General features: G+C 65.2%; 48 protein-coding genes (1 of these 48 running past the window's edge). 26 read left to right on the top strand and 22 right to left on the bottom strand.

Annotated features, from left to right (window positions below):
* Window positions 1–2083: the 5' portion of a transglycosylase domain-containing protein gene (locus tag XH93_RS41455; protein WP_194475541.1), read on the bottom strand. Its footprint begins 176 nt before the window's first position; only the first 2083 of its 2259 coding nucleotides appear in the window; its start codon is at window positions 2081–2083; the stop codon falls past the left edge of the window.
* A gap of 137 nt (window positions 2084–2220) precedes the next feature.
* Here XH93_RS41455 and XH93_RS41450 point away from each other — a divergent pair, with 137 nt between their 5' ends.
* Window positions 2221–2646 carry a DUF1330 domain-containing protein gene (locus tag XH93_RS41450; RefSeq protein WP_194471866.1) on the top strand — a complete coding sequence of 142 codons (426 nt, stop codon included), beginning with the start codon at window positions 2221–2223 and terminating at the stop codon, window positions 2644–2646.
* A gap of 226 nt (window positions 2647–2872) precedes the next feature.
* On the opposite strand, the gene XH93_RS41445 is transcribed toward XH93_RS41450, so the two are convergent.
* The 3 genes from XH93_RS41445 to XH93_RS41435 all read right to left on the bottom strand — a co-directional run bounded on the left by XH93_RS41445 (window position 2873) and on the right by XH93_RS41435 (window position 6197).
* On the bottom strand, window positions 2873–4099 hold the full coding sequence (locus XH93_RS41445) for an ABC transporter substrate-binding protein (RefSeq protein WP_139487465.1): 1227 nt from the start codon (window positions 4097–4099) through the stop codon (window positions 2873–2875).
* A gap of 389 nt (window positions 4100–4488) precedes the next feature.
* Window positions 4489–5709, bottom strand: a complete 1221-nt coding sequence (locus tag XH93_RS41440; RefSeq protein ID WP_194471865.1) for an ABC transporter substrate-binding protein — start codon at window positions 5707–5709, stop codon at window positions 4489–4491.
* Window positions 5710–5834: 125 nt separating this feature from the next.
* Window positions 5835–6197: a DUF1304 domain-containing protein gene (locus XH93_RS41435; protein WP_139487463.1), complete on the bottom strand. Its 363-nt coding sequence runs from the start codon at window positions 6195–6197 to the stop codon at window positions 5835–5837.
* A 191-nt stretch (window positions 6198–6388) separates the two neighbouring features.
* On the opposite strand from XH93_RS41435, the gene XH93_RS41430 reads away from it, so the two are divergent.
* Window positions 6389–6913 (top strand): methylated-DNA--[protein]-cysteine S-methyltransferase, encoded by a 525-nt coding sequence (locus tag XH93_RS41430; RefSeq protein WP_194471864.1) that lies wholly within the window; start codon window positions 6389–6391, stop codon window positions 6911–6913.
* A 186-nt stretch (window positions 6914–7099) separates the two neighbouring features.
* Here the strand turns inward: XH93_RS41430 and XH93_RS41425 are convergent, their stop codons facing one another.
* The 4 genes from XH93_RS41425 to XH93_RS41410 all read right to left on the bottom strand — a co-directional run bounded on the left by XH93_RS41425 (window position 7100) and on the right by XH93_RS41410 (window position 10538).
* On the bottom strand, window positions 7100–7291 hold the full coding sequence (locus XH93_RS41425; RefSeq protein WP_194471863.1) for a hypothetical protein: 192 nt from the start codon (window positions 7289–7291) through the stop codon (window positions 7100–7102).
* 328 nt (window positions 7292–7619) lie between these two features.
* The gene (locus tag XH93_RS41420; RefSeq protein WP_194475540.1) at window positions 7620–7994 is read right to left on the bottom strand and encodes a response regulator transcription factor; all 375 of its coding nucleotides are present in this window, start codon (window positions 7992–7994) and stop codon (window positions 7620–7622) included.
* A 109-nt stretch (window positions 7995–8103) separates the two neighbouring features.
* A complete protein-coding gene (locus XH93_RS41415; protein WP_194471862.1) occupies window positions 8104–8778 on the bottom strand; it encodes a response regulator transcription factor in 675 nt (224 codons plus the stop codon).
* Window positions 8775–10538 carry a PAS domain S-box protein gene (locus XH93_RS41410; protein WP_246799448.1) on the bottom strand — a complete coding sequence of 588 codons (1764 nt, stop codon included), beginning with the start codon at window positions 10536–10538 and terminating at the stop codon, window positions 8775–8777. Before XH93_RS41410 ends, XH93_RS41415 begins: the two co-directional genes overlap by 4 nt.
* Window positions 10539–10894: 356 nt before the next feature.
* Here XH93_RS41410 and XH93_RS41405 point away from each other — a divergent pair, with 356 nt between their 5' ends.
* From XH93_RS41405 to XH93_RS41395, 3 genes are all read left to right on the top strand, one after another.
* Window positions 10895–11155, top strand: coding sequence for a hypothetical protein (locus XH93_RS41405; RefSeq protein WP_194471861.1), 261 nt, complete (start codon window positions 10895–10897; stop codon window positions 11153–11155).
* Between the two features lie 328 nt (window positions 11156–11483).
* Window positions 11484–12839 (top strand): HlyD family secretion protein, encoded by a 1356-nt coding sequence (locus XH93_RS41400; RefSeq protein WP_194471860.1) that lies wholly within the window; start codon window positions 11484–11486, stop codon window positions 12837–12839.
* The gene (locus XH93_RS41395) at window positions 12836–14782 is read left to right on the top strand and encodes a glycosyltransferase (protein ID WP_194471859.1); all 1947 of its coding nucleotides are present in this window, start codon (window positions 12836–12838) and stop codon (window positions 14780–14782) included. The genes XH93_RS41400 and XH93_RS41395 overlap by 4 nt, the downstream gene beginning before the upstream one ends.
* Window positions 14783–15041: 259 nt before the next feature.
* On the opposite strand, the gene XH93_RS41390 is transcribed toward XH93_RS41395, so the two are convergent.
* Window positions 15042–17834 carry a [protein-PII] uridylyltransferase gene (locus tag XH93_RS41390; protein WP_194471858.1) on the bottom strand — a complete coding sequence of 931 codons (2793 nt, stop codon included), beginning with the start codon at window positions 17832–17834 and terminating at the stop codon, window positions 15042–15044.
* Between the two features lie 198 nt (window positions 17835–18032).
* On the opposite strand from XH93_RS41390, the gene XH93_RS41385 reads away from it, so the two are divergent.
* The 5 genes from XH93_RS41385 (at window position 18033) to XH93_RS41365 (ending at window position 22498) form a co-directional block, all read left to right on the top strand.
* A complete protein-coding gene (locus XH93_RS41385) occupies window positions 18033–19007 on the top strand; it encodes an aliphatic sulfonate ABC transporter substrate-binding protein (RefSeq protein ID WP_194471857.1) in 975 nt (324 codons plus the stop codon).
* A gap of 217 nt (window positions 19008–19224) precedes the next feature.
* The gene (locus XH93_RS41380) at window positions 19225–20061 is read left to right on the top strand and encodes an ABC transporter permease (protein WP_194475539.1); all 837 of its coding nucleotides are present in this window, start codon (window positions 19225–19227) and stop codon (window positions 20059–20061) included.
* Window positions 20061–20846 (top strand): ABC transporter ATP-binding protein, encoded by a 786-nt coding sequence (locus XH93_RS41375; protein WP_194471856.1) that lies wholly within the window; start codon window positions 20061–20063, stop codon window positions 20844–20846. Before XH93_RS41380 ends, XH93_RS41375 begins: the two co-directional genes overlap by 1 nt.
* A gap of 156 nt (window positions 20847–21002) precedes the next feature.
* A complete protein-coding gene (locus XH93_RS41370) occupies window positions 21003–21512 on the top strand; it encodes an OsmC family protein (RefSeq protein ID WP_139864966.1) in 510 nt (169 codons plus the stop codon).
* Between the two features lie 185 nt (window positions 21513–21697).
* Window positions 21698–22498 carry a hypothetical protein gene (locus XH93_RS41365; RefSeq protein WP_194471855.1) on the top strand — a complete coding sequence of 267 codons (801 nt, stop codon included), beginning with the start codon at window positions 21698–21700 and terminating at the stop codon, window positions 22496–22498.
* Window positions 22499–22727: 229 nt separating this feature from the next.
* Here XH93_RS41365 and mutS read toward each other — a convergent pair whose 3' ends face one another.
* A complete protein-coding gene (gene mutS / locus XH93_RS41360) occupies window positions 22728–25454 on the bottom strand; it encodes a DNA mismatch repair protein MutS (protein ID WP_194471854.1) in 2727 nt (908 codons plus the stop codon).
* Window positions 25455–25656: 202 nt separating this feature from the next.
* Here mutS and pcaF point away from each other — a divergent pair, with 202 nt between their 5' ends.
* The 5 genes from pcaF (at window position 25657) to XH93_RS41335 (ending at window position 30330) form a co-directional block, all read left to right on the top strand.
* Entirely contained in the window at window positions 25657–26865 is a 1209-nt protein-coding gene (pcaF, locus tag XH93_RS41355) for a 3-oxoadipyl-CoA thiolase (protein WP_194471853.1), read from the top strand.
* 102 nt (window positions 26866–26967) lie between these two features.
* Entirely contained in the window at window positions 26968–27669 is a 702-nt protein-coding gene (gene pcaH / locus XH93_RS41350) for a protocatechuate 3,4-dioxygenase subunit beta (RefSeq protein ID WP_194471852.1), read from the top strand.
* Window position 27670: 1 nt separating this feature from the next.
* Window positions 27671–28267: a protocatechuate 3,4-dioxygenase subunit alpha gene (gene pcaG, locus XH93_RS41345; protein WP_194471851.1), complete on the top strand. Its 597-nt coding sequence runs from the start codon at window positions 27671–27673 to the stop codon at window positions 28265–28267.
* Window positions 28268–28284: 17 nt separating this feature from the next.
* Entirely contained in the window at window positions 28285–29142 is an 858-nt protein-coding gene (locus XH93_RS41340) for a shikimate dehydrogenase (RefSeq protein WP_194471850.1), read from the top strand.
* A gap of 18 nt (window positions 29143–29160) precedes the next feature.
* Complete coding sequence (locus XH93_RS41335) at window positions 29161–30330, top strand: Gfo/Idh/MocA family protein (protein WP_194471849.1); 1170 nt, start codon at window positions 29161–29163, stop codon at window positions 30328–30330.
* Between the two features lie 260 nt (window positions 30331–30590).
* Here the strand turns inward: XH93_RS41335 and XH93_RS41330 are convergent, their stop codons facing one another.
* The 4 genes from XH93_RS41330 to XH93_RS41315 form a co-directional block, all read right to left on the bottom strand.
* Window positions 30591–31901, bottom strand: a complete 1311-nt coding sequence (locus XH93_RS41330) for an ABC transporter substrate-binding protein (RefSeq protein WP_194471848.1) — start codon at window positions 31899–31901, stop codon at window positions 30591–30593.
* Window positions 31902–32219: 318 nt separating this feature from the next.
* Window positions 32220–33776: an MDR family MFS transporter gene (locus XH93_RS41325; protein WP_194471847.1), complete on the bottom strand. Its 1557-nt coding sequence runs from the start codon at window positions 33774–33776 to the stop codon at window positions 32220–32222.
* A 391-nt stretch (window positions 33777–34167) separates the two neighbouring features.
* Window positions 34168–35334, bottom strand: coding sequence for an HlyD family secretion protein (locus XH93_RS41320; protein ID WP_194471846.1), 1167 nt, complete (start codon window positions 35332–35334; stop codon window positions 34168–34170).
* Window positions 35327–35806, bottom strand: coding sequence for a MarR family winged helix-turn-helix transcriptional regulator (locus XH93_RS41315; RefSeq protein WP_246799447.1), 480 nt, complete (start codon window positions 35804–35806; stop codon window positions 35327–35329). Before XH93_RS41315 ends, XH93_RS41320 begins: the two co-directional genes overlap by 8 nt.
* 153 nt (window positions 35807–35959) lie before the next feature.
* Here XH93_RS41315 and XH93_RS41310 point away from each other — a divergent pair, with 153 nt between their 5' ends.
* The 4 genes from XH93_RS41310 (at window position 35960) to XH93_RS41295 (ending at window position 39772) form a co-directional block, all read left to right on the top strand.
* On the top strand, window positions 35960–36445 hold the full coding sequence (locus tag XH93_RS41310; protein WP_194475538.1) for a Fur family transcriptional regulator: 486 nt from the start codon (window positions 35960–35962) through the stop codon (window positions 36443–36445).
* A gap of 156 nt (window positions 36446–36601) precedes the next feature.
* Window positions 36602–37558 (top strand): DMT family transporter, encoded by a 957-nt coding sequence (locus tag XH93_RS41305; protein WP_172628413.1) that lies wholly within the window; start codon window positions 36602–36604, stop codon window positions 37556–37558.
* A 122-nt stretch (window positions 37559–37680) separates the two neighbouring features.
* Window positions 37681–38055: a nuclear transport factor 2 family protein gene (locus XH93_RS41300; RefSeq protein WP_194471844.1), complete on the top strand. Its 375-nt coding sequence runs from the start codon at window positions 37681–37683 to the stop codon at window positions 38053–38055.
* 109 nt (window positions 38056–38164) lie between these two features.
* Window positions 38165–39772 (top strand): Na+/H+ antiporter, encoded by a 1608-nt coding sequence (locus XH93_RS41295; protein WP_194471843.1) that lies wholly within the window; start codon window positions 38165–38167, stop codon window positions 39770–39772.
* Between the two features lie 261 nt (window positions 39773–40033).
* Here XH93_RS41295 and XH93_RS41290 read toward each other — a convergent pair whose 3' ends face one another.
* From XH93_RS41290 to ispG, 3 genes are all read right to left on the bottom strand, one after another.
* A complete protein-coding gene (locus XH93_RS41290) occupies window positions 40034–41374 on the bottom strand; it encodes a Rieske 2Fe-2S domain-containing protein (protein ID WP_194471842.1) in 1341 nt (446 codons plus the stop codon).
* Between the two features lie 124 nt (window positions 41375–41498).
* The gene (locus XH93_RS41285; RefSeq protein WP_194471841.1) at window positions 41499–42392 is read right to left on the bottom strand and encodes a TauD/TfdA family dioxygenase; all 894 of its coding nucleotides are present in this window, start codon (window positions 42390–42392) and stop codon (window positions 41499–41501) included.
* Window positions 42393–42643: 251 nt separating this feature from the next.
* A complete protein-coding gene (gene ispG, locus XH93_RS41280; RefSeq protein WP_194471840.1) occupies window positions 42644–43933 on the bottom strand; it encodes a flavodoxin-dependent (E)-4-hydroxy-3-methylbut-2-enyl-diphosphate synthase in 1290 nt (429 codons plus the stop codon).
* Between the two features lie 261 nt (window positions 43934–44194).
* Here ispG and XH93_RS41275 point away from each other — a divergent pair, with 261 nt between their 5' ends.
* Window positions 44195–45070 (top strand): sulfurtransferase, encoded by an 876-nt coding sequence (locus XH93_RS41275; RefSeq protein WP_194471839.1) that lies wholly within the window; start codon window positions 44195–44197, stop codon window positions 45068–45070.
* Between the two features lie 68 nt (window positions 45071–45138).
* A complete protein-coding gene (locus XH93_RS41270; protein ID WP_194471838.1) occupies window positions 45139–45567 on the top strand; it encodes a GFA family protein in 429 nt (142 codons plus the stop codon).
* A gap of 517 nt (window positions 45568–46084) precedes the next feature.
* Here the strand turns inward: XH93_RS41270 and XH93_RS41265 are convergent.
* Together XH93_RS41265 and XH93_RS41260 are read right to left on the bottom strand one after the other, a co-directional pair.
* A complete protein-coding gene (locus tag XH93_RS41265; protein WP_194471837.1) occupies window positions 46085–46768 on the bottom strand; it encodes a DUF1345 domain-containing protein in 684 nt (227 codons plus the stop codon).
* Window positions 46769–46786: 18 nt separating this feature from the next.
* Entirely contained in the window at window positions 46787–47707 is a 921-nt protein-coding gene (locus XH93_RS41260) for a polyprenyl synthetase family protein (RefSeq protein ID WP_194471836.1), read from the bottom strand.
* 184 nt (window positions 47708–47891) lie between these two features.
* Here XH93_RS41260 and mtgA point away from each other — a divergent pair, with 184 nt between their 5' ends.
* The 3 genes from mtgA (at window position 47892) to XH93_RS41245 (ending at window position 49678) form a co-directional block, all read left to right on the top strand.
* Window positions 47892–48563, top strand: coding sequence for a monofunctional biosynthetic peptidoglycan transglycosylase (gene mtgA / locus XH93_RS41255; protein ID WP_139487430.1), 672 nt, complete (start codon window positions 47892–47894; stop codon window positions 48561–48563).
* Window positions 48564–48722: 159 nt separating this feature from the next.
* Window positions 48723–48908, top strand: a complete 186-nt coding sequence (gene rpmF, locus XH93_RS41250; RefSeq protein ID WP_044536294.1) for a 50S ribosomal protein L32 — start codon at window positions 48723–48725, stop codon at window positions 48906–48908.
* A 146-nt stretch (window positions 48909–49054) separates the two neighbouring features.
* Window positions 49055–49678 (top strand): hypothetical protein, encoded by a 624-nt coding sequence (locus tag XH93_RS41245; protein WP_194471835.1) that lies wholly within the window; start codon window positions 49055–49057, stop codon window positions 49676–49678.
* A gap of 8 nt (window positions 49679–49686) precedes the next feature.
* Here XH93_RS41245 and XH93_RS41240 read toward each other — a convergent pair whose 3' ends face one another.
* Window positions 49687–49971, bottom strand: a complete 285-nt coding sequence (locus XH93_RS41240; RefSeq protein ID WP_194471834.1) for a hypothetical protein — start codon at window positions 49969–49971, stop codon at window positions 49687–49689.
* A 221-nt stretch (window positions 49972–50192) separates the two neighbouring features.
* Here XH93_RS41240 and XH93_RS41235 point away from each other — a divergent pair, with 221 nt between their 5' ends.
* The gene (locus XH93_RS41235; protein WP_246799446.1) at window positions 50193–51884 is read left to right on the top strand and encodes a bifunctional diguanylate cyclase/phosphodiesterase; all 1692 of its coding nucleotides are present in this window, start codon (window positions 50193–50195) and stop codon (window positions 51882–51884) included.
* A 267-nt stretch (window positions 51885–52151) separates the two neighbouring features.
* Here XH93_RS41235 and XH93_RS41230 read toward each other — a convergent pair whose 3' ends face one another.
* The gene (locus XH93_RS41230) at window positions 52152–53606 is read right to left on the bottom strand and encodes an acetamidase/formamidase family protein (protein ID WP_194471832.1); all 1455 of its coding nucleotides are present in this window, start codon (window positions 53604–53606) and stop codon (window positions 52152–52154) included.
* Window positions 53607–53949: 343 nt separating this feature from the next.
* On the opposite strand from XH93_RS41230, the gene XH93_RS41225 reads away from it, so the two are divergent.
* Entirely contained in the window at window positions 53950–56301 is a 2352-nt protein-coding gene (locus XH93_RS41225) for an acetamidase/formamidase family protein (protein WP_194471831.1), read from the top strand.
* Window positions 56302–56386: 85 nt separating this feature from the next.
* On the opposite strand, the gene phaR is transcribed toward XH93_RS41225, so the two are convergent.
* The gene (gene phaR / locus XH93_RS41220) at window positions 56387–56977 is read right to left on the bottom strand and encodes a polyhydroxyalkanoate synthesis repressor PhaR (protein WP_139481704.1); all 591 of its coding nucleotides are present in this window, start codon (window positions 56975–56977) and stop codon (window positions 56387–56389) included.
* Between the last annotated feature and the right edge of the window lie 156 nt (window positions 56978–57133).

Genomic DNA, 57133 nt, shown 5'->3' with positions numbered 1-57133 from the left:
GCGACGCGGAGGGCGGGCTGATCTGCGACGAGATCTGGATCAGGTTCGAAGGCCCCCAATTGCCCTGCGAGTTCGGGATCGCCGCCACCGGCACGCCCTGATGCGCCGATTTCATGAAGCGGCTCCACACTTCCACCGGCAGCCCGCCGCCGGTCGCCTTCTTGGTCGGCGAATTGTCGTCATTGCCGAGCCAGACCCCGGTGACGAGATGGGCGGTGTAGCCGATGAACCAGGCGTCGCGGTAATCCTGGCTGGTGCCGGTCTTGCCGGCGGCGGTCCAGCCGGGGATTTCGGCCTTGCGCGCGGTGCCCGAGACCAGCGTCTCGCGCATCATGCTGTTCATCATCGAATCAAAGCGCGGATCGATCACCTGGTTGGGCGGATCGTTCGGGCGATCGTAGAGCAGCTTGCCCGCGCTGGTGCGGATCTTGGTGATCACATGCGGCGAGATGCCGAACCCGCCATTGGCGAACGGCGCATAGGCGCCGACCAGCTCGATCACGGACACTTCGGAGGTGCCGAGCGCGATCGAGACGTTGGGGTCGAGCTTTGAGGAGATGCCGAGCCGGTGCGCGGTGCGCACCACGTTCTTCGGGCCGACCTCGATGCCGAGCCGCACCGCGACCGTGTTCAGGGACATCGCCAGCGCCTGGGTCAGCGTCACCGAGCCGAAATATTCGTGGGTGTAGTTCTCCGGCTTCCAGCCCTTGATGTCGAGCGGCGCGTCGCTGCGAATGGTGTCCGGCGTCAGCCCGGCCTCGACCGCGGTGAGATAGACGAAAGGCTTGAAAGCCGAGCCGGGCTGCCGCTTCGCGGTCACCGCGCGGTTGTACTGACTCTCGGCATAGTTCCGGCCGCCGACCATGGCGCGCACCGCACCATCAGGCGTCATCGCGACCAGCGCGCCCTGACTGACATTGAACTTCACGCTCTTGGCGGCGAGCTCGTCGATGATGGCGGCCTCTGCGGTGTTCTGCAGCTTCGGATCGATCGTGGTCTGCACCACGATGTCCTGGTCGATCTGGCCGACCAGATCGTCGAGCACTTCGCCGATCCAGTCGGCGACGTAGTTCACGGTGCCGGCGCCGGCCGGCTTCACGTTGATCGAGGGCTGGCCGATCGAGGCTTTGGCTTGCGCCTCGGTGATGAATTTGGCATCCGCCATCGCGGCCAGCACGATCTGGGCGCGCTGCTCGGCGCCTTCGGGGTTGCGGTTGGGCGCGAGCCGCGACGGCGACTTGACGAGGCCCGCCAGCATCGCGGCCTCCGCCACCGTCACGTTCTTCGCCGACTTGCCGAAATAACGCTGCGCCGCCGCCTCGACGCCATAGGCGCCGGAGCCGAAATAGACGCGGTTGAGGTAGAGCTCGAGGATCTCGTTCTTGGAATGCTTGCGCTCCAGCCAGATCGCAAGCTCGGCCTCCTGCAGCTTGCGCGCCATGGTCCGTTCCTGCGTGAGGAACAGGTTCTTCGCGAGCTGCTGCGTCAGGGTCGAGCCACCCTGCGAGACGCCGCGATGCATCAGATTGGTCACCGCCGCGCGCAGGATACCGACCGGATCGACGCCGTAATGCGAATAGAAGCGGCGGTCCTCGATTGCGATGAACGCCTTCGGCAGATAGGGCGGCAGGTCCTTGAGCGCGACATTGGCGCCGGCCATTTCGCCGCGCTGTGCCAGCACGCTGCCGTCCATGCCGACGATCTGGATCGTCGGCGGCCGTTTGGGAATTTCAAGCGACTGGATCGGCGGCAGATGCGCGCCGACCCACACCACGACACCGATCACTGCGATGCCGGCCCACAGGCCGAGCACCGCGGTCCAATAGACCAGCCGGCCGATGCCAAAGCCGCGCGACTTGCCGCGGCGCTTGCTGCTGCTCTTGCTGCTGCTCTTGGCGGGGCGCGGCTTCTCGTCGCCGGAATCGCTGCCGGACGTGTTGTTCTTGGGCTTGGCTTTGACGGGCTTGTCGTCGCCGCCGCCGGGAACGCGATCGGCCGGCGACAGTCTGAGGTCGGCAAGCGCGGCCGGAAGCCCGAACAGCGGCTCCTTGCGCGCACCGCCCTTTTTCTTTCCCCACGCCATCCGCAACGCGCTCACACCAATCTCGCGGCACGCTACCGTTCCCGGTTTAAGGGGCGGTTACGCAAAGCTTAACGCGGGATTAGGAGGTTGGGCGGTGCGTGCTACATATGGATGGAACAAACACAAAAGGAGCGCGCATGGGCCATATCGATCCGACCAAGGAGGTCTTCGCACAGTTCCGGGACAGCGACCGGCCGGGCCCGATCCACATGCTCAACCTCGTCCGCCTGCGCGAATGGGCGGCCTATCCCGACGGCCGCAAGGTGAGTGGTGCGGAGGCCTATGCCGCCTATGGCCGCGAGAGCGGTCCGGTGTTCGAGCGTCTCGGCGGCCGCATCGTCTGGCAGGGCAAGTTCGAGCTGATGCTGATCGGCCCGCAGGAGGAGCGCTGGGATCACTGCTTCATCGCCGAATATCCCAGCGTCGCCGCCTTCGTCGAGATGATCCGCGATCCGGTGTATCGCGAGGCGGTGAAGCACCGCCAGGCCGCGGTGGAGGATTCGCGGCTGATCCGGCACGCGGTGTTGCCGGTGGGCAAGACTTTTGGGGAGATCCCGAAGTGACGATGCCAGCCACTGGCTGATACGAGTCGTACTCTTCCCCCCGTCATCCTGAGGCGCGAGCCTCTTCGGCGAGCCTCGAAGGATGAATCGGCCCGGCTGGGGCCGTCGACCCTTCGAGGCTCGCAAGGGCTCGCACCTCAGGGTGACGGGGATGGAGTAGTGGTATGAAAACAAAATCGGCGGCCCGGAAGGCCGCCGATTGCATCTCAGACCTTGAAGACAACCACTAGCCAGCCGGGCCGGCGTCCTCGAGGATCGGGCCGAACAGCTCCCAGCGCTCGCCGTTGAAGCGCATCATCTGCAGCTGCTTGTTGACGCGGTAGTCGTTCGGCGCGGTGTTGCCCTTGATGCCGGGCAGCGCCATGTCGAGCTCGACATTTTTCAGGTTGGTCGCCTGCTTCAGCACGTTGTCGCGGGTCAGATCGTCGCCGCACTGCTTCAGCACATGCACCATCAGCTGCGCGGTCGAGTAGCCATAGGTGTTGAAGTTCGAGTTCTTGTCGCCGTCCGGATAGTACTTTGCCATGAAGTCGAAATAGCGCTTCATGCCCGGATCGTCCTTCCACTGCGGATCGGCCGGGTCCTTGCCGTAATTGGTGCTGATCAGGCCCTTGGAATTCTCCAGGCCCGCCGGCTGCAGCACGGCGCCGACCGAGGTGGCGTTGATGTCGACGATGTGGATCGGCTTCCAGCCGAGTTCGGCGATCTTCTTGATCGCCTGTGCGGCCTGCTTCGGCGTCGAGGCCGAGAAGAACAGGTCGGCGCCGGCATCCTTGATCTTGATCACCTGGGAATCGATCGTCGGGTCGGACACCTCATAGGAGGCTTCGGCCACGATCATCTTGGCGGCCTTGTCGCCGAGCCCAGCCTTGATGCCGTTGAGATAGTCCTTGCCGAGGTCGTCGTTCTGATAGAGCACGCCGATCTTGGCGTTCGGATGCTCCTTCAGGATGTACTGGCCGTAGATCCGGCCCTCGACGAAGTAGTTCGGGTTGAAACCGAGCGTCCACGGAAAATTCTTCGGATCGGTGAATTTCGAGGCGCCGGTTGCGGCGAACAGCTGCGGCACCTTCTTGGAGTTGAGATACTTCTGCACGGCGGCGTTCGACGGCGTGCCGACGATCTGGAAGGTCAAGAGCACCTCGTCGCTCTCGACCAGCTTGCGCACCTGCTCGACCGCCTTCGGCGGCGAATAGGCGTCGTCATACTGGATCAGATTGATCTTGCGGCCGTTCACGCCGCCCTGATCGTTGATCATCTTGAAATAGGCCGCCTGGGTCTTGCCGATCGAGGCATAGGCGGAGGCCGGTCCGGAGAAGGGGACGGTCTGGCCGACCTTGATTTCGGAATCGGTCGCGCCGGGATCGTACTTCTTCTGCGCCAGGGACGGTGACGCCGACAGCGCGATCGCCAGCGCCGTTCCCGTGACCAGATGGAAAATCCCATTCCTCATAATGCTGCTTCCTCACGTGATTGATGGTTGGCCGATGATCTTGTCCGCAGGCCCAAACGCCCGCGGCCGCCATCGCTGGGCCGGGATACTGGAGGAACCGTTGCTGCAACGCAAGACGAGGAATGCCAAAAAGGCGAGCAATTTCAGTCAACGAAAGTAGGGGGCGATGCAAAGCGGCTGCTGCTCGGTCTGCCTCGCCCCGCTTGCGGGGAGAGGCCGGAACGCATCGTCAGATGCGTTCCGGGTGAGGGGGAGTCACCGCGAGTCAAATTGCCAGCGTGTTTGCGGAAGCGGCCCCTCACCCCAACCCTCTCCCCGTAAGAACGGGGAGAGGGGGAGAGGACAAGGTACGAACGGGGAGAGGGAGCAAAGTCCCGTCGCGGCTCGTCCTAACCCGCCGGCCCGGTGTCCTCGATGATCGGGCCGAACAGCTCCCAGCGCTCGCCGTTGAACCGCATCATCTGCATCTGCTTGTTGATGCGGTAGTCGTTCCGCCCCGTCGTGATCGACATGCCCGGCAGCGCCAGACTCGGCACGAACTTCTTCAGGCTGGTCACCTGCTTCATCAGGTTCTCGCGGGTGAGGTCGTCGCCGCACTGTTTCAGCACCTGGACCAACAGCTCGGCGGTCGCATAGCCGTAGGTGTTGACGGTGTTGAGCTTGTCGCCCTCGGGATAGTACTTATCCATGAAGGCGAAATAGGCCTTGATGCCCGGATCGTCCTTCCACTGCGGATCGGCGGGATCCTTGCCGTAATTGGTCGAGATGATGCCCTTGGAGATGTCGAGGCCGGCCGGCTTCAGCGTCGCCGACACCGGGCTCGCATTGATGTCGAGGATGTGCACCGGATTCCAGGCGAGGTCGGCGACCTTGCGGATTGCCTGCGCGGCGAATTTCGGCGTCGAGGCGTTGTAGAGCAGGTCGACACCCGCTGCCTTCAGCTTGACGATCTGCGAGTCGACCGTCGGGTCGGTCAGCTCGTAGGAGGCTTCAGCGACAATCATGCTCGCCGCCTTTTCGCCGAGCCCGGTCTTCAGGCCGGCGATGTAGTCGCGGCCGAGATCGTCGTTCTGGTAGAAGATGCCGATCTTGGCGTTCGGGTGATTCGCCAAAATGTATTTGGCGTAGATGCGGCCCTCGGACTGGTAGTTCGGATTGTAGGCGATCGTCCACGGTGCGTTCTGCGGATCGGAGAAGCGCGAGGCGCCGGTCGAGGCCAAGAGCTGCGGCACCTTCTTGGCATTCAGGTATTTCTGCACGGCGGCATTCGACGGTGTGCCGATGATCTGGAAGGTGAACAGCACCTCGTCGCCTTCGACCAGCTTGCGCACCTGCTCGACCGCCTTCGGCGGCGAATAGGCGTCGTCATACTGGATCAGGTTCAGCTTGCGGCCGTTGATGCCGCCCTGATCGTTGATCATCTTGAAGTAGGCGGCCTGGGTCTTGCCGATGCCGGCATAGGCGGATGCGGGGCCCGAGAACGGCACGGTCTGGCCGATCTTGATCTCGGTGTCGGTGGCGCCGATGTCGTATTTCTTCTGCGCGGTCGCTGATGTAACCGACAACGCGATCGCGAGCGTCGTCGCAGCGAGCAGTTGCACGCTTCTCATGTCGTGACCTCCCTGTTGCCGATGATCTTGTCCGCCGGGCTCAAGCCGCGGATGTCATCGTTGCAGGAATGATGGAGGAACGGTCGTGGCATTGCAAGGCAGTGCCAGCGGCGCGCAGTGTTGCGTCAGGCGAGCCAGAGCAGGATCAGCGCGAGTGCCGCGGGCGCGGCCTGCACATAGAGGATGCGGCGGCTCACGGTGGCGGCGCCATAGGCGCCTGCAACGATCACGCAGAGCAGGAAGAATGTCTTGATCTGGAATGCGAACGCCGGATTGCCGTGCACAAGGCCCCAGATCAGCCCGGCGGCCAGGAAGCCGTTATAGAGGCCCTGATTGGCGGCGAGCACCGCCGAGTCGGTCGCCTTCTCGATCGAGTTGCGAAACGTCTTCAGGCCGAGCGGCTTGGTCCAGAGAAACATCTCGAGGATCAGGAAATAGATGTGCAGCGCGGCCACCACCGCGACCAGGATATTGGCAAGCAAGAGCATGATGCGGTCCCCCCAGAATCATGATGCGATTGGAAAATAATCGCATCATGATTCCCATCTCTTTGTTTGAGCATGATCTTTTCGGAAAACCTCCCCACTTTTCCGGATCATGCTCTAACGGAATTCGGGTGGACGCTAGCACGCGGGCGGTGAAATGTATGTGCAGCGATACCGATTCCCGAGTGACTGATATGGCCACTGCCAGGACACCCCAGACCTTCAACCTCGATCGCCTCACGACGCCGATCGGCACAGCGCTGCTGGTGACCGACGACGGCGGCGTGCTGCGTGCGCTGGATTGGGACGACTACGAAGGCCGGATGCTCGAGCTGCTGCGGCTGCATTACGGCCCGGTGACGCTGCGCGACGGCAGCGCGCCGGCGGAGATGCGCAAAGCACTCGGCGATTATTTCAAGGGCGATCTCGATCGCCTCACTGACGTGACGTGGCGCGTTGCCGGCACACCGTTCCAGCAGAAGGTCTGGCATGCGCTGCCGAAGATCCGCCCCGGCACCACGATGAGCTATGGCGCGCTGGCCGCGCAATTGAATGTACCGAACGCAATGCGCGCGGTCGGCCATGCCAATGGCAGCAACCCGATCAGCGTCGTCGTGCCCTGTCACCGCCTGATCGGCGCCAACGGCTCGCTGGTGAAGTATGGCGGCGGCCTGGAGCGCAAGCGCTGGCTGCTGCGGCATGAGGGCGTGGAGATATAACGGGCCGCTTCATCTGCCGATGAGCCCTCGCGGCGATCAGTCGAGATCTTCGCTGGACATGGTCCGCAGATCGCGCACGATATAGAGGAATACGATGAGCGAAGGCACCCATGCGAGTATCGCTCCAACCAGCATCGCATCAACCGTCGTCATGGGAGCTCCTTTGAGTGCCGGTAATCCTCGCCGTCAGGTCAGTTTCCTCGATGGGATGCGGGTGCCGGGGAAGGGATAGAGCCACTTCCAGTAGGCCTTGTTGCGCTCCAACTGCTGCTTGTAGCTCTCGCGGCACTTCACCGAGCAAAATTGCTGGAAATGCCAGCTGTGCCGGATGAGCCCGAAGGGGCGCTTGCATCCCGGATTCCCGCAACAGCCGGTCATGACGCTACCTCCGCATTGGCACGCCGAAGCCAGCGAACGAACTCCTCCTGGCCTTTGTAAAAGCAGAGGCGCCCGCAGTAGCGTTCACCTGCCGGATTTCGCAAACTGATGACCTTGGGGTCTTCGCTGTCACACTGGGCGCAGCGCGGTTCCGCACGCATAACGACCTTCCTCCCGAGGAATTGCCATTACCAATCAAAATGTCTGATGCTGTGCCTGTCGTCGATCTACGCGAAGGACGACGATGCGAAATCTCGCGCCATCACCGTCCAGGTTCAACTTGTCCTGATGTTTCGCGGCATCATCCTTGCGTATACCCGGTTTGAACTCATTCGCGCGCCGCGGTGCCGGGCTGCGCCAGGGCCGCATCGAGGCATTTGATCAGCTCCTCCCCGTCGAAGGGCTTGATCAGAAAGCAGATCGCTCCTGCCCTCAGGGCCCGCGCGCGATCGCTTTCGACGGAGAAGGCGGTGACGAAAATGAACGGAACGCGCCGTCCGTTGGCAATCAGTTGGCTCTGCAGATCGAGCCCGCTCATGGCCGGCATCCTGACATCCGCTATCACGCAGGACGTCTCATCCAGTTGGGGCGAGTGCAGGAATTCCTCCGCTGACGCGTAGCTCTCGACCGCGTAGCCCAGCGACCTGACCAGATTGTGGGTCGCGGTGCGAACCGACCTGTCATCGTCGATGACGGATATCATTGGCGGGTTGGACAAGGAGGTCCTTCCTGGGGACGGCCAGAGGAGGCCCCTGGTCTGTGCGATTGCGCGGGAACACAGTGCGTCGCCAATCAGGATCGGAGAATCATACTTAGGTTTGCGGCCCGCCAGATCCGGGTCCGATCTGGAGAATCTGCGCCATCCTGACCAGGTCCGGTAACGACTTTGCCGCCATTTTCCGCATGATGTGCCCGCGGTGTATCTTCACGGTGATCTCGGCCACGCCGATTTCGGCGGCGACCTGCTTGTTCATCAGCCCGGCCGTGACGAGCGTCATGATCTGACGCTCGCGGGTGGATAGGGTCGCGAAGGCTCCGCGCAGGTTTGCGAGAGTTTTGGCTTCATCACGACGATTTCTGTCGCGCTCGATCGCCGTCGTGACGGCATCCAGCATGTCCTGGTCGCGGAAGGGCTTGGTCAGGAAGTCGACAGCTCCGGCCTTCATGGCCCTGACCGTCATCGGGATATCGCCGTGGCCCGTCATGAAGATGATCGGAATATGAACGTCGGCCTTCGCCAGCTCCGCCTGAAAGTCCAGGCCGCTCAGCCGGGGCAGCCTGATGTCGAGGATCAGGCAGCTCGGGACATCCGGGGGCTTGTGCCGCAGAAATTCATGGGCCGACCCGAACGCCTCAGTTCGTAGCCCGACGGACCGGAAAAGATTGCTCAGCGCGTCTCGCACCGACGCGTCGTCGTCGACGACGAAGACGGTCGGTTCGTCGGCGTTTGCGGGAGTGGGGGGCAGTGCCGGGCGTCCGGTCATCATGCATGATCCTCTTCACGCAAAGGCAGGGTGAACTGGAATGTGGCGCCGTGGCCGGCATTTCCGGCCACGGACAGGCGGCCTCGATGGGCCTCGATGATCGAGCGGCAGATCGACAACCCCATTCCCATACCGCTGGCTTTGGTGCTGTAGAAGGCGTCGAACACCCGCTCGGCATTCTCGGTTGCGATCCCGACGCCACAATCGGTGACAGTGACCAGGATTTGCCCGGCATCGTCATGGCGTGTCCGGATCACGAGTTCCCGCGGCCTGCCCGTGACGGGCTGCATCGCCTCGATGCCGTTGACGACCAGGTTGAGGATGACTTGCTGCAGCTGGATACGGTCGGCGACGACCGGCGGAAGTCCGGGAGTGAGGTCCAGCTGCAGGGATATCCGGTGGCTTTGCAGTTCATGTTGCACCAGGCCGATCACCTCATTGATGACTTCATTGACGTCGAGCGGCGCCCTCTGATCGGTTGTCTTGTTCACAAGCGCGCGGACGCGCTGGATGACCTCGCCCGCCCGGTTGCCGTCGCTGATGATCAACCTGACCGCTCCGCGCGCTTCGTTCAGATCGGGGGTCTCCCGGTTGAGCCAGCGCAGGCATGCCGCGGCATTGGTGACCACGGCGGCAAGCGGCTGGTTCACTTCATGGGCGATTGATGCGGCGAGTTCGCCGAGCGCCGTCACGCGCGTGACGTGTGCGAGGTTGGTCTGCGCTTCATGCAATTCCGCCTCGGCTCGCTTGCGGGCAGTCACGTCGGTGACCGCTCCGACAAATTCGGTGTCGCCCGAGATGCCCGTCACCGCATGTGCCCGGGCGTGGACATATTTGATCGCCCCGTCCGGCATCAGCAATCGGTAGCTGTGCTCGAAGTCCCTGAGGTCGCGCGAGGCGCGGTCGATGGTCCGTTGCACCCGGGTGCGATCATCCGGATGGACGCGTTGCAGCACCGTGCCATGCTTGATGGAGGGGACCTTGTCGAACTCGAAGATCCTGAAGGTCTCTTCCGACCAGATGATCTCGCCGCTGGCGACGTGCCAGCCAAAGCTGCCGGTATGGCTCAATCGCTGGGCTTCGGACAGGTACATTTCACTCTGTTGCAGGGCATTTTCGGCTTCCTTGCGTTCGGTGATATCCTCGCATGCGATCAGGACAATCAACTGCCCGTCCAGCCGCCGCACGGCCTTGGCATTCTCACGGACCCAAAGCCTTGAACCGTCCTTGCGGACCTTCCGGATTTCCCAGCTGTGGGTTTGGCCGATGTTGCCGAGGCATGCCGCGACGTTGCGCTGGACCGCATCCCGGTCTTCGGCGGCAAAGACCCGGAGGACGGATTGTCCGAGCAATTCGTCGACGGTGTAGCCGAGTTGCGCCGCACCGAAGCTGTTGACCGACAGAACGAGGCCCGTCGCTTCAACCATGAAGTACATGACCGGGTTGTGCTCGAACACCTCCTTCCATTGCGCTTCGCTGTTGCGCAGCGCCTCTACCGCGCGCTCTTCGCCGCTGGCCCGGCCGCGCAATGCGGCTTCCATCTGCTTTTGGGTGCGGCCCACCACACGCATCATCAGCAATGCGGCGGCGAGCGCGGCGATGAGCAGCGCCAAGGCAGCCAGATGGGCGGAAGCCGCGGGCTGCGGACCAAGCAACAGCCCGGCGCAGGTTCCCGCCAAAGCCAGCACCATGCCGCCGAGCAGCCATTGCTCGGCCGACCAGGACGTCTTGGTCGGATTGCGCATCATCGGCAGCACCAGCACTTGGCCATCATGGGCCGCGCTGCGTCGCTAGGTGACCGCTACCATCAGCGGCGACAACGTCGCCCTCCTAACAGGCCGCATATTAGCAGCTTTCTCGCCGTCGGGACGAGATCATGCGGGCCTTCGGCAATCCGCGGGGCGAGGCGCCGGATCGCGCGGAAAGCGAAATCGTCTGACGCGCTCAGGTTCAGGTTGCGGTCAAACCAAAGTATGTCGTCCCCATCCGAATGTAACGGCCGGATCAACCTCCGTTCAATGGCCCATTGCTTCCCGGCGACTACGCTCACTGGGTAACTCGAGAGCAGTAGAGGCGTACCGAATTCAGCAGTCGCCGATCAGAGATCTGGAGGTTGAAAATGCCGAGCGCTCCCCTGCATTTGATCCTTTGCTCCGACGATGTCGAACGCGAGGTAAGGCGTCAACCAGGCGACCGCAGCTTCCACGTGATCGACGGCGGCAAGCAGACGGCGAGCGTGCCGGCCGACAACCCCTGGATCGATCTGCTCGACGTCTTCGATCTGGGCGTGGTGCTCTGTCAGGCCAGCTACCTGGCCTTGGTTGGCGCGAGCCTGGCGGCGCTGGAGCCACACTTCGACGTGTTGGATCCGCGGGCGTAGGCCGCCCCGGATTTTAGGTCCGGCAGGCTGCCGGGACCGAGGCGCTGGGCCGCTCACGCCTGACCGCGCAAGACGGGTCCGATAACAGCCTCCGTGAGAGCCCGGAATCCATTCCCCGTCTAGCCCCGGCCCTGATGGATTCCGGGCTCAGTCCCTGCGGCGCTCCGCGCTGCGGTTGGCCTTCGCAAATTTGCAGCATTTTTTTCGAAAGATTCCGGGTTCCCTTTAGCCCATCCTGAAGCACCTGATCGTTGGACCGATTCGGCAGCGGCGTCGCTCGCTAGAATTGTGCGTTGGTTCGCGCAGCGACAGTTCAGGGCCGGTTGTCATGAATCAGGCACAGCAGCACAAGCCGCTTCCCGAGGACAATGTTTCCGTCACCAAGGTTGAAGCCGAGGGCGCGCGAGGATTGCAGCGCGATTTGCAGGACCGGCTGCAGCCGGCACACGACGAACCGGTCAGCGATAGCGCCCCCCATCCCGAAACGCCTGCGGGATCCGGCCGGATGGTCCGCCGCACCCTCAAGGTGGCCGTCGGCCTGGCCATCGTCGCCGTGTTCGGCTGGATGCCGCTCAAGGCGATCCTGCAGATCTCGAGCGTCGAGGCGGTGGTCAACGCCAGGATCGTGACACTTCGTTCGCCGATCGACGGCACGGTGAGCGCAAAGCCGTCCAATCCTACGTATCTCAGCACACTCAGCGAGGGCGACGTGATCCTTCACGTCGTCAACGCGCGCGGCGATCGCATCCGGCTCGATGATCTCAGGCGCCAGGTGTCGCGGCTGGAAAACGAGCGCCCGAGCCTGGCCGCCAAGCTCGCCGCCGCCGAGGCCGCGCAGCAGGATCTCGCGCGCCAGGCGGGCCAGTTCCGTGACGGCCGCACCCTTCAGCTCGAGGCGCGGATCGCCGAAATCCAGTCGGCGATCGAGGCTGCGGCGGCGCGGCGCGAAGAGGCGACGGCGGCGGTCGAGCGCGCCTCGTCGCTGGTCAGATCGGGCAGCGTGTCGACTGTGGAACTGGCGCGGCTGACGCGCGAGCAGGCGATCGCGCAGCAGACCGAGATTGGTGCCCGCCGCCGGCTCGACGCGGCGAAGGTCGAGCTCACCGCGGTGAAGAACGGCACCTATCTCGGCGACAGCTACAATGACCGGCCGAGCTCGGTGCAGCGCGAGGAGGAGATGCGCCAGCGCGTCAGCGATTTGCGCGCCGATCTCGCGCATGCCGATGCGGAAATCGCCTGGCTGACCCACGAGATCGCGGTCGAGCAGATCCACTACATCAATCGGGCCGAGGCCGACATCAGGGCGCCGATCAATGGACGGATCTGGGAGATGATGACCTCGCCGGGCGAGGATGTCAGGGCCGGGCAGCCGCTGCTCAAGGTGCTCGATTGCAGCGGCGAGGTGGTCACCGCGAATGTCACCGAAAGCGTCTATAACCGCCTCAAGCTTGGCGATCCCGCGAGCTTCGAGCCGAACGACGGTAGCGCCGCAATCCAGGGCGTGATCGTCAACCTCACTGGTTCATCTGGCGCGCCCGCGAATCTTGCCATCAATCCCGATGCGCTGAACAAGGAGCCCTATCGGGTCACGGTCTCGATGCCGGCGCTCGACAGCACGGGCAAGGATTGCGCCGTGGGCCGCACCGGGCGGGTGGTGTTCAACGAGGGCGCGGCAAAGTCATGATGGCGGCCCTTGCACCCGGGCTGGTCGCCTTCGGCGCCTGTCTTGCACTACTGCCGTTGCTCAAGCGCGAGAGCTCGCTGGCTCGCGCCGCGATGGCCACCATGTCGGTCGCGCTGCTGCTCCGCTATTTCGTCTGGCGCGTGACCCATACCTTGCCTCCACCGGGGCTCACGGCCGACGCGATCGTCGGCTATCCCTTCATGCTGGCGGAGGGCGCCTCGCTGATCGCGGTGTGCCTGTCCCTGCTGTTCCTCAGCCGGACCATCGACCGCTCGCCCGAGGTCAATGCCATCCTTCGCCGCCCGCGCGTTGCCGCGCCTGCGCCGCTCGTCGACGTTTTCATCTGCACGTACAATGAGGAGAAGGCGATCCTGGAGCGCACGATCATCGGCGCGACCGGAATCAATTACCCCAATTACCGAGTCTGGGTGCTCGACGACGGACGCCGGCTCTGGCTGCGGCGCCTCGTCGAGGAACTCGGCTGCCACTACTTGACCCGTCCCGACAACCGCCACGCCAAGGCCGGCAACATCAATCATGCGCTCCGCCATGTCGCGGACCTGAGGGACAAGCCGGAGTTCGTCTCGATTCTCGACGCCGACTTCGTGCCGATGCCGGAGTTCCTGACCCGGGCCATGAGCCTGATGCAGGACGATGGCGTCGGCGTCGTGCAGACGCCGCAGCACTTCATCAATCCGGATCCGATCCAGTCCAATCTCGCCGCGACCGACGTTTGGCCGGACGAGCAGCGGTTCTTCTTCGACATCCTGATGCCGGCCAAGGATGCCTGGGGCACAGCTTTCTGCTGCGGCACGTCATCCTTGATCCGCTCTTCCGGCCTGGAGCGGATCGGCGGCTTCCCGACAGACTCGGTGACCGAGGACTATCTCGTCACGCTGCGGCTGAAGGAACAGGGCCTGCGCACGGTCTATCTGAACGAACGCCTGACACTCGGCCTCGCGCCCGAAGGGCTCAAGGAGTACATCACACAGCGCGGGCGCTGGTGCCTCGGCTTCATGCAGATTTTCAGGGGCCGCAGCGGACCGTTCTCTCTGCAATCCAGGCTCGACTTCATCGACCGGCTGTCCCTCGTCGATGCCTTCATGAGCTGGGCGGCGGTCTACGGCACCAAGGCGTTCGGCCTCGTCGTGCCATGGCTGTTTCTCCTGTTCGGCATCAAGGCGGTCTACGCCGATCTGCCGGAGCTCCTGAAATATTTCCTGCCGTTCTACGTCTGGCATGCCTTCACGATGGCGTGGATCTCGCGCGGCCGCTCGCTCGCCATCATGACCGACGTCTCGCAATACATCGCAATGCCCGCGGTGCTGAAGGCCGTCGCGACGGGCCTCGCCCGGCCACAGGGACACAAGTTCAAGGTGACGGCCAAGGGCGGCGATCGCAACCGCCGCTTCATCGAATGGCCGCTGCTGCGGATCTATGGCGCCGCCCTGCTGATCACCCTGTTCGCGATCGCCTATGCGTTCATTCTGCACCTGCGCGGTGAAAGCATCGCCTATGGCGGGCTGGCGCTGGCCTGGAGCCTGTACAATTGCGTGGTGCTGGCGATCGTCTGCTTCATCTGCATCGAGCAGCCGCGGCGCCGCAAGGCGGAGCGCTTCGAACGCGACGAGCCGGTGCTGATCCAGCAAGGCGCCGCGTCGCGGCTGGTCCGCCTCGCCGACATCTCGATCACCGGCGCCCGCTTCATCGATCCCGCCCCGCCAACGATCGGGACGCCGATCAAATGCAACGTCTACGGCCAGAGCGTGGTGGCGGTCGTAGTTCGGCATACCGGCAACGGCTTCGGTGTCCGCTTCGAGGACGCGGTCGCAACGCGGGTCAACGTCGTGCGTGCGTTCTATGCCGGCGAGTATGTCAGCGCCTTTCAGGGCGTGCGCGCCGCGCCCGTCGGCAGGGCGCTGCTGATGCGGCTGTTCGGCTAGGGCAGAAGAGCGAGGTGTCACCAGAAGCGCGCAAATGCCATTGGCGCGGGCCGAAGGGCGAGCGGGCGCTTGCGCGATTTCGGAATATTGGAAGATTACCCCTGACTTGCCCGACGCGTCAAGTCACCCGCTACGGACAGTCGCCCGGTCGAAAAATTGCGGTTGCAGAATACCGGCGAGCTACTTTGCATGGGGTTGTTTTTCGACATTTTTGGCACCGCACCCCTGCCGCTGCCGCAGGCGGGGCGAGGTAAACTTCCTACGCCGCCGGCTTCGCCGCCTGGTCCTCGCTCGCGAGCAGATGCAACAGCGCGCTCTTGATCGCGGCCTGGCGGGTCGGCGCGGTGATCTGGGCGCCGAGCAAATCGGTGACGTAGAATACGTCGCGGGCGCGCTCGCCGAAGGTCGCGACATGGGCGGAGGCGATGTTGAGGTTGAGTTTTGAGATCGCCGTGGTGAGCTGGTAGAGCAGGCCGGGCCGGTCGAGGCCGGACACCTCGATCACGGTGTAGCGGTCGGACCACTGGTTGTTGATGGTCACCTCCGGCTCGACAACGAACGGCCGCGCCTTGCTGCGCACGGTGCGCTTCGCCACCGCCTCCGGCAGGCGGAGCTTGCCCTCCAGCACGTGCTCGATCATCTCGCCGATTCTTGTCGCGCGGCGGCCCTCGTCCTCGTCGCGGTCGTATTCCCGCGAGATCGAGATGGTGTCGAGCGCGCGGCCGTCGGTCGTGGTGTAGATCTGGGCGTCGACGATGTTGGCGCCGGCCGAGGCGCAGGCGCCGGCGATGATCGACAGCAGCCAGGGATGGTCGGTGGCAAGAATCGTCAGCTCGGTGACGCTGCGCAGCTCGTCGAAGCCGACATTGATCGCGAGCTTGTGCCCGGCCTGCTCGCTGGCGCGGATGAAGCGCGCCTGGCGGATTTTTCGCGGCAGCTCCACCTTGAGCCAATAGGCCGGGTAATGCCGGCCGATATAGGCGTTGAGCTCGGCTTCCGGCCATTCGGTGAAGGCGGCGCGGAATTCGGCCTGCGCCACCGCGATGCGCTGGGCGCGGTTCACTTCCGAGAAGCCGCCGGTCAGCACCGGCTCGGTCTCGTAATACAGCGTGCGGATCAGCTGCGCCTTCCAGCCGTTCCAGACACCCGGGCCGACGCCGCGGATGTCGGCGGTGGTGAGGATCGTCAGCAGCTTCATCTGCTCGACCGATTGCACCACGGCGGCAAAATTCTCGATCGTCTTGCGGTCGGACAGGTCGCGCGACTGCGCCACCGTCGACATCGTCAGATGCTCCTCGATCAGCCAGGCCACCAGCTCGGTGTCGGCAGGCGAGAAGCCGAGCCGCGGGCACAGCCGCCGCGCCACCCGGGCGCCGGCGATCGAATGGTCCTCGGGCCGGCCCTTGGCGACGTCGTGCAGCAGCGTTGCGATGTAGAGCACCGCGCGGTGCTCGGGCCGGATCTTGCGGAACAGGTCGCTGGCGACCGTGAACTCCTCGTTGCCGCCGCGCTCAATGTCCTGCAGGAAGCCGATGCAGCGGATCAGGTGCTCGTCCACCGTGTAGTGGTGGTACATGTTGAACTGCATCATCGACACGATCTTGCCGAAGGCGCGAATGAAGTGGCCGAGCACACCGGTCTCGTTCATCCGCCGCAGCACGGTCTCGGCGTTGTCGGAGGTCAGAATCTCCATGAACAGGCGGTTGGCTTCCTCGTCCTCGCGCAGCGGCGTGTTGATCAGCTTGAGCGAGCGCGTCACCGTGCGCATTGCGTCGGGATGGAAGGCGAGGCTGTTCTTCTGCGCGAGCCGGAAGATCCTGATCAGATTGACCGGATCCTGCTTGAACACGTCGGGCGCGGCGAGGTTGATGCGGTTGTTGTCGACGATGAAGTCGTCGCTTTCAGGCACCCGCCGCCGCTTGGTCGAGGGGCGGAAGCGTGCCACCATGCGGCTCAGCACCGGCGCCGGCTTCTTCTGCTCCTCCTCGAGCTTGGCGCACAGGATCGCGGTGAGGTCGCCGACGTCTTTCGCGATCAGGAAGTAGTGCTTCATGAAGCGCTCGACGTCCTGCATGCCCGGATGCGAGGTGTAGCCGAGTCGCACCGCGATCTCGCGCTGCATGTCGAACGACAGCCGCTCCTCGGCGCGGCCGGCGAAGAAGTGCAGGTTGCAGCGCACCGACCAGAGGAAATCGGCGCAGCGGCGGAAGGTGCGGTACTCCTGGGCGTCGAACACGCCGCGCTCCAGCAGTTCGTCGGTCTCGCGCACGCGGTAGACGTATTTCGCGATCCAGAACAGCGTGTGCAGGTCGCGCAGTCCGCCCTTGCCGTCCTTGACGTTGGGCTCGACCAGATAGCGCGACTGGCCGGCCCGGCGGTGCCGCTCCTCGCGTTCGGCAAGCTTGGCGGTGACGAATTCGGACGCGGTGCCCTGCACCACCTCCTTGTCGAAGCGCTCGACCAGTTCGTCATAGAGCGGCTGGTCGCCGGTCAGGAAGCGGGTCTCCAGGATCGCGGTGCGGATCGTCATGTCGCCGCGCGCCTGGCGGATCGATTCGTCGACCGAGCGGGTGGCGTGGCCGACCTTCAGCCCCATGTCCCAGAGGCAATAGAGGATCGCTTCGGCGACCTGCTCGCCCCACGCGGTCTGCTTGTAGGGCAGGATGAACAACAGATCGATGTCGGACTCCGGCGCCATCAGCCCGCGGCCATAGCCGCCGGTCGCAACCACTGCCATGCGCTCGGCGCCCGAGGGGATCGGCGAGTGGTAGAGATGCTTGGTCGCCGCCGCATAGAGGATGCGGATGATCTCGTCCTGCACGAAGCAGAGCCGCTCGGCGCAGCGCCGGCCATGACGATCTTTCAGCAACAGCGCCTGCGCCTTGGCGCGCGCCGCAATCAGTTCGGCCTTGAGCAGTTGCGCCATCGCGGCGCGGAACTGATCCTCGCGGCCGGCATGCTGTTCGGCGAGCGCATTGACCGCCGCGGTGATCCGCGCGGTCTCGAAACGATCATCCGCTTCAGCGCGGACCTCGGCTACGATGCTGTCCATACGTCCATCCGATATCGGACGGAGCCGTTGCTGTCACTGACCAAAGTATGAGGACAGCGGCTCCATGCTGTATCAGCGGTGCTTCGAGCAAGATCGTTCTCGCACCGTCAGACAAAGGGTAGAGATTTTCTCGTTGACCGCAAGCCTAAGTAGTTGAATTAAAAGACGGTTTCTTATTCACATCGAGGAGATCGACGGATGCAGATATTTTCCCGGCGCGCCGCTGCCGCGCTGTTCGCGGTCTCCGCCCTGTTTCCCGGCGTGGCCTTTGCCGCCGATGCGCTGAAGGAGATCCGGATCGACTGGGCGACCTACAATCCGGTGTCGCTGGTGCTCAAGCAGAAGGGCCTGCTGGAGAAGGAATTCGCCAAGGACGGCATCAGCGTCGTCTGGGTGCAGTCGGCCGGCTCCAACAAGGCGCTCGAATTCCTCAATGCCGGATCGATCGATCTCGGCTCGACCGCGGGCTCGGCCGCGCTGGTCGCCAGGATCAACGGCAATCCGATCAAATCGGTCTACGTCTATTCGCGCCCGGAATGGACTGCGCTGGTGACCGGCAAGGACTCCAAGATTGCCTCGGTCGCCGACCTTAAGGGCAAGCGCGTCGCGGTGACCCGCGGCACCGATCCGCACATCTTCCTGGTTCGCGCGCTGCTCGGCGCCGGCCTCACCGAAAAGGACATCATGCCGGTGCTCTTGCAGCACGCCGACGGCAAGACCGCGCTGATCCGCGGCGACGTCGACGCCTGGGCCGGCCTCGACCCGATGATGGCGCAGGCCGAGATCGAGGACGGCGCAAAACTGTTCTACCGCAAGGCCGATGCCAACACCTGGGGCATCCTCAATGTGCGCGAAGAGTTCCTGAAGGATCACCCGGACATCGTCCGCCGCGTGCTCGCCACTTACGAAGAGGCGCGAAAATATTCGCTGGCGAATTACGACGAGCTGAAGAAGACCTTCATTGCGGTGACCAGGCTGCCGGATGCTGTGGTCGACAAGCAGCTCAAGGAACGCACCGAGCTGACCCACAGCCGGATCGGCGCGCCGCAGCGGGAGTCCATCCTCGCCGCGGGCCTGGCGCTGCAGCAGGCCGGCGTGATCGATGCCAAGACCGACGTGAAGGCGGCACTGGATGCGTTGATCGACGATCAGGTCCCGCTGCCGACGAATTAGTAACGCTGCACCCTCTCCCCTTGTGGGAGAGGGTGGCTTCGCGAAGCGAAGCCGGGTGAGGGGTTCTTTCCCCACGGCAAACTCTCGCAAGCGGAGCCAACCCCTCATCCGTCGCGGACTACGTCCGCGCCACCTTCTCCCACAAGGGGAGAAGGAAGAGGAATGCCAGCCCGAGCCACCTTGCAATCCCGCGCGAAGAATAGTTCTTGCTATGGCCATGACCGTTGACCTGCCCGTGCTGGAACAGACGGCCGCGCCGCGAGCAGCGTCGGCGCGATGGTCGCGCTATGCGCGGCCGGCGCTCGGGCTGGTGCTGCCGGTGGCGTGTGCGCTCGGGTGGGAACTCGTCGTTGATCTCGGCTATTCCAACGGCCGCCTGGTGCCGCCGCCCTCAAAGGTGCTCGAGACCATCGTCGAGCTCGGCAAAAGCGGCGAGCTGACGCGTCATATCCTCGCGACCTTGTGGCGGGTCGGCGCGGGATTTGCGCTCGGCGTCATCGCCGGCACGATTCTCGGCGCCATCTCCGGTTACTGGAGCTTCGCCCGCCGGCTGCTCGATCCGACCGTGCAGGCGATGCGCGCGATCCCCTCGCTGGCCTGGGTGCCGCTGTTCGTGCTCTGGCTCGGCATCTTTGAGACCTCGAAGATCGTGCTGATCGCGGTCGGGGTGTTCTTTCCGATCTATCTCGGGGTGATGGGCGCGATCCTCTCGGTCGATCGCAAGATCGTCGAGGTCGGCCGCGTCTTCCGCCTGTCCGGCCCGGCGATGATCCGCCGCATCCTGCTGCCCGCGGTGCTGCCGGCCTATGTGGTGGCGCTGCGGGTCGGTCTTGGCTTGGGGTGGATGTTCGTGGTCGCGGCTGAACTGATCGGCGCCTCGGAGGGCCTCGGCTATCTCCTGCTCGACGGCCAGCAGCTCGGCAAGCCGGCGCAGATCCTCGCCGCGATCGTGATCTTTGCCATTCTCGGCAAGCTGACCGACTGGCTGATCGAGGTCGCCGCTGCGCCGCTGTTGCGCTGGCAGGATGCATTCGGCGCGCGGGGAGGGGTCTGATGCTGGCGCTGAAGGACGTCGGCAAGACCTATCCCAACGGCGTCCACGCGCTGGAGCGCTTCTCGGCGGAGATCCAGCTTGGCGAGATCATCGCCATCATCGGCGGTTCCGGTTGCGGCAAGTCGACGCTGCTGCGCGCCGTCGCCGGGCTCGACCGCGCCACCTCGGGCGCGGTGATCCTCGACAACGCCGTGATCACCTCGCCGCATGCCAAGATCGGGATCATCTTTCAGGAGCCGCGGCTGCTGCCGTGGCTCACCGTCGCCGACAATATCGGCTTCGGCCTCGCCGATCTCCCCGCCGAGGTCAGGCGCGAGCGGATCGCCGCGGCGCTGGCCCGCGTCGGTCTCGCTGATAAGGCCAATGCCTGGCCGCGCGAGCTCTCCGGCGGGCAGGCGCAGCGGGTGGCGATCGCGCGCGCGCTGGTGCCGCAGCCCGAGGTGCTGCTGCTCGACGAGCCGTTTTCGGCGCTCGATGCCTTCACCCGCCGCGATCTGCAGGATCATTTGCTCGATCTCTGGGCCGACACGCGGCCGACCCTGATCCTGGTCACCCACGATGTCGACGAGGCCGTGGTGCTGGCCGACCGGGTGCTGGTGATGCGGCCGCGGCCGGGCCGGCTGTTTCAGGAGATCACCATCAACCTGGCGCGGCCGCGCGACCGCAAATCCGAGCTGTTCGACAATTTCAAGCGCCGCGTGCTGACCGCGCTCGACCGCTCGCTGGACCGTGCGGTGCGCGATACCGCCGACAAATCCAACGCCGGCGAGGCGATGTGGTGGTGACATCCCCCCGATAAGGTCTTACATCGGCATTAGAGCATGATCCGGAAAAGTGGAGGCCGGTTTTCCGAGGAGATCATGCTCAAACAAAAAAGATGAGATCATCATGCGATTCCTTGCAATCGTATGATGATCTCAAGAACCGCCGGGAGAAGAACCATGGACGCCGCCGAACTCCGCGCAATGCAGGCTCCGATCAAGGAGCGCTACAAGACCGATCCCTCCGCCGCCGTGATCACGCTGAAAGCCAAGGGCTCGACCGACAGCGAGAGCATCTCCTGCAAGGTCGAAACCGGACGCGCGCTGGCGATAGCCGGCCTCCACCCCGCTACCGGCGGCTCCGGACTCGAGCTCTGCTCCGGCGACATGCTGCTGGAGGCGCTGGTCGCCTGCGCCGGCGTCACCCTGAAATCGGTCGCCACCGCGATCGAGGTGCCGCTCAAGGTCGGCAATGTGTTCGCCGAGGGCGATCTCGATTTCCGCGGCACGCTCGGCGTCGACAAGGAGACCCCGGTCGGCTTCCGCGAAATCCGCCTCCGCTTCGAGATCGGCACCGACGCGCCGCAGGACAAGCTGGATCTGCTGCTGAAGCTGACCGAGCGTTATTGCGTGGTCTATCAGACCATCAAGAACGGCCCGAAGGTGACGGTGACGATGGCGCGGGTGTAGGCGCTTTCACCCTCCCCTGGAGGGGGAGGGTCGTCTCGCATCGCGAGATGGGAGACGGGGTGGGGTGAAAGTCTCTCCACCCGATCGGTGCCCGAATGGAGAGATCACCCCACCCCGCCTCCCATCTCGCTTCGCTCAATGTGAGCCGACCCTCCTCCTCCAGGGGAGGGTAAGAAAAACAAGAAATGTCCCCCGAACTCCACTTCCTCCTGCTCCTCGTGCTGCGGATGGCCGTTGCGGCGGCGTTCGTGGTCAGCGCGTCGATCATCACGGAGCGGTCGGGGCCGGTGATCGGGGCGCTGATCGCGACCCTGCCGATCTCGGCGGGACCGTCCTACACCTTCCTCGCGCTCGACCACGACGCGGCCTTCGTCGCCGAGGGCGCGCTGTCGAGCCTGCCGGTCAACGCGGCGACGATCCTGATGGGCTTGACCTATGCTGTGCTGGCGCAGCGCTTCAGCATGTGGATCAGCGCAGGCGCTGCGATCGCCTTGTGGCTGGTGCTCGCCACCGTCGTGCGCCAGTTCGCATGGTCGCTTGCCGGCGGACTGATCCTCAACGCCATCACCTTCGCGATCTGCATCCCGCTGCTCAAGCCCTATCGGCACGTCGCGAAAATGCCGCTGATCGCCCGGCGCTGGTACGACATCCCGCTGCGCGCCGCGCTGGTCGCGAGCCTGGTCGGCACCGTGGTCACCGCGTCGAGCTGGGTCGGCCCGCGCGTCACCGGCGTGATGGCGCTGTTCCCGATCGTGTTCTCCTCGATGATGCTGATCCTGCATCCGCGCATCGGCGGCCCCGCGACCGCCGCCGTGCTCGCCAACAGCGCCTGGGGGCTGCTCGGCTTCGGCCTCGGCGTCGCCGTGCTGCATGTCGCAGTGCTGCAATTCGGCTCCGCGATCGGGCTGAGCTGCGCGCTCGCCACCTGCATCGTGTGGAATCTGGCGCTGTGGTGGATGGGGCGAAGGAAAAAGGCCCGGATCTAACCACCGTCATTGCGAGGAGCGCAGCGCCGAAGCAATCCATCTCTCCGCGCATGTGGAACGATGGGTTGCTTCGCGGAGCCTGTCATCGGGCGCGCGTTCGCGCGACCCGTTGGCTCGCAATGACGGTGGAGAGAGGTGCGTAGCCCGGATGCAGCGCAGCGCAATCCGGGGCGATCGTGCAACGGAGAGAGCCGCCCCGGATTTCGCTGCGCTGCATCCGGGCTACGGGTCACTGTTTCGGCAGCTTCGCCCTCAGCGCATACAGCGCCTCCAGCGCTTCGCGCGGCGACATCTCGTCGGGATGCAGCGCCTTCACGGCCTCTACCAGCAGGTCAGCCTCGCTCGGCGGCTTGTCCTCCGCGGCGGCGCGCGAGGGCACCGCGAACAGCGGCAGGTCGTCGACCAGTGCGCGCGCGGTCTGGCCGCGGTCCTGCGCTTCAAGTTTCGCCAGCACCGATTTGGCACGCGCGATCACTGCCGGCGGCAGGCCAGCGAGTTTGGCGACCTGGATGCCGTAGGAGCGGTCGGCGGAGCCGGGCAGCACCTCGTGCAGGAACACGACGTCGCCCTGCCATTCCTTGACCCGCACCGTCGCGTTGAACATCCGCGGCAGCTTGGCTGAGAGCGCGGTCAGCTCGTGATAATGCGTCGCGAACAGCGTGCGGCAGCGGTTGCTCTCATGCAGATGCTCGATCGCGGCCCAGGCGATCGACAGCCCGTCGAAGGTCGCGGTGCCGCGGCCGATCTCGTCGAGGATCACGAGCGACCGCTCGCTGGCCTGGTTGAGGATGACGGCGGTCTCGACCATCTCGACCATGAAGGTCGAGCGCCCGCGCGCGAGGTCGTCGGCGGCGCCGACGCGCGAGAACAGGCGGTCGACGATGCCGAGCCGCGCCCGCGATGCCGGCACGTAAGAGCCGATCTGCGCCAGCAGCGCGATCAGCGCGTTCTGGCGCAGGAAGGTCGATTTGCCGGCCATGTTCGGGCCGGTGAGCAGCCAGAGCTGGCCGGACGTCTGGCCCGGCGCGGGAGAGAGATCGCAGGCATTGGCGATGAACGGCTGGCCGTCGCGCTTCAGCGCCTGCTCGACCACCGGGTGGCGACCGCCCTCGATTGCAAAGCCGAGCGAGCCGTCGACCTCCGGCCGCACGTAATTGTCGTCGATCGCAAGCTTGGCCAATGCGGTCGCGACGTCGAGCATCGCAAAGGCATGCGCGGCGTTGCGCAAATCGTCGCTCGCCGCGAGCGCCATTGCGCTCAGCCGCTCGAAGATCTCGAGCTCGAGGTTGAGCGCGCGCTCGCCGGCATTGGCGATCTTCGCCTCGGTCTCGCCGAGCTCGGACGTGGTGAAGCGGACCTGCCCCGCCAGCGTCTGGCGATGGATGAAGGTGGCGTTGAGCGGCGGCGCGAACAGCTTGTCGCCATGCTGCGCGGTGACCTCGACGAAATAGCCGAGCACGTTGTTGTGCCGGATCTTCAGCGTCTTGATGCCGGTGTCCTCGGCGTAGCGCGCCTGCATCGCGGCGACGACGAGGCGCGAGGCATCGCGCAAGTTCCGGCTCTCGTCGAGCGCGGCCTCATAGCCCTCGCGGACAAAGCCGCCGTCGCGCTTGATCAGCGGCAATTGCTCGGAGAGCGCGCGGGAAAATTCCTGCGCCAGATCGCGCGAGGGCCGCCGCAGCGCCGCCATCACCGCAGCGATTTCCGCCGGCGGATTGTCGACCTGTGCAAGCAAATCGAGCGCCTGGTCGGCGGCGAGGATGCCATCGCGTAGGCTGGCGAGGTCGCGTGGGCCGCCGCGGCCGACCGATAGCCGCGCCAGCGCGCGCGACATGTCGGGCGCCGCCTTCAACACGGTTCTGATATCCTCGCGTGCCGCGCTGTCCGCGACGAAGGTCGAGACCGCATCGAGCCGCCGCGCGATCACCGCAACATCGGTGAGCGGCGCGGCGAGGCGCTGCGCCAGCAGCCGCGAGCCGGCGGCGGTGACGGTGCAGTCGATCGCATCGAGCAGCGAGCCGCGGCGTTCGCCGGCGAGCGTGCGCGTCAGCTCGAGATTGGCGCGGGTCGCCGGATCGATCGCCATCGTGGTGCCGGCGGCCTCGCGCGCCGGCGGCGACAGTGGCGGGCGCTTGCCGACCTGGGTGCGGTCGATATAGGTAACGGCGGCGGCCGCGGCGGTTGCCTCCAGCCGCGACATCGCCGAGAGGCCGTCCATCGTCGCAACGGCAAAATAGTCGCACAGCCGCCGCTCGGCGGTGGCGCTGTCGAACACGTCGCGGGTCAGCGGCGTCACCGACGGCAGCTCGCGCAAGGTCGGCGCGAGCTCGCTGTCGCCATAGAGCGCGTCGGTGACGATCGCCTCGTTCGGGTTGATGCGCGCCAGCGTCGCGGCAAGCTCCGCGGTCGCGCATTCCGTCACCATGAATTCGGAGGTCGAAATGTCGATCCAGGCGAGCCCGAGCCGGTCGGCGCCGGCCGAGCCGCGGGCCCGTGCGATCGCAATCAGATAATTGTTGGTGCGGGCGTCGAGCAGCGTGTCTTCGGTCAGCGTGCCCGGCGTCACCAGCCGCACCACGCCGCGGCGGACCACGCTCTTGTTGCCGCGCGCCTTGGCTTCGGCCGGATTCTCGGTCTGCTCGCACACCGCGACGCGGTGGCCGGCGCCGATCAGGCGATGCAGATAATCCTCGGAGCGCTCGACCGGCACGCCGCACATCGGGATATCCATGCCCTGATGCTTGCCGCGTTTGGTCAGCACGATGCCGAGCGCCTTCGAGGCGATCTCGGCATCCTCGAAAAACAGCTCGTAGAAATCGCCCATCCGGTAGAACAGCAAGAGGCCCGGGTGTGCGGCCTTGATCTCGAGATACTGTTCCATCATCGGCGTGACGCGCGACGATGCTTCAGCGGGCGCGGGCTCGGGCGGAACGGGAATGGGCTGTTGGACTGTCATGAGGGGGCGGAAACTACAAAATTTCGCCGTGCGGTCCTATCCGAGAACACAGGGTTTTCCACCCTCTCCACGGCCAGCCCTCATGGGAATGCGCTGATGGCCCGCAGCGGCGTCAATTGACCTGCAGCGGCCGCGCTCCTAAAACTCCCCTCAAGTTCCAAGCCATCCAGCGCCTAAGCCACGGCATTCAGGGAGAGATTCAATGCGTGATGTCTATATTTGCGATGCCGTCCGAACCCCGATCGGCCGTTTCGGCGGCTCGCTCGCCAAGGTGCGCGCCGACGACCTCGCCGCGGCCCCGATCAAGGCGCTGATGGCCAAGCATCCCGGTCTCGACTGGTCGCAGGTGGATGAAGTCTATTTCGGCTGCGCCAACCAGGCCGGCGAGGACAACCGCAACGTCGCGCGCATGGCGCTTCTGCTCGCCGGCATGCCCGATACGGTTCCCGGGCAGACCCTGAACCGGCTCTGCGCGTCCGGCCTCGACGCGGTCGGCGCCGCGGGCCGCGCCATCCGCGCCGGCGAGATCGATTTCGCGATCGCCGGCGGCGTCGAATCGATGACGCGCGCGCCGTTCGTGATGGGCAAGGCGCCGGAAGCCTTCGCGCGCTCGGCCGACATTTTCGACACCACGATCGGCTGGCGCTTCATCAACCCCTTGATGAAGGCGCAGTACGGCGTCGATGCGATGCCGGAGACCGGCGAGAACGTCGCGGAAGAATTCCAGGTCTCGCGCGCCGACCAGGACGCGATGGCGATCCGCTCGCAGCAACGCGCCGGCGCTGCGATCGCCTCGGGTTATTTCGCCGAGGAGATCGTCCCGATCCAGGTGCCCGGCGGCAAGGCCGGTCCCATCACCGTCGACAAGGACGAGCATCCGCGCCCGGAGACCACGCTCGAAGGTCTGGCGAAGCTGAAGCCGATCGTGCGCAATCCGGGCACCGTGACCGCCGGTAACGCATCCGGCGTCAACGACGGCGCCGCCGCGATGATCCTCGCCTCCGAGCTAGCTGTGAAGAAGCACAGCCTGACCCCGCGCGCGAAGATTCTCGGCCTTGCGTCGGCCGCTGTGCCGCCGCGCATCATGGGCATCGGTCCGGTACCGGCGACGAAGAAGCTGGTCGAGCGGCTCGGCATCAAGGTGTCGGACTTCGATCTGATCGAGCTCAATGAGGCCTTCGCTTCGCAGGGCATCGCCTGCCTGCGCCAGCTCGGCGTCAAGGAAGACGCCGACTTCGTCAATCCGCATGGTGGCGCGATTGCGCTCGGCCATCCGCTCGGCATGAGCGGCGCGCGGCTGGTCTTGACCGCCGTGCACGGCATGGAGAAGCGGGGCGGAAAGCTTGCTCTGGCAACTATGTGCGTCGGCGTCGGCCAGGGCGTTGCCGTTGCGATCGAAAAGCTGAACTAATCCAATGGCTTGGAAGGGCTGAAAACAGCCCTTCCCCATATTGGTTATGTCCGATAATGATCAGCGGACGGCTCATTAAGATGGGCCGCGGAGGACTACGCCATGACGTTACTGTACCCGCTGCAATCGCTTGCGGCGCATCCGGCGCGGCTGTCGCCGGACTATCGCTCCACCGTGAAGCGCTCGCCCTCGAGGCCGCTGATCCCGATCCGCCACACGCTCTCCGAGCTCACCGGACCGGTCTATGGCCATGAGACCGTGCGCGAGCACGACAACGACCTCACCATCCAGGCCAAGGGCGAGCCGCTCGGCGAACGCATCATCGTGCACGGCCACGTCCTCGACGAGGATGGCCGCGGCGTGCCGAACACGCTGGTCGAGCTGTGGCAGGCCAATGCCTGCGGCCGCTACGTCCATGTCGTCGACCAGCATCCGGCGCCGCTCGATCCGAATTTTACGGGCGCCGGCCGCACCCAGAGCGATGCCACCGGCTATTACAAGTTCATCACCATCAAGCCCGGCGCGTATCCCTGGGGCAATCATCACAACGCCTGGCGGCCCGCGCACATCCACTTCTCGGTGTTCGGCCATTCCTTCGTGTCGCGCCTGGTGACGCAGATGTATTTCCCCGGCGACCCGCTGTTTCCGTTCGACCCGATCTTCAACTCGGTGACCGACGAGAAGGCGCGGATGCGGATGGTGTCGTCGTTCGATCTCGAGAACACCAAGCCGGAATGGGCGCTGTGCTACCGCTTCGATATCGTGCTGCGCGGGCGTAACGCCACGCCGATGGAGACCAAGTAACGTGTCGAACCAGCGTCCTGATGGAGTGACCCCATCGCAAACCGTCGGCCCCTATTTCAAATACGGCCTGACCCCGAACGGCGAATACGAGTGGAACGACGCCTTCACCAACAATTTGCTGACGCCGGACGTCTCCGGCGATCGCATCCGCGTCGAGGGCAAGGTCTATGACGGCGACGGTGCCGTGGTCGTGGACTGCATGCTGGAGATCTGGCAGGCCGACGCACAGGGCCGCTTCTCCGACCCGCAGGACAAGCGCGCACTGCCGAATTCTTCGTTCAAGGGTTTTGGCCGCTGCGGCACCGACAAGAGCGGCTTCTACGCGTTCGACACCATCAAGCCCGGCTCGGTGCCCGATCCCGACGGCAACCCGCAGGCGCCGCACATCCTGCTCGCGGTATTCGCGCGCGGCATGCTGCTGCATCTCTACACCCGGATCTATTTCGACGACGAGGCCGGCAATGCCGGCGATCCGGTGTTGGCGCAGGTGCCGGCCGATCGCCGCGCCACGCTGATCGCGCGGAAGGGTGCTGGCAACGCCTACACCTTCGACGTCCATTTGCAGGGCGACCGCGAGACGGTGTTCTTCGACGTCTGATCCCCGGAGGGTGAGGAATGACGCGCAACCGCTTCCTCACCGGCCTGCTTGGATATCCGATCGCGCATTCGGCCGCGCCGGCGATGCATGAGCAGGCTGCCGCCGCGCTTGGCGCCCACTGTCACTATCAGCTGATCGAAGTGCCCGGCGCCGGGCGCGACGATCTGCGTGCGATGCTCGAGGGTGTCAGACGGCTCGGCTTTGCCGGCGTCAATGTCACCTTCCCTTACAAGGAGGCGGTGGTCGATCTGCTCGACGACCTCGTGCCGGACGCCCGCGCGATTGGCGCGGTCAACACCATCGTCGTCGACGGCTCGCGGCTGATCGGGCACAACACCGACGCGACTGGTTTTGCCCGCGCGATCCAGCCGCTGCTCGCGACCACGCCACGCGGCGTGATCGCGCTGATCGGGGCCGGCGGTGTCGGCAAGGCGATCGCGTTCGCATTGGCCGGGCTCGGCGTCGGCGAGCTCCGCATCTTCGATTCCGATCCCGCCAGGGCCGCGCAGCTCGCCGACCGGTTGCAAGGCGCCATCGCGGTTCGCAGCGCCGCGAGCGTCGAAGCCGCGGTCGAGGGCGCGGCCGGCCTCGTCAATGCAACCCCGATCGGGATGCTGCCGAACCGCGATACGCCGGTGCCTGATACGTTGCTGCATCCGGCGATGTGGGTCGCCGATGCCGTCTATTCGCCGCTATGGACCCCGCTGCTTTCAGCGGCGAAGGCAAAGGGCGCCGAGGTGATGACCGGGCGCGATCTCGCGATCGGCGCCGCGGCGGATGCGTTCGCGCTGTTCACGGGGATGACGCCGTCCGTTGCCGCGATGGGAAATGCGTTCGACGCGGTGATGGCGGCACGCTACGCTGCTTCCGCCTGAGGGCGCGGAGACATTTCAATGACAACAATCAGGATCGGTCTGGCCGGCTGCGGCTTCGTGTCGGAGCTGCACATGTATGCCTATCGGCGCGTCTACGGCGTCGACGTGGAGGTGAGGGCGGTGGCGGCGCGCGGCGATCATGTTCGCGACTTCGCGCGCAAGCACCAGATCCCGAATGCCTATCGCAGCTTCGCCGAGCTCGTCGCCGACCGTGAGCTCGACGTCATCGACATCTGCACGCCGCCCAATCTGCATGCGGCGATGATCGTGCAGGCGATGCAGGCGGGCAAGCACGTGATCTGCGAAAAGCCGTTCACCGGCTATTTCGGCCGCGACGGCGACATGGCGCCGATCGGCAAAACCGTGCCCAAGGCGCTGATGTATCAGCGCGTCATGGAGGAAATGGAGGCGACCCGTGCCGCGATCGAACGGACCGGAAAGCTCTTCATGTATGCCGAGGACTGGATCTACGCGCCGGCGGTGACCAAGACCGCGGAGATCATCCGCGCCACGGGGGATAAGATCCTGTTCATGAAGGGTGAGGAGAGCCATTCCGGCTCGCACGCCGCGCATGCCGCGGAGTGGGCGATGACCGGCGGCGGCTCGCTGATCCGGATGGGCTGCCATCCGCTGTCGGCGGTGCTCTATCTCAAGCAGGTCGAGGCCTGCGCCCGCGGCGAGACCATCACGGTTGCCAGCGTCACCTGCGACGTCGGCAACGTCACGGCCGGCCTCAAGGCCGAGGAGCGCAGCTTCATCAAGGCCAATCCGGTCGATGTCGAGGATTGGGGCACGCTGACCGCAACCTTCTCCGACGGCACCAAGGCGACGGTGTTTTCCGGCGACATGATCATGGGCGGCGTGCGCAACCTGATCGAGACGTATACGAGTGGCGGCTCGCTGTTCGCCAACATCACGCCGAACACGCATCTGACCAGCTACCAGACCTCCGAGGAGAAGCTCGCCGCGGTCTACATCACCGAAAAGGTCGACCGCAAAACCGGCTGGCAGTTCGTCTGCCTCGAGGAGGAATGGACCCGCGGCTATCTGCAGGAGGTCCAGGACTTCATGGAATGCGTCGCAACCGGCCGGGCGCCGCTCGCCGACCTCGCGCTGGCGTATGAGACGACGAAGGTGAACTACGCCGGCTACTGGGCCGCGGATGAGGGGCGGCGGGTGGTGTTATAGCCGCAGCCCTCTTCCTTCTCCCCTTGTGGGAGAAGGTGGCAAAGGCGGCCTACCGGCCGCCGTCTCTTAGAACGCCGATGCTTTGCATCGGCTACGGCGCCGGATGAGGGGTTGCCGCCGCGTACTCACATCGCGAGAGGGTCACTCGCGGAGAGAGACCCCTCACCCGGCTTCGATGCGAGGCATCGAAGCCACCCTCTCCCACAAGGGGAGAGGGTGCACCGCCGCTGCGGTGGCAAATTCACTTCACGGCTTGCACCCTACGCCCCGTACACCGATCCTTTCGGCAGCGGAAACACCGGGTCCTGCGTCCGGATGTTGGTCGGCCAGACCACGGAGATGCGCTGGCCGGCGTTCTGCATCACGACCGGGGTCGAGCGCTCGTTCTGGCCGGAGAGCGGGGTGCCGGGCCGGAAGAACTTCACGCCATAGCCCTGAATGGTGCCGCCCGGCGCGATGTCGACGTCGAGCGCCGCCTTGCGGATCGCTTCGGGATCGAAGCCGCCATACTTCTCCTTGGCGACCGGCAGCACATTGTTGAGCAGGATCCAGGTCTGGTTGAAACCCATCGAGCAGTGCGGCGGCACCTCGGTGGCATTGGTCTTTTCGCGGTAGCGCGCGACCATCACCTTGGTGAGATCGCCGACGCCGGGCGCGAGCTTGGCGGGATCGAGCAGTTGCGCCGGCACCGGATCGATGTTGCAGAAATTGTCGATGTCGGTGCCGAAGCTCTCGCGCAGCTTGTCGAGCTGGCTGTAGCCGGCGCCGGCGCCGAACAGCATCTTGAACTTCAGTCCGCTCTCGCGCGCCTGGCGCAGGAACAGCGTGATGTCGGGATTGTAGCCGGCGTGCGAGATCACGTCGGGCTTGGCGCGCTTCAGCTTGGTGACCAGCACCGAGAGGTCGGGCGCCGAAGCCGAATAGCCCTCCTTGAGCACGACCTGCAGGCCTTCCTGCTTCGCAAACGCCTCGTCGGCTGCCGCGACGCCGACGCCATAGGGGCCGTCCTCGTGGATCAGCGCAACCTTGACGTCCTTCGGGTCCATGCCGAGCTTGGCCTTGGCATGCTCGGCGATGAAGCTGGCAAAGGCCTGGCCATACTGGTCGGAATGGATCTGTGCCCGGAACACATATTGCAGGTTCTTGTCCTTGAACACGGCGGTCGAGACCGCGGTCGTGATCCAGAGGATGCGCTTCTGCTGTTCGACCTTGGCGGCGAGCGGCACCGCGTGCGAGCTCGCATACACGCCGTTGAGGATGTCGACCTTCTCCTGATCGATCAGGCGGTTGGCCTCGTTGATGGCAACGTCCGGCTTGCTTTGGGAATCGACATTGACGGGGGCGATCTTGTACTTGCCGTCGACGCCGCCCTTCTCGTTGACGAGATCGATCGCGATCTGGGTGCCGATCGAGCAGGCGACCGAGCCGCCGGCGGCAAACGGCCCGGTGAGATCGTAGATCACGCCGATCCTGACCGTTTCGGCCTGGGCCTGCGCGCGTGTCCAATCGAAGCTGAAAGCAGCGGCGGCAGCCGCGGATGTCTTGAGCAGCGTCCTGCGTGACGTCGGCATCGCATCCTCCCTGAAGCCGTCATTTGTGACGGGTTTTATTTTTTGCGGAGTATTGGGAGCGGGGGCGGGAAAGTCAACGCGGCTTGCAGGGGCTGCGGCTCGCTCCTTGGTAGGGGGCCGCGTCCTCACTCTATCCCCGTCACCCTGAGGTGCGAGCTCTTGCGAGCCTCGAAGGGTCGACGGCCCGGCTATCTCCATGCGGACGCATCGGGGCCGTGCATCCTTCGAGGCTCGCCGAAGAGGCGAGCACCTCCAGCGACAAAGGCGAAGCCTTTGCGCGGGGATGACGGGTGGGGCAGGGCGCGCTTGCCGAAAACCCTACTCCATCACCGCCGCATGATCCGTCGGTGCCTGCTGCGCGCGCAGTGCCGCCTTGGTTGAGCCGATCATGATCGCGAGCGGGATCGAAGCCAGGATGAACAGCATCACCAGCTGGTAGTCGTGCGAGAACGCGATGATCTGCGACTGCGCGGCCACCATCTTGTCGGCCATCGCACGGCCGGCGTCGGTGTTGAGGTTGATCATGCTGGAGACGTCGGGCATCTGCAGCGCGTGGTTGAACGGGTTGATCTGCTCCGACAGTTTTGCGTAGATCCGCCGCGAGCCCTCGGTGAGCTGCGCGATCACGATCGAAATGCCGACCGAGCTTGCGACGTTGCGCAGCAGCGTCAGCATCGAGGTGCCGTCGGTGCGCAACTGGCCCGGCAGCGTCAGGAACGCCACCGTCGACAGCGGCACGAACACGAGGCCGAAGCCAAAACCCTGGACCACGCTGACGACGATGATCTCGGGCGCCTGGGTCATGTCGGTCCAGCCGGTCATCTGGAACAGCGAGGCCGCGGTCAGCGCCAGGCCGGCGATGATCAGGGTGCGCGCCTCGATATAGCGCATCATGCGCCCGACCAGCATCATCGCGACGAAGGTGCCGGCGCCGCGGCTCGCCAGCAGCAGGCCTGCGGTGATGATCGGATAGCCGATCACGTTCTGCAGGTAAGGCGAGGACAGCGCCATGGTCGAATACAGCACGAGGCCCATGACGGTCATGAACACGCAGCCGCCGAGGAAATTGCGGTCCTTGAACAGCGCGAACTGGATGAACGGCCGGTCGGTGGTCAGCGAATGGGCGAAGAAGAAATAGGCGCCGACCGCGGCGACGATGAACTCGACCATGATCTCGTTGGATTCCAGCCAGCCGAGCTGCTCGCCGCGGTCGAGCGCCAGCTGCAGCGCGCCGATCGACACCGCGAGCGCGCTGAAGCCGAACCAGTCGAAGCGCAGATTGTGGTCCTGCTTGGTCTCGTCCATGAAGATGGCGAGGCCAAGCACGGTGATGGCGCCGAACGGCAGGTTGACGAAGAACACCCAGTGCCAGGAATAGGTCTCGGTGAGCCAGGCGCCGAGCGAGGGCCCCATGATCGGGCCCATCATCACGCCCATGCCCCAGATCGACATCGCCTTGGCGCGCTCATGCAGCGCGTAGGAGTCGAGCATGACGGCCTGCGACAGCGGCACCAGCGCGGCGCCGAACACGCCCTGCAGCAGGCGGAACAACACCATCTGGTTGATGTCCTGCGCGAGGCCGCACAGCACCGAGGCAATGGTGAAGCCGGCGGAGCAGATGATGAAGATGCGCTTCCTGCCATAGCGGTTGGCGATCCAGCCGACCGGCGCGGTCATGATCGCGGCCGCGACGATGTAGGAGGTCAGCACCCAGTTGATCTGGTCCTGCGAGGCCGACAGCGAGCCCTGCATGTAGGGCAGCGCCACGTTGGCGATCGTGGTGTCCAGCGCCTGCATGATGGTCGCCGTCATGGCGCAGATCGTCACCATGTTCCGGCGCAGGCCGGGGACGGCGGATGATGACGGTGCAGTCATTCAGTTCGGTCCTGTTGGTCGCGAGCGCGGCAGATCATTTCTTCCGTGTCGAGGCGGTCGTAATCACACATCGCGCCCGTCGTCCCCGCGAGTCAGGATGTATGAGATATCATTCAGTCCCGTCATCCTGAGGTGCGAGCTCTTGCGAGCCTCGAAGGATGAATCGGCCCGGCTGGTGGCCGTCGACCCTTCGAGGGCCGCTGAAGAAGCGGCCACCTCAGGGTGACGGGGATGGCGGCGCAGTTCTTTCCATACGTCGCCGAACGCGGGGACCCAGTATTCCAGAGGCCGTGCCGTCAATCGCGAGGCCGCGGCGTACTGGATCGCCCGGTCAAGCCGGGCGATGACAGCGGAGTTTGTGAAGCAGGCGCTCACCTGTCGACATCCCCCGTCAGTCCTGGTGCGCGGACGCCGGCGCGAGGCCGAGCAGGCCGGCCAGTGTGCGGCGGTGGTTGGTGTCGATCGTGGCGTAGACGCTCATGCCGGCCTTCAGCTTCTTCACGAACGGATCGTCCATGTCGAAGTAGATGCGCACCGGAACGCGCTGCACCACCTTGACGAAGTTGCCGGTGGCGTTCTGCGGCGGCAGGATCGCGAACTGCGCGCCGGTGCCCGGCGACAGCGAGCCGACCTTGCCCTTGAACACATGGTTCGGGAAGGCGTCGACGTCGAGCGTCACCTCCTGGCCGACCGCGACATAGGTGAAGTCGCTTTCCTTCGGATTGGCGTCGACCCAGGGATGATCGACGTCGATCACCGAGAACACCGGCGCGCCGGCAGCGACGAAGCGGCCGAGCTGGATCTGGTCGACCTGGGTCGCCACGCCGTCCATCGGCGCGCGCAGCACGGTGTGATCGAGATTGCGCTGCGCGTCGTCGAGCTTGGCTTTGGCCTGGGCGTAGGGCGGGAACCGCTCGATCGGCAGGTCGACATCGCCGAGCAGCTGGGTCTTGTCCTTGGAGATCTGCTGCTTGATGTATTGCGCGAGGCTCTCGGCGGTGACCTGCGCGTTCGCGGCATTGTCGAGGTCGAGCTGCGAGCCGAAATTCTGCTTGGCCAGCGTCGACTTGCGTTCGACGTCGCGCTTCTTCAGCTCGATGCTCTGCTGGGCGAATTCCAGCATCCGAGCGTTGATCTTGATGTTGTCGACCAGATTGTCATAGGTGGTCCGGGTCTGGTCGAGCGCCGCCTTGGCCTGGTCGACCGCGAGGCGGAACGGCACCGGGTCGATCTCGAACAGCTCATCGCCCTTCTTGACGTGCTGGCCTTCCCTGATGAGGATCTTGTCGATCTTGCCGGAGATTTCCGGCGTGATCATCACCTTCTGCGCACCGACATAGGCGTCGTCAGTGCCGACATAGCGGCCGCCATTGAGATAGAACACGATGCCGCCGATTGCGGCCGCGGTCGGCAGCACGACGAGCAGCAGCAGGCGGCGATAGCGCCGCAGGCCGGCCATCAGGCGGCGGCGCGGTTGGCGGCTGGCCTTGCCCGACGGCGCTGATGTCTCCGGATTGCTCTTCTGCTCCGGCGCCAGTTTGAGGACCGGTTCAGCCATAGCGCTGTTCCTTTCGGGAGGGTTCGCCGGCTGGGGCTTGGATGGCATTGCGAACGTTTTCCTTGATCGATTCCAATTGCGTGAGCAGGCGATGCGCCTCGGTGGGGCTGATGCCCTCGAGCGCGGTCGCGGTGAGTTCGGAGCGCAGGCCGGTGAGCTTGCCGAGCAGCGGGCGAGCGGCCTTCTTCAGATAGAGGCGGTTGACGCGGCGGTCGTTCTCGTCGCTGCGGCGCTCGATCCAGCCATTGTCGCAGAGCTTGTCGATCAACCGCGTCAGCGTGATCGGCTGCATCTCCAGCAGCTCGGCAAGCTCGGTCTGCTTCATGCCCTCGCTGCGCTCAACCTTGGCCAGCACCGCCCATTGTGCGCGGGTGATGCCGTAGCGGGCGGCCTCCTTGTCGGCATAGACGCGGATCAGCCGAAACACCTCGCCGAGCGTAAACAAGAAGTCCGCATCCACTGAACCGCGCATAGGTCCTGCCTCCATAAGCTTGGGATATTATAAGCTTGCTTATGAATTCTGCATGCCAGGTTAACGGAGGGCTGCTCCGCATTTCGCACATGGCTGGCGCGCGCGGCCGGCCGGGCTTTAGGAACCGGCGCAAAAATGCTACACATTGGGCAGATGAGCTTGGCCAAGCCGACATTTCCCGCCCCCGATCATGACCACGGCCGCTGCGCCGCGGACGCGATGGCGCATGCCGAGCAGGTCTGTGCGCGCCGAGGCCAGAAATTCACCCCGATCCGGCGCCAGGTGCTGCAGGCGCTGCTCGCGAGCCACCGCCCGCTCGGCGCCTATGAGGTGATCGACGAGCTGGCCAAGTCGATGCCGCGGCCGGCACCGATTACCGTCTACCGCGCGCTCGACTTCCTGATGGAGAACGGCCTCGTCCACCGCATCGAGAGCCGCAACGCCTTCCTCGCCTGCGCCCATGACCACGACGAGACCTCGATGGTCGCGTTCCTGATCTGCGATCATTGCGGCTCGGTCGGCGAGATCCCGGCGGCGCCGGTCGCGCAAAGCCTCACCGCGGCGGCGCGGGCGTCGGGCTTCATTCCAAAACTCTCCGTCGTCGAGATCGCCGGCACCTGCGCGCATTGCGCGAAATGAGTAGCGGGCAATCCATTTTGCGCTCTCACCCCGTCATTGCGAGCGCAGCGAAGCAATCCATCTATCCGCTTGTTGAGGCATGGATTGCTTCGCAATGACGGCATAAGCGAGACTGAAACACAACAACACGCCGATAAAGCCGGCCCGCGAGGAAACATGACGACCCAAGCCATCACCAGCAACGCCGCAAGGCCCGTGACCGCGGGGCACGGGCTGCCGCCCGGCGCCATCGCCGTGATGCTGATGCTGTGCGTCAGCTGGGGTTTCAACCAGCTCGCGGTCAAGCTGGCGCTGCCCGACGTGCCGCCGATGCTGCAGGCGATGATCCGATCCAGTGGTGCGCTGCCGGTGATGCTGATCGTCGGCTGGCTGCGCGGCGTGAAATTCTTCGAACGCGACGGCTCGCTCGTCCCCGGCATCATCGCCGGTCTGATGTTCGGCCTCGAATTCGTGCTGATCTTCACCGGGCTGGTCTTCACCTCGGCGTCGCGCGCCTCGGTGTTCCTCTACACCGCGCCGTTCTTTGTCGCGCTCGGCTCGCACCAGTTCCTCGGCGAGCGGCTGAGCAGTGTGCAGTGGAGCGGGCTGGCGCTGAGCTTTGCCGGCGTCGCGCTCGCGATCGGCGTGCCGCAGCCGAATGTCGACGCCAAGGTGCTGCTCGGCGACCTCCTGGTGGTCGGCGGCGGCGCGCTGTGGGCGGCAACCACGCTGGTCGCCAAGGGCACCAATCTGCGCCGCGCTGCGCCGGAAAAGGCGCTCGGCTACCAGGTTGCGATCTCGATCCCGATTCTGGCGCTCGCCGCCTTCATCGCCGGCGAGCGCATCGACCATGCGCCGAGCGCGCTGTCGATCTCGCTGCTCGCCTATCAGGCGGTCTGGGTGGTCGGCTGCACCTTCGTGATATGGTTTGCGATGGTGAAGACCTATTCGGCCAGCAAGCTGTCGGCCTTCACCTTCGTCACGCCGCTGTTCGGCGTGGTCGCGGCCTATTTCATCATGCACGACACGCTGACCCCGGTGTTCGGCGTCGCGGCGCTCTTGGTGATCGCCGGCCTCTATCTCGTCAACAAGCCCGATCCGAAGGTGACGCCGGACCCGAACGTGCCGGCGTGACGCGTCTAAGCGACAATCTGTCCGCCAGGGCACATCGCAATTTTCTTCGCCGGCCATGGTGCAATTCGGCGCTTCATGGCTAAATCCGCTCAGAACAAAAACCCTGCCGGGAGGACCACCCCATGAGCCACGATCGATCCAGCGTCGAAAGCGTCGTGCAGACCTATTTCGACGGCCTTTACGAGGGCGACGCCGACAAGCTTGCCGCGGCCTTTCATCCGTCCGCCGATCTGCGCTGGGTCGAGAAGGGCGAGCTCAAGATCCTGACCGTACCGGACTGGCTCGCCTGGGTGCGCAAGCGGCCGTCGGGCAAGGCGGAAGGCAAGGCGCGCGAGGACTTCATCGTCACCGTCGACCGCTCCGACGACAACACCGCCTTCATCAAGGTGCGCTGCCAGCTGCCGCCGCGCTACTTCACCGACTATCTGGTGGCGATGAAGCTCGCGGATGGCTGGCAGATCGTCTCGAAATCCTACCGCTACGACCTGCGGGATTGACGGCCGCCCGCCGCGCCCCGCCTCGCGACGGCTTTGTGACACAACTGCGCGGTCTGGCGCGGCCGGACCGCATTGACTGGCGCTGGTTTCCGGGCGAATTGAGCCCGTTATGGAAGCCAAATTTCAGACCTTTCTTATCCTGCTCGGCGTGCTGGCGGGAACCGCGCTGGTAGCGCGCCGCACCGAGATCGCGCCGGCGATCTTGCTGCTGCTGGTCGGCATCGTGCTGGCCTTCGTGCCCGGCATGCCGTCGCTGGAACTGCCGCCCGAACTGGTGCTGCTGGTGGTGCTGCCGCCGCTGATCTATTCGGCGAGCGTCGCGATGAGCTGGCGCGAGTTCAAAGCCAACCTGCGGCCGATCATCCTGCTGTCGGTCGGCTGCGTCATCTTCACGGCGTTCATGGTCGCGGCCGCGACCCATTATTTGATCGGCCTGCCCTGGGACATCGGCTTCCTGCTCGGCGCCATCGTCGCGCCGCCCGACGTGGTCGCGCCGCTGGCGATCGCGCGCAAGCTCGGCATGCCGCGCCGCATCCTGGTGGTGCTCGAAGGCGAGGGCCTCGCCAATGACGCCACCGCGCTGATCCTCTATCGCTTTGCGCTGGCGGCGATCACCACCGGGCTGTTCTCGCTGCCGAAGGCGACCGGCACCTTCCTGGTCATCGTTGCCGGCGAGATCGCGTTCGGCATGGCGGTCGGCTGGCTCAGCCTGCGCGCCCGCCGCCGCGCCAGGGATCCCCAGGTCGAGATCACGCTGTCGCTGATCACGCCCTATCTCGCCTACTGGATTCCGGAGCATTTCGGCGGCTCCGGCGTGATCGCGACCGTGGCCTGCGGGCTCTATATGAGCTGGAACGGACCGCTCTTGATCTCGGCCGCGACGCGCCTGCAGGGCATCTTCTTCTGGGACTTGATCATCTATCTGATCGAGGGCCTGCTGTTCCTGTTGACCGGCTTCCAGATGCGGTCGCTGTTCGAGAGATCGAAGTCGTTCCCCTTGCACGACATTCTCACCGCCACCGCGCTGGTCGCCGTGATCGTGATCGTTGCCCGCTTCCTCTGGGTGTTTCCCGGCACCTATTTGCCGCGCTGGATCAGCCGCAGCGTGCGCGACAGGGATCCGCTGCCGTCGTGGCGGGCGGTGTTCGTGGTCGCCTTCACCGGCGTGCGCGGCGCGGTGTCGCTCGCCGCCGCGCTGGCGTTGCCGCTGACGCTGCCGAGCGGCGACGCCTTCCCCTATCGCGACCTGATCCTGTTCGTCGCCTTCGGCGTGATCTTCGTGACGCTGGTCGGGCTGGGCCTCGGCCTGCCGGCGGTGGTGCGCTGGCTCGGCCTCGCGCAGGACGGCCGCAACGAGCATATCGCCGAGCACGAGCAGGAGATCGCGGCGCGGCGCGAGGCGCTCAATGCCGCGCTGAAATCGCTCGACGCCATTACCGACGACCGCGAGCTGTCCGACGAGGTGGTCAAGCTGCTGCGCTCGCGGCACGAGATCCGCTTCAACCAGCTGCCCGACGCGCTCGATCCCGACAGGCACGATGCTTCGGCGACCGGCACCGCGCTGACCCGCGAGCTGATCGCCTCCGAGCGCAAGTTCATCCACACGCTGCTGCGCGACGGCAAGATCACCGACGAAACCCGGCGCCGCATCGAGCGCGATCTCGATCTGGAGGAGGCGAGCCTCTCCAACCGCGAGTATCGCAGGATGCCGTTATAGCCCGGCTCTCTCCCCACGTCGTCCTAGCGCAGGCCGGGACGACACGGTGAATGATTCTGCGTCCCCACCCACACTGTCATCGCCCGGCTCGACCGGGCGATCCAGTACGCCGCGGCCTCTCGGTTCAATCACTGCTGTCTCTGGAATACTGGATCACCCGGTCGAGCCGGGTGATGACACCGGTTATTTGGCACGCGATGCGAGACTGCACTCACTGTCGTCCCAGCTTTCGCATGCGAAAGCAGGGACGACGGCGGTGAATTACTCCGCCGCTGCGTTCTGCCCGGGGCCGCCGACGAACCCCGCGGGATCGCCAAACCGCTCGATCATCACGGCCGTCAGATCCTTGCTCTTGCTGGTGACGCAGGCGCCGGAGCGCACCGTGTAGCGGTCCTGGTGCTGGGCGTGTGGCGGCGCCTCGCCCTGCTGCAGCGCGCGGGCGGCATCCATCACCAGCTTGCGGAAATGCATGATGCCAAGATCGGTCGGGCCGAGATGCTCGCGGCTGCGGTCGGCGATCGGACCCTGGCTGTCCTGCACCGCGGCGTCCTGCTCGGAGACGCCCTTGATGCCGGTGTAGCTCTTGGTCCGCTGCAGCTTGCGATCGATCAGATAGTCGTTGGCCTTGTTGCGCAGCGGCACGTAGTTCTCGTCGACGACGGCCATCACGCCGTTGCCGTTGCGGTAACCCTCGCGCTCCGCTTCGGTCAGCGGCCGGTGTGGATTCCAGGCATATGTATAGATCCAGCAATTGGTGTCGGTGACCGGCACGAAAGTCTGGCCGAAGATATTTTCGCCCGGCATCGAGCTCGGCGCATAGGAATGGAACGGCATCAGGAACTGGGCGATGCGCCAGTAGATGTTGTCGCTGCCGGTGAGCCGGCCGCCGGCGATCGTGAGCCCGGCCTCGTGCGGATTGATCTTGATCACCGGACGTGGGTCCTCGGCGATCCAGCGCATGTGGTCGGTCGCGACCCGCGTCAGCGGATTCACAAAATGCTTCTTGATGTCGAGGATCTCGTTCTCCTCCTTCTCGAAGGAGAGATGCGCGAAGGTGAAATGCGCGGTGTCGATCGAGCCTTCCACCGCCTGCACCCAGTTGCAGTCCTGCCACTTCTTGGTGACGAAGCGGTGCGAGGCCGGCAGCAGCGCCATCTCCAGCGCCGGCAATTCCGGCATCGCCTCGGCGGGGCCCATATAGGCCCAGATCATGTCGCCCCATTCGCGCACCGGATAGGACTTGATGCGGATCAGGTCCTTTGCATTGAGGTCCGGGTACGAGGTCGGCATGTCGACGCAGCGGCCGTCGGTGTCGAACTTCCAGCCGTGATAGACGCAGCGGATGCCGCATTCCTCGTTGCGGCCGAACCAGAGATTGGCGCCGCGATGCGGGCAGTATTGATCGATCACGCCGACCACGCCGCGGCTGTCGCGGAAGGCGAGCAGCTCCTCGCCCATCACCACGATCTTCTTCGGGTCGCTGTCGGGCTCGGGGAGCTCTTCGGAGAGCAGAACCGGAATCCAGAACCGGCGCAGCAGTTCGCCCATGCCCGTTCCGGCACCGGACTCAGTGAGGAACTTGTTGTCTTCAGCGCGAAGCATGACCGACCTCCCGATGTATTCTTGGTATTTCGTAGGGTGGGTTAGCCGAAGGCGTAACCCGCCAGCAGTCGTGTGATCGGCGGAGATGGCGGGTTACGCTTCGCTAACCCACCCTACGCAGTCACTACACCGGCCGCTCGCCCTTCACCGTCACGCGCGTGCCGGAGCGGGTGTGCGGCCAGTAGTCCCACATCGCGCGGTGCTGGGCGCAGCGGTTGTCCCAGAACGCGATCGCGTTCTCGGTCCAGCGGAAGCGGCACTGGAACAGCGGGTTCTCGGCATGCTGGTAGAGATAGGCCAGCATGGCGTCGCTCTCGTCGCGCGGGACGCCGATGATGAAGCGGGTGAAGCCGCGGTTGACATAGAGCGCCTTCTTGCCGGTGACTGGATGGGTGCGCACGACCGGATGCTCGGCGCGGGGATATTCGCGCTTGTCGGCGACGCCGTAATTTGCATACAGGCCACGATAAGTCTGCTCGCCGTCATGCAGCGCGGTGAGCCCGTCGAGATAGGCCTTCATGCGGTCCGACAGCGCCTCATAGGCCGCGTACATGTTGGCGAACAGCGTGTCGCCGCCGCGCGGCGGGCATTGCTTGATGTAGAGGATCGAACCCATCGGCGGCTCGAGATCGCACGACACGTCGGTGTGCCAGCCCTCGCCATTGGCGCGCGGCGAATCCTTGTCGGCATAGATCTTCATCAGCGCCGGATCGCCCTCGTTGGGCGCGGCCGGATGCACATGCAATTCGCCGAACTTGCGGCCGAAGGCGAGATGCTGCTGCGGGGTGATGTGCTGGTCGCGGAAGAAGATGACGAGGTTTTCGGCAAGCGCGCGGTGGATCTCGTCCATCTGCCGGTTGGAGCGCGCCTCGTCGTCGATGAGCTTTGCGATGTCGACGCCGGAGATTTCCGCGCCGATGATCGGCGTCAGTTTCTCGACCCCGATGGTCTCATAGGGGTCGGTGGAGTCGGCGGTGTGCCGATAGCGCGGGCCCTGCTTGCCGGACAGTGAGCTCATGGCGGTCTCCCGATCGTTCTTGATTGGGAGGCATGGTAGCCCGGATCGAGCGAAGCGCAATCCGCGCCGCAAACATACCCGTCGTCCCGGACAAGCGCAGCAAAGCGGAGCGCAGATCCGGGACCCATAACCACAGGATTGTGTTTTGCGATGACTCGCAGCCCCATCTCGCGCCATAACCACCGCCTGTGGTTATGAGTCCCGGCCTTCGCCGGGACGACGGTTGAGTGTGGGTTAAGAGCAGAGTGAAACTACTCCGCCGCGCCCGCCGGCTCCGGCAGCTTGGCGCCGTTGCCGTAGCGCTGGTCGATATAGTCGATCACCAGCGCCTTGAAATCGGCGGCGATGCCGGGGCCGCGCAGGGTGCGGAATTTCTTGCCGTCGACGAACACCGGCGCGGCCGGTGCTTCGCCGGTGCCGGGCAGCGAGATGCCGATATTGGCATGCTTGGATTCGCCCGGGCCGTTGACGATGCAGCCCATCACCGCGACGTTGAGCTGCTCGACGCCGGGATACTTGGTCTTCCAGGTCGGCATCTCGTCGCGGATGAAATCCTGGATCGAGCGCGCCAGCTCCTGGAACGTGGTCGAGGTGGTGCGGCCGCAGCCCGGGCAGGCCGCAACCAGCGGCACGAAGGTGCGAAAGCCCATGGTCTGCAGCAGTTCCTGCGCGACCTGCACCTCCAGCGTGCGATCGCCGCCGGGCTCCGGCGTCAGCGAGATGCGGATGGTGTCGCCAATGCCCTGCTGCAAGAGGATGCCGAGCGCGGCCGAGGAGGCGACGATGCCCTTCGAGCCCATGCCGGCCTCGGTGAGGCCGAGATGGATCGCGTAATCCGAGCGGCGCACCACTTCCTGATACACAGCGATCAGATCCTGCACGGCGGACACTTTTGCCGACAGGATGATCCTGTTCTTGGGCATGCCGAGCTCTTGGGCGCGCGCGGCCGAGAGCAGCGCCGACTGCACCATCGCCTCGCGCGTCACCGCACGGGCGTCGCGCGGGTTCGGCGAGGCCGTGTTCTCGTCCATCAGCTTGGTCAGCAGCTCCTGGTCGAGCGAGCCCCAATTGGCGCCGATGCGCACCGGCTTGTTGTTCTTGTTGGCGATCTCGATGATGTCGGCGAACTGGGTGTCGCGCTTGTTCTTGAAGCCGACATTGCCGGGATTGATGCGGTACTTGTCGAGCGCCTCGGCACAGGCCGGATACTCGGCGAGCAGCTTGTGGCCGATATAGTGGAAGTCGCCGATCAGGGGCGTGGTGATGCCTATCTTGCGCAGGCCGTCGCGGATGTGCGGCACTGCGGCCGCGGCCTCCTCGCGGTCGACGGTGATGCGCACCATCTCGGAGCCGGCGCGGGAGAGCGCCGCGACCTGGGCGATGGTGCCCTTGATATCGGCGGTGTCGGTGTTGGTCATCGACTGCACGACGATCGGCGCGCCGCCGCCGACGGCAACGTTGCCGACCATGACCTGCGTGGTTTGGTGCCGCGGCTGCGGGCCTGCGATGTCGTCTTGCGGCAAAATCTCGGGCTTGTTCATGGCGTCTCGAATATCAGGTTTTGGTGAGATTCACCAAGGGGGCGATGGGCCCTGAGTGAAGGCGGGCCGAGCGGTCATGTTCCGGTGTGAATTCAACAGCTTATGCCGCCGATTGGTGCCGAAGGCAAGCCATGCAGCGGCGTCCTGCATGCCCAGCTATATTGGACCGGATTTCGCTGATTCAAAGGGCAAAATCGCAGCTTTTCATGTGATCTGGGGCACCTTAGCATCGCTCTTGAGATCATTCCGGGAGGGCGTGACATGGCTGCGCACAACGAGCTGATCACCACGGCGGAACTCGCGGACATCCTCACCCGGCCGGAACTGCGGCTGTTCGACTGCACCACCTATCTGGAGCCGGTGCCGCCCGGCAGCAGCGTTCCCTACATTGCGGTGTCGGGCCGCCAGACCTTCGAGGCGGGCCATATCCCCGGCGCGAATTTCCTCGATTTGCAGGGCGAGTTCTCCGATCCGAACACCGAGCTGCGCTTCATGATGCCCGGCACGGCGCGGCTCGAGGCCGCGTTCGGCCGCCACGGCATCTCGGCGACCAGCCGCGTGGTGCTCTATTCCATCGGAACGCCGATGTGGGCGACGCGCTTCTGGTGGATGCTGCGTTCGCTGGGCTTCGAGGGCGCCGCGGTGCTCGACGGCGGCATCGACAAATGGACCGCCGAGGGACGCGACATCGAGACCGGGCTCGCCGGCGGTTATCCGCCCGCGACCTTCGCCGCGCGGCCGCGAGAAGGCCTGTTCGTCAACAAGCACGACGTGCTCGCCGCAACCGCCGATGGCAACACCGTGATCGTCAATGCACTCGGCCCGCAATTCCACAAGGGGCTGGAGCCGAGCCGCTATGGCCGTCCCGGCCGGGTGCCCGGCAGCGTCAGCGTGCCGGCGGCCACTATGATCGATCCCAAGAGCAAGGCCTTCGTGCCGCTCGCGGACGCCGAGGCGACCTTCGCCGCCCAGGGCATCGACCGCAGCAAACGCGTCGTCGCCTATTGTGGCGGCGGCATCTCGGCGACGATCGATTTGTTCCAGCTGCACCGGCTCGGCTACGACAACCTCACGCTCTATGACGGCTCGATGGGCGAGTGGGCCAAAGACACGTCGCTGCCGATCGAGACTGGTTAGAGCATGATCCGGAAAAGTGTGAAGCGGTTTTCCGAAAAGATCATGCTCAAGCAAAGAGCGACACCGGCATGTCTGTAACTCCGAACGCCCGCATTCTTGCCGGCGCGTGCTATTGCGGGGCCGTGCGTTACGAAGTCGCCGACGCCTTCGCCTATGCGCTGAATTGCCATTGCTCGAACTGCCGGCGTACCACGGGTTCGGCCTTCAAGCCGTTCGCGGGAATCGCGCGCGAAAAGCTCAGCGTCGTCGATGGCGCGGATGATCTCATGATCTATGGCGAGGCCACCGCCCACAACGCGCACTGCCGCCACTGCGGCTCGCTGCTCTATTCCGTGGTCCGCGATGGCGCCTTCGTCCATGTCGCGATGGGAACCTTGTGCGATGCGCCTTCGATCCGGCCGAGCGCGCATATCTTCGTCGGCTCCAAGGCGCCCTGGCACAGGATCACCGACGACCTGCCGCAATACCAGGAGCATGTGACGCGCAGCGCGGAATAACTCCGCGCCGCCGCCGCTCTCGTGCTCCGGGGCTGGCTGTCCGTCGGGGAGATGGAACCGCGGACGGCCAGCATGCGAACCGGCGGCCAATCTCCCCAACTAATGATGGCGGCGGCAGCGGCGAGATCATGTGCGATGCCTATACATGCCGTCCGGTGCGGCGCGGCTGTCACCTCGAATATCGCGGCGGCGGCCCCGGCCTTGGCGTCGGCAATGTCGAGGTCTGCAACTAGCGCGTCGCTGCCGGAGATGGGGAATAGCGCGCACTATGCCAGTCCCGTCATCCTGAGGTGCGAGCTTCTTCGGCGAGCCTCGAAGGATGCACGGCCCGGCTGGTGGCCGATTCATCCTTCGAGGCTCGCAAGGGCTCGCACCTCAGGATGACGGGTTTGACAGGGTCTAGATAGGGCGGCCGCACCGCGCGCGTCGCGAGTTGATCGGCAGCCTGTTCGGGTTGCAGATCACGGATCGGCAGCCGCCGAGCAATGCACATCCTTGCTGGAGTGGCTTGCGGGACCTAAATCGCGCTCGCCGCGATGTTCACCATCAGCGCTAGCAGCGCGGTGTTGAACACGAACGAGATGATGCCGTGCACGGTCGCGGTGCGGCGGATGATCCTGTCGGTGATGCCGACGTCGGAGACCTGCGCGGTCATCCCGATCACGAACGAGAAATACACGAAGTCCCAATAGTCGGCGTCGGCATGCTGCCCATCGCTACCGGGAAATTGCAGGCCGCCGGGCGTCTGGCCGCGATAGAAGTCATGGGCGTAGTGCAGCGCGAATGCGGTGTGGACCACCGCCCATGACAGCGCGATGGTGACGACCGCAATGCTGAGCGCAGCCGGATCGCCCTTCGCGGCGCCGAGCTCGGACACGATCGCCGCGAGGCTTGCGAATGCGCCGAGCGCCGTGAGCAACAGGATCAGGAAGCGGCCGTCGTCCTGCACGATCGCGCGGCGCTTGATGTGGCCGCTATCACAGCGCAGCATCATCACATAGGCGAGCACGAGGTAGAGCGCCGCGAATACGTCCCAGCCGGCGAGCAGAGGCGTGACCATGCGATGCTGGCCCGGCATCAGCACGGCCACCAGGATGCCGAAGGCGATCGAGACGAACATGCGCGGCCGGCCCACGACGACGCGGACCGGCATCGGCAGCTTGCGGAAACGAACGAGGCGGTCGCTGAAATCCTTGTCCATCGGCCGCCAATGTCCGCGCTAGTTCTTGCGCTCGGCGACGAAGCGGGCGGCTGCGCGCAGCACGTCGCCTCTGGCACCGAACACCGACAGCGCGGCGTCGGCGCGCGCCAAGAGGTCGCGCACGCGCTGCTTGGCGCCGTCGATGCCGAGCTGGGTGACGAAGGTGGTCTTGCCGAGCGCGGCGTCGGCGCCGGCCGGCTTGCCGAGCGCGGCGGCGTCACCCTCGACGTCGAGCAGGTCGTCGGCGATCTGGAAGGCCTCGCCGAGCGCTTTGCCGTAATCGTCGAGCGCCTGGTACTCCTTTTGCGAGGACTGGCCGAGGATCGCGCCCGCGATGCAGCCGAAGCGCAGCAGCGCGCCGGTCTTCATCTGCTGCAGGCGGGCGACGTCGACCGGCTCGCGGTCGCCGAAGCGGCCTTCGCCGGCGAGGTCGAGGATCTGACCGCCGGCCATGCCGCCGATGCCGGAGGCGCGCGCCAGCGCGCGGGTCAACAGCAGGCGGACATTGGCGTCCTTGTGGATCGCATCGCGGGTGATGATGTCGAAGGCGATCGTCAGCAGCGCGTCGCCGGCGAGGATCGCGGTGGCATCGTCATAGGCCTTGTGCAGGGTCGGACGTCCCCGGCGCAGGTCGGAATTGTCCATCGCCGGCAGATCGTCATGGATCAGCGAATAGCAGTGGATGCATTCCAGCGCCGCACCGGCCAGCAGCGCGGCCTCGCGCGGCACGCCGAACACCGCCGCGCTCTCCACCACCAGGAACGGCCGCAGCCGCTTGCCGCCGCCGAGGCTGGAATAGCGCATGGCCTCGATCAGCCGCTTCGGCCGCACGATTTCGTCGCTCTCGGTCGCATCCGACAGCAGTCTGGCGAGCAGGGCTTCGGTATCCTCCGCGGTCTGGTCCAGCCGCTTGGAAAACTCTGCAGTACCGGTCGTCATCAAGAATTGCTCCAGATCGATTTTCGGGCCGGACAATCGTTGATGACACCGGCTTCGTCAATTCCACCCTGCGACCGATCGCGCCTTAAAAGTGCTGGAAAAACCGTGAATTATCACACAGACGTCAGGTGGTGCCGGCCGTGTTCTGGCGGGCGGGCCGGATGTCCTCGCCGGAAGCCTCGTTTTGCGCATCATCCGAATTTTATTGCTGATTTTGCTGGCCCTGCTGGTGCTGCCCTATCTGGTGACGCCGTTCTACCGCACCGGCCACCCGGTCTCGGCGCTGATGGCATGGCGGAGCCTGACCGGCGCCCCGATGATCCGGCACTGGATCGATTTCGGCGCGATATCGGCTTCGCTGCCGCGTTCCGTGGTCGGGGCGGAGGACGCCAAATTCTGCAGCCATCGCGGCATCGATTGGGGCGCGCTGCGCGAGGTCATGAACGACGCCGAGGATGGCGAGGTGGCGCGCGGCGGCTCGACCATCACCCAGCAGGTCGCCAAGAACCTGTTCCTGTGGCCGGGCCGCAGCGTGATCCGTAAGGGCCTGGAGCTGCCGCTGGCGCTGTGGATCGATTTCGTGCTGCCCAAGCAGCGGATCCTGGAAATCTACCTCAACATCGCTGAAATGGGCCCATCCGGCCAGTTCGGCGCCGAAGCCGCCGCCCAATATGCCTTCGGCCGGTCCGCCGCCGCGCTGTCGCCGCGCGAGGCAGCGCTTTTGGCCGCAACCCTGCCGAATCCGGTCAAAAGGAGCGCCCGGAACCCCGGCCCGGGGGTCCGCCGCCTGTCCGGGACCTATATGGCCCGGGCCAACGCCGTCGAGCGCTGCTGGCGCGAAAATCGCGGCCTTTAGTGGCGATTTCGGGCGCTTTTTGCTGTATCCAGCCCTAGCTTTACGCTGGTCCTTCCTCTATAAGCGCGGCCTTACCGGCATCGCAGCTTGCGCGCTCAAAGCGCTGAGCCCGTCCGCATTTCGGACGATGCCTCCGCAACACCCCTAGAGGACACCGTCATGGCCGTTCCCAGAAGAAAAACCTCGCCGTCGCGCCGTGGCATGCGCCGTTCGGCCGATGCGCTCAAGACCCCGACCTATGTCGAGGACAAGGACTCCGGCGAACTGCGCCGTCCGCATCACCTCGACCTCAAGACCGGCATGTACAAGGGCCGCCAGGTCCTGAAGGCCAAGAAAGAGTCCTGATCGGACCTTCAGTCTGCGCGCCGCGAATCCGCGGCGTCGCGCCTGAATTCGGCCAACGAAGTGCGGTCAAGGCGGGCGCGTCCAGCGGTGAAGCAAGACAGCATTCGCCGCCTTGCCGGTTCTCCCTGAAATAAGGCGCAAGCCCGATGGTCGGTTTTCCGCTGCTGCTGGTTCCGCTCGCGGTCTACAACATCATCGTCTTCCTGATGCCCGGCGTCTCCTTCACGGATCCGCTGATCACGCTGACCTTGATGTCGGGCGCGACCTGGCCGGTGACGTTGAGCGACGGGCTGCTGGCGCTCGGCCTGTTCTTCCTGATGCTCGAGGTCATCAAGGGCGCGCGGCCGGGTGCGAAATATCTCACCGATCATCTGCTGTCGCTGATCGTGTTCGGCGCGGCGGCGGCCGAATTCCTGCTCTGGCCGAAATTCGGCAACTCGACCTACTGCCTGCTGACGCTGTTCGCGCTGGTCGACTTCATCTCCGGGATCGCGCTGCATACCCGTCGTCGCGCGCTGGTGCCGGCGGCACCGAGTGCGCGCGCCGGCAAGGCCCAGCCGTCGCCGGCCGAGCCGCCGCATTCCGGGCCTGCGCCGGCCCCCGTGGCAGCGCCTGCGCCCGCTGCACCGCCGCCGGCAGCTGCGCCGGTGCCGCCGGCAACGTCGGTCGCGGAATCCGTGCTGCTCGATCACGCCGCGCCCAAGCCCGCGGTCGCTTCGCCGGAGCTGCAGCCGGGCGGTCAGCCGCCGTCGGACCCGCCGCAGCGCTAAATCCTGTTCTAGATGATCTGCCGGGTGCGCCGCGCGACGCTGCGGCGTTCGCTAAGGTGCGGGCCGTAGGCGCTCTGCGCGTCGGCCATTGACCCACGCCGCGCCCCGCGGGTCTGCGGCTCGTGTGCGGCGGTCGCAATCAGATGCGCGACGAAGGACGGGCTGGCATGGGGCAGCGGAATCTTCGGCGCCCATTGCGTGGTGGCGGTCAGCGGCACCAGCGCGGTGCCGGTCGTTACAGGATCGCCCGCGACGTCATCGTCCAGCATCTCCCACTGATCAATCTCAAGCATCGCAAGCAAAACCTGGCTGAACCGTCGCGTTTTGGGACGTTGCGTCCCTCTGCAACCTCCTCTGGCAAGGGTCATGCCCGAGCTGCCCGATCCGTTCCCCGGCACCGCCAAACGTGGTTTCCAGATTATTTATCAACTTCACCTAGCGTCGGATTCGCTCGAACCACTATGTTCAGGATGTAGAATCACCTGAGGTGATGTCCCGAATCGAGGCAAGCTTGATGCCCCCTGTCCCGCCAGCTGCCAGCATCCTCGCCTCGCTTGGCCAGGCCACCTTCGCCTGGGACCTTGCGACGGATGCGATTGCCTGGAGCGACAATGTGGCGGCGGTCTTCCCCGACATTCCCGAGGCGGCGCTGGCCTCCGGCGCCGAGCTCGCGGCGCTGATCGAACCGCAGCGCGGCATTCGCCGCGAGGCGCTCGGCCAGGGTGCGCCGGTGCGCAGCGGCGAGGGCGTCGGTTACCGGATCGAGTATGGCGTGCGCGCCGTCACCTCGGCGCCGGTGATCTGGATCGAGGAAACCGGCTGCTGGTTCGCCGGCCCCGACGGCCGCCCGGCGCGCGCCGAAGGCATCGTCCGCGTCAACAACGAGCGCCACGCCCGCGACGAGCAGCTGCTGAAACTGTCGCGGCACGATCCGCTGACCAACGAGCTCAACCGCACCCATCTGATCGCCTCGCTCGCCGAGGCGATCGAGGAGTGCGCGCGCTTCCGCACCTCCTGCGCCTTCATGCTGATCGGCCTCGATCATCTGGCGCGGGTCAATGACGCGTTCGGCTTCGACGTCGCCGACGGCGTCATCGCCGAAATCGCCAAGCGGATCCGCGCGCGGCTGCGCAGCGGCGACATGCTGGGCCGCTTCTCCGGCAACAAGTTCGGCCTGATCCTGCGCAACTGCACCGTCGACGACACCAACGTGGCGGCCGAGCGCTTCCTCGCCGCGGTGCGCGATGAGGTGGTGCCGACCAAGTCCGGCCCGGTGTCGGTGAGCGTTTCGATCGGCGCCGTCACCATTCCGCGCCATGCGCGCTCCGCCGAGGAAGCGATCAACCGCGCCCAGGAGACGCTGGATGCCGCCAAGCACCGCCGTGCCGGATCGTTCGCGCTGTGGAAGCCCAATGTCGAGCGCGACGCCCAGCGCCGCGTCAACATCCGCGTCACCGACGAGATCGTCACCGCGCTGAACGAGCGGCGCATCGTGATCGGTTTCGAGCCCGTGGTGGAAGCGCGCTCGCGGCAGCCTGCGTTCTACGAGTGCCTGGTCCGCATGGAGCAGGACGACGGCCGCGCGCTGCTGGCGCCCGACATCGTGCCGGTCGCCGAGCGGCTCGGTTTGATCCGGCTGGTCGATCACCGCGTGCTGGAGCTGGCCATCGCCGAGCTCGCGGCCGCGCCGCAGGTGCAGCTCAGCCTCAACATCTCGCCGGACACCACGATGGATCCGGACTGGTGGACCACGATCGAATCGCTGATGCGGGCGCATCCCGGCGTCGGCGAGCGGCTGATCGTCGAGATCACCGAGACGGTTGCGATCCAGGACATCGACGACGTCCGCGGCTTCGTCACCCGGTTGAAGAATTTCGGCAGCCGGATCGCGATCGACGATTTCGGTGCCGGCTACACCTCGTTCCGCAATCTGCGCAAGCTCGGCGTCGACATCGTGAAGATCGACGGCGCCTTCGTGCAGAACATCGTGCGCTCGGCCGACGACCGCGCCTTCGTGCAGACGCTGATCGATCTCGCCCGTCGCCTCGAGATCAAGACGGTCGCCGAATGGGTGCAGGACGAAGAGGCCGCCGTGATGCTGCGCGAATGGGGCTGCGACTTCATCCAGGGCCGCCTGATCGGCCTCGCCTCGCCGGACCGGCCATGGAGCGAGCAGGCCGAGAAGACGGTGCCGGCCGCGGGCTGAAGGCGATGAGACTGGGTGAGGTGGAGCGGCAGCGGAAGTTCACCTCTCCCTTGGGAGAGGTCGGCGCATAGCGCCGGGTGAGGGGTTACGGTCCCTCATTGGAGCTGCGGCCCCTCACCCGATTTGCTGGCGCAAATCGACCTCTCCCCGTCGGGGAGAGGTGAACCGAACCCATGGTCAAACCGATTCAACCCAGCTTCATTCCGTTTTAGCGGACGAGCTGAAGCGCGATGACGGACTGATCTCATCGCGCTCCAGACGCGTTCCTCAGCTTTCGCCGCCGGCAAAAATGTCCTTGCGGATCACGGCATGGACGCCCCAATTGCCGTCCACCACCTGGGTCACGCCGAAGTCGACGCCGAGCGAGATCAGCGAGATCGCCTCGTCCTCGGTCAGCTTCTTCGTCGTCATCAGGAATTTGCGCATCTTGCGGAACGCATCGCGCAGAGCGAGGTCGACCGACGATTTGTTGTAGATTTCCGACTGCGCCTTGGGTCCGAGCTCGCTCAGATAATTGGCGAAGCTGAAGCCGTGCACCAGCCATTCGTCCTTGGTCTCCAGCATCGGGTAGTCGAGCGCTTCGAGCGCGGTGCCGGCGAGGTCCGCCTTCTTGTGCAGGATCACCTGGAAGGTGCCATTGAGCGAGCATTCGATCGCGGTACCGCACAATTCGGAATCCCCTTGCGACGCATGGGAATCGCCGACCGACAGCAGGCCGCCCTCGACCGCGACCGGGTAGTACATCGTTGCGCCCTTGCCGATGCGCCAATTGTCGATGTTGCCGCCGGTATAGCTCGGCGGGATGGAATCGACGAAGTCGGCCTCCTTGGGCGCGAGCCCGATCACGCCGAAATGCGGCCGCACCGGGATCCGCACATTCTTCAGGATGCCGTGGTTTTCCTTGACCGTCGAATGGTCGACCGGGACGCCGGGATAGTCGATGGTCTTGTGCACCACGCCGGACGGATCGGTCTGCGGCGTCCAGGTGAAGTTGTAGACGGCGCGCGCCCAGTTGCGCTCGCCGGTGGCGTCGACCTCATAGATGGTGACGACCTCGCGCGGCTTCGGTTCGGTGATCAGGTCCTTGTAGTGGAAGCCCCACCATGCGGCGGCGTTGCTGCCGAACGCCTTGCCCGGATATTTCGGGTTGGCGCAGGGCCGCGGCGCGACGTCGATAATGCGCAGCTCGATCACGTCGCCTTCCTCGGCGCCGCGCACATAGACCGGGCCGGTGCAGATGTGCACGCCGAGACCTTCGCCGGGGCCGCGTCCGAACAGCGAGGCATCCATCGGGCCGGCGCCCCGTCGGGTCACGCCCTTCTTCTCCTTGGTCCAGAGATACACGCTCTCGACGCCGGGATCGCCCGTGACCATGCGCTCGGCATCGTCATTGGCATGATGCGTCAGCGCCTCGATCGTAATGAAGTCGCCGGAATTGATCTCGACCCTGGGCTTCAGCGTCTTGCTGAAATAGCCCCAATGCACGTTGTCGGCATTCGCCGGCAGATGGTGATAGGAGCGCTGGGCGGGTTGATGCTTCTCCGCAGCCGCCGCCATTTTTGGCGTCACCAGCGAGATGCCGCCGGCGGTCATCGCCGCGGCGCCGCCGGCCGCCGCGAAGCTCGACCGCAGGAAGGAGCGGCGCTCCCGATCCAGCGTCTCCTTGAACTGTCGATGATGCAATTCGAAATCCGGGCAGTTCTTGTCGTCGCCTGCGCACATCGTCGCTCTCCTCCTGGCTCAAAGGCGATCCAAGAATGCATGGCGAAGCGCCGCTCCGACATGACCACGCGCGCCCAATAATTTGCCGGCGCAGTCTTCACCCCTCGCGGGAAAGCGTGTGTGGCGGCCGCGAAAGCGCCTGTCATGGCGGAGGTCCGCAGCGCAGCACGGCCGCCATAGTCAAGATTTTGGACGCTTCTGATCAAATCGCCCGTCACCGCCTTGCCCGCAGGCTGGGCAAAGCGTGCCGCCGCAACATGCTTGCCGCCTCATCACAATCGGTGCACGCTGCTTTCACGGCTACGTGATTGAGGGGCCGCAATGCGGCGGCCTGGAGGGAGTGATGGTCGCCAGCTCCTATCGGGTTTCGATCGATGCGATCCCGCGGCAGAACCAGCGGGAGGTCTGGCGCGAGGCGCTCGGCGGCTTGCTGCTCGACTGCCAATTGCCCGAAAGCGGACCGTTCCAGTTCGGCGAGCTGACGTCAAAACGCTCGACCAGCGGCGCGCAGCTCGTGCTGCTGCGTTCCAGCGAGCAGCAGATCGTCTGCAGCGGTCATGCGGCGTCGGCCAGGGTCGCCATCATCTTCCATGGATACGGTCGCGGCAGCATCGCATCCGGCCAGCGCAGCTGCGAGTTCGCCGACAACGACGTATCGGTGTGCGATCTGCAGTCGGCCTGGCGCATGACCTTGCGCGAAGATTTCGAAATCCTGCTGCTCGAATTGCCGCGTGAGCGGCTGCTCGGCCGCCTCGGGCACAATCGCCTGCGTCTGCCGATCGTGCTCGGGGCGACCATTGCTGCCGCGGCCGTGCGTCCTGTCATGCGAACCCTTGGCGGCAATTTCGCCATCCTCGACAAGGCCGATCTCGCGACGGCCGAAGTCGCGGTCACCGAGCTCGTCGCCGGCGCACTGCTCGGCGAGACCCGGCTCGATGCCGAAACCATGACCCAGGTTCAGGCCGGGCATCTGCGGCGCGTCGATGCCGCGATCGAGGCGCAGCTCGGCAATCCCGGCCTGACGATTGCGGACATTGCCCGCCAGGAGGGCCTGTCGCAGCGCTATCTGCAGCGGCTGTTCGAACGCCAGAACACGACGTTCTCTGCCTATCTGCGCGAGCGGCGCCTGGAGCGCTGCTGCAACGATCTGATCGATCCCAACTATGCCGACCAGCGCATCGCGGCGATCAGCTATCGGTGGGGGTTTTCCGACCAGGCGCATTTCAGCCGCATGTTCAGCGCCACCTACGGCACCTCGCCGCGCCAATTCCGCAAGGCCGTGCCGCGTGATCAGGAGACGGCGCGGACGCGAGGCCGGCCGCGGCTGATGCGCGGCACCGCAACGGTGCTGCGGCTCGCGCCCGGCGCGGCGCCGCAAGAGATTGCGCGCCAGGAGCCCATCGCACCCGCCGAGCCTCCTGCAGCGCCGCCGGACGTGCGGGCGTCGTCACACCATCATCTCAAGGTGTCGAGGGACACCACCCATTGGGGCTATCTCAGCCGCACCATTCCGCCGGTCATGTGCGTGGAATCAGGTGCGCTGGTGACGATCGAGACGCTGACCCAGCACGCCTTCGACGACTACGAGCGCATGATCAAGGGCGATCCGGGCGCCGAGAGCGTGTTTCACTGGACCGCCGAGCGAAAATCGGTCGAGCGGCGCGGCGCCGGGCCGATGGACGGTTCGATCTTCGGCCGCGGTGCGGGGGAGGGTTTCGGCGTGCATATCTGCACCGGCCCGATCCATGTTCGCGGCGCGGAGCCGGGCGACGTGCTCGAGGTGCAAATCACCGACATCTGGCCGCGGCCCTGCGCCAACCCGGCGTTCGCCGGCAAATCGTTCGGCAGCAACGCCGCGGCCTGGTGGGGCTTTCAGTACAACGACCTGATCGATCCGCCGGGCAAGCGCGAGACCATCACCATCTTCGAGACCGATGCGCGCGCCGAGACGGCGCACGCGCTCTACTCCTACCGCTGGACGCCGCAGACCGATCCGTTCGGCGTGCGCCATGACACGATGGATTATCCCGGCGTGCCGGTCGATCACGCAACGATCGAGAAGCGGGTGGGTGTGCTCGCCGGCGTCCGTGTTCCGGCGCGGCTGCATTTCGGCTTCATGGCGGTCGCGCCGCGCGAGTCCGAGCTCGTCGATTCGATTCCGCCCGGCTATTTCGGCGGCAATGTCGATAATTGGCGTGCCACCAAAGGCACCACGCTCTATCTGCCGGTCGCCGTACCCGGTGCGCTGTTTTCGATTGGCGATCCGCATTTCGCGCAGGGCGACGGTGAGATCAACGGCACTGCGCTGGAGCTCTCGCTCACCGGCCAGTTCCGCCTGATCCTGCACAAGAGCGGGCAGGCGACCAAGCCGCATCTGGAGGGACTCGGGCACCCGCTGCTCGAAACGGCCGAGGAGTGGATCTTGCACGGCTTCAGCTACGGCAACTATCTGCGCGAGCTCGGCCGCAACGCGCAGTCGGAAATCTATCAGCGGTCCTCGGTCGACCTCGCACTGCGCAATGCGTTCCGGGCGACGCGCAAATTCCTGATGGAGTGCTACCGCCTCAGCGAGGACGAGGCGCTGGCGCTGATCTCGCTCGGCGTCGATTTCGGCGTCACCCAAGTTGCCGACGGCAACTGGGGCGTGCACGCGATCGTGCGCAAGACCATGTTCAGCCAGGCGGCCGGCGCCTGACCGCGGCCGGAATTCAACGTTGGGCCAATCGAGATGGTGTCGTCCCGGCGCAGGCCGGGACGATGGGGACGCAGCGCGACGAGGCCTACTCGTCCTTCTTTGCCGGCTGCGACATGCGCTCGAGTCGATCCTGCATGTCCTTCATCTGGCGGCGGAGATCGTCGATGTTGTCGGCGTCCGGCGCGGGCTCCGGCGCCTTCTCGGCCTCGGCGTTGCCACGCTGCGGCACGAACGGCTTGAACATCGAGAAGGTCTGCTGGAACAGCTCCATGTTGCGGCGGACCTGCTCCTCCAGCGGCGCAAACGGCGTTCCGCTCAGGGCGCCGGCGATCTGCTTGCGGAACTTCTCTTGCTCCTTGGTCAGCGTCTCCAGCGACTGCTCGAGATATTTCGGCACCACCATCTGCATGCTGTCGCCGTAGAAGCGGATCAGCTGGCGCAGGAAGGTGGTCGGCAGCAGGTTCTGCCCGGCCTTGTTTTCCTGCTCGAAGATGATTTGCGCGAGCACCGAGCGGGTGATGTCGTCACCGGTCTTGGCGTCATAGACGAGGAAATCCTCGCCCTCCTTCACCATTGCCGCGAGGTCCTCGAGCGTCACATAGGTGCTCGTACCGGTATTATAGAGCCGCCGGTTCGCGTACTTCTTGATCGTCGTCGGTTGTTCAGATTTTGCCATGGGCTCACACTTCCAACACCGTAGGACCTGGAACCCAGCAGCATCGCCGCAGGGCTAAATGCAACGCATCGCAGCAAAGGTAAGCATTTTCAAAGCGGTTCGGCTACCGTTTTGTGCGGCACGGTTAATCTCAAAGCATAGGGATTGCTCAGGAAA

The organism is Bradyrhizobium sp. CCBAU 51753 (assembly GCF_015291565.1).
Lineage (GTDB): Bacteria > Pseudomonadota > Alphaproteobacteria > Rhizobiales > Xanthobacteraceae > Bradyrhizobium > Bradyrhizobium ivorense.
This window is presented reverse-complemented; position numbering and strand designations above follow the sequence as displayed.

Coding starts and splice junctions, on each gene's coding strand:
- XH93_RS41450 (WP_194471866.1), top strand. CDS start 2,221: ATGGGCCATATCGATCCGACCAAGGAGGTCTTCGCACAGTTCCGGGAC.
- XH93_RS41445 (WP_139487465.1), bottom strand. CDS start 4,099: ATGAGGAATGGGATTTTCCATCTGGTCACGGGAACGGCGCTGGCGATC.
- XH93_RS41440 (WP_194471865.1), bottom strand. CDS start 5,709: ATGAGAAGCGTGCAACTGCTCGCTGCGACGACGCTCGCGATCGCGTTG.
- XH93_RS41435 (WP_139487463.1), bottom strand. CDS start 6,197: ATGCTCTTGCTTGCCAATATCCTGGTCGCGGTGGTGGCCGCGCTGCAC.
- XH93_RS41430 (WP_194471864.1), top strand. CDS start 6,389: ATGGCCACTGCCAGGACACCCCAGACCTTCAACCTCGATCGCCTCACG.
- XH93_RS41425 (WP_194471863.1), bottom strand. CDS start 7,291: ATGACCGGCTGTTGCGGGAATCCGGGATGCAAGCGCCCCTTCGGGCTC.
- XH93_RS41420 (WP_194475540.1), bottom strand. CDS start 7,994: ATGATATCCGTCATCGACGATGACAGGTCGGTTCGCACCGCGACCCAC.
- XH93_RS41415 (WP_194471862.1), bottom strand. CDS start 8,778: ATGATGACCGGACGCCCGGCACTGCCCCCCACTCCCGCAAACGCCGAC.
- XH93_RS41405 (WP_194471861.1), top strand. CDS start 10,895: ATGCCGAGCGCTCCCCTGCATTTGATCCTTTGCTCCGACGATGTCGAA.
- XH93_RS41400 (WP_194471860.1), top strand. CDS start 11,484: ATGAATCAGGCACAGCAGCACAAGCCGCTTCCCGAGGACAATGTTTCC.
- XH93_RS41395 (WP_194471859.1), top strand. CDS start 12,836: ATGATGGCGGCCCTTGCACCCGGGCTGGTCGCCTTCGGCGCCTGTCTT.
- XH93_RS41390 (WP_194471858.1), bottom strand. CDS start 17,834: ATGGACAGCATCGTAGCCGAGGTCCGCGCTGAAGCGGATGATCGTTTC.
- XH93_RS41385 (WP_194471857.1), top strand. CDS start 18,033: ATGCAGATATTTTCCCGGCGCGCCGCTGCCGCGCTGTTCGCGGTCTCC.
- XH93_RS41380 (WP_194475539.1), top strand. CDS start 19,225: ATGACCGTTGACCTGCCCGTGCTGGAACAGACGGCCGCGCCGCGAGCA.
- XH93_RS41375 (WP_194471856.1), top strand. CDS start 20,061: ATGCTGGCGCTGAAGGACGTCGGCAAGACCTATCCCAACGGCGTCCAC.
- XH93_RS41370 (WP_139864966.1), top strand. CDS start 21,003: ATGGACGCCGCCGAACTCCGCGCAATGCAGGCTCCGATCAAGGAGCGC.
- XH93_RS41365 (WP_194471855.1), top strand. CDS start 21,698: ATGTCCCCCGAACTCCACTTCCTCCTGCTCCTCGTGCTGCGGATGGCC.
- mutS (WP_194471854.1), bottom strand. CDS start 25,454: ATGACAGTCCAACAGCCCATTCCCGTTCCGCCCGAGCCCGCGCCCGCT.
- pcaF (WP_194471853.1), top strand. CDS start 25,657: ATGCGTGATGTCTATATTTGCGATGCCGTCCGAACCCCGATCGGCCGT.
- pcaH (WP_194471852.1), top strand. CDS start 26,968: ATGACGTTACTGTACCCGCTGCAATCGCTTGCGGCGCATCCGGCGCGG.
- XH93_RS41340 (WP_194471850.1), top strand. CDS start 28,285: ATGACGCGCAACCGCTTCCTCACCGGCCTGCTTGGATATCCGATCGCG.
- XH93_RS41335 (WP_194471849.1), top strand. CDS start 29,161: ATGACAACAATCAGGATCGGTCTGGCCGGCTGCGGCTTCGTGTCGGAG.
- XH93_RS41330 (WP_194471848.1), bottom strand. CDS start 31,901: ATGCCGACGTCACGCAGGACGCTGCTCAAGACATCCGCGGCTGCCGCC.
- XH93_RS41325 (WP_194471847.1), bottom strand. CDS start 33,776: ATGACTGCACCGTCATCATCCGCCGTCCCCGGCCTGCGCCGGAACATG.
- XH93_RS41320 (WP_194471846.1), bottom strand. CDS start 35,334: ATGGCTGAACCGGTCCTCAAACTGGCGCCGGAGCAGAAGAGCAATCCG.
- XH93_RS41315 (WP_246799447.1), bottom strand. CDS start 35,806: ATGCGCGGTTCAGTGGATGCGGACTTCTTGTTTACGCTCGGCGAGGTG.
- XH93_RS41310 (WP_194475538.1), top strand. CDS start 35,960: ATGAGCTTGGCCAAGCCGACATTTCCCGCCCCCGATCATGACCACGGC.
- XH93_RS41305 (WP_172628413.1), top strand. CDS start 36,602: ATGACGACCCAAGCCATCACCAGCAACGCCGCAAGGCCCGTGACCGCG.
- XH93_RS41300 (WP_194471844.1), top strand. CDS start 37,681: ATGAGCCACGATCGATCCAGCGTCGAAAGCGTCGTGCAGACCTATTTC.
- XH93_RS41295 (WP_194471843.1), top strand. CDS start 38,165: ATGGAAGCCAAATTTCAGACCTTTCTTATCCTGCTCGGCGTGCTGGCG.
- XH93_RS41290 (WP_194471842.1), bottom strand. CDS start 41,374: ATGCTTCGCGCTGAAGACAACAAGTTCCTCACTGAGTCCGGTGCCGGA.
- XH93_RS41285 (WP_194471841.1), bottom strand. CDS start 42,392: ATGAGCTCACTGTCCGGCAAGCAGGGCCCGCGCTATCGGCACACCGCC.
- ispG (WP_194471840.1), bottom strand. CDS start 43,933: ATGAACAAGCCCGAGATTTTGCCGCAAGACGACATCGCAGGCCCGCAG.
- XH93_RS41275 (WP_194471839.1), top strand. CDS start 44,195: ATGGCTGCGCACAACGAGCTGATCACCACGGCGGAACTCGCGGACATC.
- XH93_RS41270 (WP_194471838.1), top strand. CDS start 45,139: ATGTCTGTAACTCCGAACGCCCGCATTCTTGCCGGCGCGTGCTATTGC.
- XH93_RS41265 (WP_194471837.1), bottom strand. CDS start 46,768: ATGGACAAGGATTTCAGCGACCGCCTCGTTCGTTTCCGCAAGCTGCCG.
- XH93_RS41260 (WP_194471836.1), bottom strand. CDS start 47,707: ATGACGACCGGTACTGCAGAGTTTTCCAAGCGGCTGGACCAGACCGCG.
- rpmF (WP_044536294.1), top strand. CDS start 48,723: ATGGCCGTTCCCAGAAGAAAAACCTCGCCGTCGCGCCGTGGCATGCGC.
- XH93_RS41245 (WP_194471835.1), top strand. CDS start 49,055: ATGGTCGGTTTTCCGCTGCTGCTGGTTCCGCTCGCGGTCTACAACATC.
- XH93_RS41240 (WP_194471834.1), bottom strand. CDS start 49,971: ATGCTTGAGATTGATCAGTGGGAGATGCTGGACGATGACGTCGCGGGC.
- XH93_RS41235 (WP_246799446.1), top strand. CDS start 50,193: ATGCCCCCTGTCCCGCCAGCTGCCAGCATCCTCGCCTCGCTTGGCCAG.
- XH93_RS41230 (WP_194471832.1), bottom strand. CDS start 53,606: ATGTGCGCAGGCGACGACAAGAACTGCCCGGATTTCGAATTGCATCAT.
- XH93_RS41225 (WP_194471831.1), top strand. CDS start 53,950: ATGGTCGCCAGCTCCTATCGGGTTTCGATCGATGCGATCCCGCGGCAG.
- phaR (WP_139481704.1), bottom strand. CDS start 56,977: ATGGCAAAATCTGAACAACCGACGACGATCAAGAAGTACGCGAACCGG.